This is a genomic window from Streptomyces sp. NPDC050619 (assembly GCF_040654815.1).
GTDB lineage: Bacteria > Actinomycetota > Actinomycetes > Streptomycetales > Streptomycetaceae > Streptomyces.
The window spans coordinates 1-57,671 of the sequence record NZ_JBFAIR010000037.1; the positions used below are offsets into that span (position 1 = coordinate 1).

49 protein-coding genes (1 of these 49 running past the window's edge) are annotated in these 57,671 nt (G+C 69.0%); 19 read left to right on the forward strand and 30 right to left on the reverse strand.

Going from position 1 to position 57,671, the window contains the following annotated elements; all coding sequences use genetic code 11:
* Positions 1-272 precede the first annotated feature (272 nt).
* From AB0I77_RS41620 to thyX, 3 genes are all read right to left on the reverse strand, one after another.
* Positions 273-1,958 carry a ribonuclease J gene (locus AB0I77_RS41620; RefSeq protein WP_363288050.1) on the reverse strand — a complete coding sequence of 562 codons (1,686 nt, stop codon included), beginning with the start codon at positions 1,956-1,958 and terminating at the stop codon, positions 273-275.
* A gap of 153 nt (positions 1,959-2,111) precedes the next feature.
* Positions 2,112-3,014 carry a 4-hydroxy-tetrahydrodipicolinate synthase gene (gene dapA / locus AB0I77_RS41625; RefSeq protein WP_363288051.1) on the reverse strand — a complete coding sequence of 301 codons (903 nt, stop codon included), beginning with the start codon at positions 3,012-3,014 and terminating at the stop codon, positions 2,112-2,114.
* A 211-nt stretch (positions 3,015-3,225) separates the two neighbouring features.
* Complete coding sequence (thyX, locus tag AB0I77_RS41630) at positions 3,226-3,966, reverse strand: FAD-dependent thymidylate synthase (protein WP_363288052.1); 741 nt, start codon at positions 3,964-3,966, stop codon at positions 3,226-3,228.
* A 184-nt stretch (positions 3,967-4,150) separates the two neighbouring features.
* On the opposite strand from thyX, the gene AB0I77_RS41635 reads away from it, so the two are divergent.
* Entirely contained in the window at positions 4,151-4,390 is a 240-nt protein-coding gene (locus AB0I77_RS41635; RefSeq protein WP_363288053.1) for a hypothetical protein, read from the forward strand.
* Positions 4,391-4,492: 102 nt separating this feature from the next.
* Positions 4,493-5,050, forward strand: a complete 558-nt coding sequence (locus AB0I77_RS41640; RefSeq protein WP_363288054.1) for a hypothetical protein — start codon at positions 4,493-4,495, stop codon at positions 5,048-5,050.
* Positions 5,051-5,144: 94 nt separating this feature from the next.
* Here the strand turns inward: AB0I77_RS41640 and AB0I77_RS41645 are convergent, their stop codons facing one another.
* The 5 genes from AB0I77_RS41645 to rpsO all read right to left on the reverse strand — a co-directional run bounded on the left by AB0I77_RS41645 (position 5,145) and on the right by rpsO (position 10,696).
* Positions 5,145-5,600, reverse strand: coding sequence for a hypothetical protein (locus tag AB0I77_RS41645; protein WP_363288055.1), 456 nt, complete (start codon positions 5,598-5,600; stop codon positions 5,145-5,147).
* Positions 5,601-5,613: 13 nt separating this feature from the next.
* Positions 5,614-6,366 carry a 4-hydroxy-tetrahydrodipicolinate reductase gene (gene dapB / locus AB0I77_RS41650; protein ID WP_363288056.1) on the reverse strand — a complete coding sequence of 251 codons (753 nt, stop codon included), beginning with the start codon at positions 6,364-6,366 and terminating at the stop codon, positions 5,614-5,616.
* A 42-nt stretch (positions 6,367-6,408) separates the two neighbouring features.
* Positions 6,409-7,788: a pitrilysin family protein gene (locus AB0I77_RS41655; RefSeq protein WP_363288057.1), complete on the reverse strand. Its 1,380-nt coding sequence runs from the start codon at positions 7,786-7,788 to the stop codon at positions 6,409-6,411.
* Positions 7,785-10,025, reverse strand: a complete 2,241-nt coding sequence (locus AB0I77_RS41660; RefSeq protein WP_363288058.1) for a polyribonucleotide nucleotidyltransferase — start codon at positions 10,023-10,025, stop codon at positions 7,785-7,787. Before AB0I77_RS41660 ends, AB0I77_RS41655 begins: the two co-directional genes overlap by 4 nt.
* Positions 10,026-10,408: 383 nt before the next feature.
* Positions 10,409-10,696, reverse strand: a complete 288-nt coding sequence (gene rpsO, locus AB0I77_RS41665) for a 30S ribosomal protein S15 (RefSeq protein WP_352088471.1) — start codon at positions 10,694-10,696, stop codon at positions 10,409-10,411.
* Positions 10,697-11,040: 344 nt separating this feature from the next.
* On the opposite strand from rpsO, the gene AB0I77_RS41670 reads away from it, so the two are divergent.
* Positions 11,041-11,343, forward strand: coding sequence for a DUF397 domain-containing protein (locus tag AB0I77_RS41670; RefSeq protein WP_363288059.1), 303 nt, complete (start codon positions 11,041-11,043; stop codon positions 11,341-11,343).
* Between the two features lie 54 nt (positions 11,344-11,397).
* On the opposite strand, the gene AB0I77_RS41675 is transcribed toward AB0I77_RS41670, so the two are convergent.
* Together AB0I77_RS41675 and eccD are read right to left on the reverse strand one after the other, a co-directional pair.
* Positions 11,398-11,655, reverse strand: a complete 258-nt coding sequence (locus AB0I77_RS41675; protein ID WP_363288060.1) for a hypothetical protein — start codon at positions 11,653-11,655, stop codon at positions 11,398-11,400.
* Positions 11,656-12,235: 580 nt separating this feature from the next.
* Entirely contained in the window at positions 12,236-13,738 is a 1,503-nt protein-coding gene (gene eccD / locus AB0I77_RS41680; RefSeq protein ID WP_363288135.1) for a type VII secretion integral membrane protein EccD, read from the reverse strand.
* Positions 13,739-14,025: 287 nt separating this feature from the next.
* On the opposite strand from eccD, the gene eccCa reads away from it, so the two are divergent.
* The 8 genes from eccCa (at position 14,026) to AB0I77_RS41720 (ending at position 25,909) form a co-directional block, all read left to right on the forward strand.
* Positions 14,026-17,997, forward strand: a complete 3,972-nt coding sequence (gene eccCa / locus AB0I77_RS41685) for a type VII secretion protein EccCa (protein ID WP_363288136.1) — start codon at positions 14,026-14,028, stop codon at positions 17,995-17,997.
* Between the two features lie 211 nt (positions 17,998-18,208).
* Entirely contained in the window at positions 18,209-18,667 is a 459-nt protein-coding gene (locus AB0I77_RS41690) for a hypothetical protein (RefSeq protein ID WP_363288061.1), read from the forward strand.
* On the forward strand, positions 18,667-21,033 hold the full coding sequence (locus AB0I77_RS41695) for a hypothetical protein (RefSeq protein ID WP_363288062.1): 2,367 nt from the start codon (positions 18,667-18,669) through the stop codon (positions 21,031-21,033). The genes AB0I77_RS41690 and AB0I77_RS41695 overlap by 1 nt, the downstream gene beginning before the upstream one ends.
* A 25-nt stretch (positions 21,034-21,058) precedes the next feature.
* Positions 21,059-21,760 carry a hypothetical protein gene (locus AB0I77_RS41700; protein WP_363288063.1) on the forward strand — a complete coding sequence of 234 codons (702 nt, stop codon included), beginning with the start codon at positions 21,059-21,061 and terminating at the stop codon, positions 21,758-21,760.
* Positions 21,761-22,069: 309 nt separating this feature from the next.
* Positions 22,070-22,300, forward strand: a complete 231-nt coding sequence (locus AB0I77_RS41705) for a hypothetical protein (protein WP_363288064.1) — start codon at positions 22,070-22,072, stop codon at positions 22,298-22,300.
* A 192-nt stretch (positions 22,301-22,492) separates the two neighbouring features.
* The gene (locus AB0I77_RS41710) at positions 22,493-23,008 is read left to right on the forward strand and encodes a hypothetical protein (RefSeq protein WP_363288065.1); all 516 of its coding nucleotides are present in this window, start codon (positions 22,493-22,495) and stop codon (positions 23,006-23,008) included.
* Positions 23,008-25,323: a hypothetical protein gene (locus AB0I77_RS41715; RefSeq protein WP_363288066.1), complete on the forward strand. Its 2,316-nt coding sequence runs from the start codon at positions 23,008-23,010 to the stop codon at positions 25,321-25,323. The genes AB0I77_RS41710 and AB0I77_RS41715 overlap by 1 nt, the downstream gene beginning before the upstream one ends.
* 82 nt (positions 25,324-25,405) lie before the next feature.
* A complete protein-coding gene (locus AB0I77_RS41720; RefSeq protein WP_363288067.1) occupies positions 25,406-25,909 on the forward strand; it encodes a hypothetical protein in 504 nt (167 codons plus the stop codon).
* Positions 25,910-26,060: 151 nt separating this feature from the next.
* Here AB0I77_RS41720 and AB0I77_RS41725 read toward each other — a convergent pair whose 3' ends face one another.
* Positions 26,061-26,540: an ATP-binding protein gene (locus tag AB0I77_RS41725; RefSeq protein WP_363288068.1), complete on the reverse strand. Its 480-nt coding sequence runs from the start codon at positions 26,538-26,540 to the stop codon at positions 26,061-26,063.
* 160 nt (positions 26,541-26,700) lie between these two features.
* Here AB0I77_RS41725 and AB0I77_RS41730 point away from each other — a divergent pair, with 160 nt between their 5' ends.
* Positions 26,701-27,552 (forward strand): helix-turn-helix transcriptional regulator, encoded by an 852-nt coding sequence (locus AB0I77_RS41730; RefSeq protein WP_363288069.1) that lies wholly within the window; start codon positions 26,701-26,703, stop codon positions 27,550-27,552.
* Between the two features lie 21 nt (positions 27,553-27,573).
* Positions 27,574-27,753: a DUF397 domain-containing protein gene (locus AB0I77_RS41735; RefSeq protein ID WP_363288137.1), complete on the forward strand. Its 180-nt coding sequence runs from the start codon at positions 27,574-27,576 to the stop codon at positions 27,751-27,753.
* A 111-nt stretch (positions 27,754-27,864) separates the two neighbouring features.
* Here AB0I77_RS41735 and AB0I77_RS41740 read toward each other — a convergent pair whose 3' ends face one another.
* The 9 genes from AB0I77_RS41740 to eccB form a co-directional block, all read right to left on the reverse strand.
* Complete coding sequence (locus tag AB0I77_RS41740; RefSeq protein WP_363288070.1) at positions 27,865-28,215, reverse strand: DUF4333 domain-containing protein; 351 nt, start codon at positions 28,213-28,215, stop codon at positions 27,865-27,867.
* 222 nt (positions 28,216-28,437) lie between these two features.
* Complete coding sequence (locus AB0I77_RS41745; protein ID WP_363288071.1) at positions 28,438-28,740, reverse strand: WXG100 family type VII secretion target; 303 nt, start codon at positions 28,738-28,740, stop codon at positions 28,438-28,440.
* Positions 28,741-28,818: 78 nt separating this feature from the next.
* Positions 28,819-29,157 carry a WXG100 family type VII secretion target gene (locus AB0I77_RS41750; protein ID WP_363288072.1) on the reverse strand — a complete coding sequence of 113 codons (339 nt, stop codon included), beginning with the start codon at positions 29,155-29,157 and terminating at the stop codon, positions 28,819-28,821.
* A 93-nt stretch (positions 29,158-29,250) separates the two neighbouring features.
* A complete protein-coding gene (locus tag AB0I77_RS41755) occupies positions 29,251-30,519 on the reverse strand; it encodes a S8 family serine peptidase (RefSeq protein WP_363288073.1) in 1,269 nt (422 codons plus the stop codon).
* A gap of 24 nt (positions 30,520-30,543) precedes the next feature.
* Complete coding sequence (locus tag AB0I77_RS41760; protein WP_363288074.1) at positions 30,544-32,217, reverse strand: hypothetical protein; 1,674 nt, start codon at positions 32,215-32,217, stop codon at positions 30,544-30,546.
* Positions 32,217-32,669: a hypothetical protein gene (locus AB0I77_RS41765; protein ID WP_363288075.1), complete on the reverse strand. Its 453-nt coding sequence runs from the start codon at positions 32,667-32,669 to the stop codon at positions 32,217-32,219. The genes AB0I77_RS41760 and AB0I77_RS41765 overlap by 1 nt, the downstream gene beginning before the upstream one ends.
* A 270-nt stretch (positions 32,670-32,939) precedes the next feature.
* Positions 32,940-33,557 carry a hypothetical protein gene (locus tag AB0I77_RS41770; protein WP_363288076.1) on the reverse strand — a complete coding sequence of 206 codons (618 nt, stop codon included), beginning with the start codon at positions 33,555-33,557 and terminating at the stop codon, positions 32,940-32,942.
* The gene (mycP, locus tag AB0I77_RS41775; RefSeq protein WP_363288138.1) at positions 33,545-34,795 is read right to left on the reverse strand and encodes a type VII secretion-associated serine protease mycosin; all 1,251 of its coding nucleotides are present in this window, start codon (positions 34,793-34,795) and stop codon (positions 33,545-33,547) included. The genes AB0I77_RS41770 and mycP overlap by 13 nt, the downstream gene beginning before the upstream one ends.
* A gap of 158 nt (positions 34,796-34,953) precedes the next feature.
* Entirely contained in the window at positions 34,954-36,480 is a 1,527-nt protein-coding gene (gene eccB / locus AB0I77_RS41780) for a type VII secretion protein EccB (protein ID WP_363288077.1), read from the reverse strand.
* A gap of 198 nt (positions 36,481-36,678) precedes the next feature.
* Between eccB and eccE the strand changes: the two genes are divergently transcribed.
* The 3 genes from eccE (at position 36,679) to AB0I77_RS41795 (ending at position 42,797) form a co-directional block, all read left to right on the forward strand.
* The gene (gene eccE / locus AB0I77_RS41785; protein WP_363288078.1) at positions 36,679-37,995 is read left to right on the forward strand and encodes a type VII secretion protein EccE; all 1,317 of its coding nucleotides are present in this window, start codon (positions 36,679-36,681) and stop codon (positions 37,993-37,995) included.
* A gap of 5 nt (positions 37,996-38,000) precedes the next feature.
* On the forward strand, positions 38,001-38,777 hold the full coding sequence (locus AB0I77_RS41790) for a hypothetical protein (protein ID WP_363288079.1): 777 nt from the start codon (positions 38,001-38,003) through the stop codon (positions 38,775-38,777).
* Between the two features lie 360 nt (positions 38,778-39,137).
* A complete protein-coding gene (locus tag AB0I77_RS41795; RefSeq protein WP_363288080.1) occupies positions 39,138-42,797 on the forward strand; it encodes an SCO5717 family growth-regulating ATPase in 3,660 nt (1,219 codons plus the stop codon).
* Positions 42,798-42,903: 106 nt separating this feature from the next.
* Here the strand turns inward: AB0I77_RS41795 and AB0I77_RS41800 are convergent, their stop codons facing one another.
* From AB0I77_RS41800 to rimP, 9 genes are all read right to left on the reverse strand, one after another.
* On the reverse strand, positions 42,904-43,860 hold the full coding sequence (locus AB0I77_RS41800; protein WP_363288081.1) for a bifunctional riboflavin kinase/FAD synthetase: 957 nt from the start codon (positions 43,858-43,860) through the stop codon (positions 42,904-42,906).
* A 150-nt stretch (positions 43,861-44,010) separates the two neighbouring features.
* Positions 44,011-47,526: a trypsin-like peptidase domain-containing protein gene (locus AB0I77_RS41805; protein ID WP_363288082.1), complete on the reverse strand. Its 3,516-nt coding sequence runs from the start codon at positions 47,524-47,526 to the stop codon at positions 44,011-44,013.
* Positions 47,527-47,986: 460 nt separating this feature from the next.
* A complete protein-coding gene (truB, locus tag AB0I77_RS41810) occupies positions 47,987-48,892 on the reverse strand; it encodes a tRNA pseudouridine(55) synthase TruB (protein WP_363288083.1) in 906 nt (301 codons plus the stop codon).
* The gene (gene rbfA / locus AB0I77_RS41815) at positions 48,889-49,335 is read right to left on the reverse strand and encodes a 30S ribosome-binding factor RbfA (protein ID WP_363288084.1); all 447 of its coding nucleotides are present in this window, start codon (positions 49,333-49,335) and stop codon (positions 48,889-48,891) included. Before rbfA ends, truB begins: the two co-directional genes overlap by 4 nt.
* 42 nt (positions 49,336-49,377) lie before the next feature.
* Positions 49,378-49,671: a DUF503 domain-containing protein gene (locus AB0I77_RS41820; RefSeq protein ID WP_363288085.1), complete on the reverse strand. Its 294-nt coding sequence runs from the start codon at positions 49,669-49,671 to the stop codon at positions 49,378-49,380.
* Between the two features lie 155 nt (positions 49,672-49,826).
* Positions 49,827-52,979 carry a translation initiation factor IF-2 gene (gene infB, locus AB0I77_RS41825; RefSeq protein ID WP_363288086.1) on the reverse strand — a complete coding sequence of 1,051 codons (3,153 nt, stop codon included), beginning with the start codon at positions 52,977-52,979 and terminating at the stop codon, positions 49,827-49,829.
* Between the two features lie 177 nt (positions 52,980-53,156).
* Complete coding sequence (locus tag AB0I77_RS41830; protein ID WP_363288087.1) at positions 53,157-53,438, reverse strand: YlxR family protein; 282 nt, start codon at positions 53,436-53,438, stop codon at positions 53,157-53,159.
* A 139-nt stretch (positions 53,439-53,577) separates the two neighbouring features.
* A complete protein-coding gene (gene nusA, locus AB0I77_RS41835; protein WP_363288088.1) occupies positions 53,578-54,576 on the reverse strand; it encodes a transcription termination factor NusA in 999 nt (332 codons plus the stop codon).
* Positions 54,577-54,578: 2 nt separating this feature from the next.
* On the reverse strand, positions 54,579-55,088 hold the full coding sequence (gene rimP / locus AB0I77_RS41840; protein ID WP_363288089.1) for a ribosome maturation factor RimP: 510 nt from the start codon (positions 55,086-55,088) through the stop codon (positions 54,579-54,581).
* Between the two features lie 205 nt (positions 55,089-55,293).
* Here rimP and AB0I77_RS41845 point away from each other — a divergent pair, with 205 nt between their 5' ends.
* The 3 genes from AB0I77_RS41845 to AB0I77_RS41855 are packed head-to-tail and all read left to right on the forward strand — an operon-like array spanning position 55,294 to position 57,245.
* On the forward strand, positions 55,294-55,851 hold the full coding sequence (locus tag AB0I77_RS41845; protein WP_363288090.1) for a hypothetical protein: 558 nt from the start codon (positions 55,294-55,296) through the stop codon (positions 55,849-55,851).
* The gene (locus AB0I77_RS41850) at positions 55,848-56,318 is read left to right on the forward strand and encodes a ferritin-like domain-containing protein (RefSeq protein WP_363288091.1); all 471 of its coding nucleotides are present in this window, start codon (positions 55,848-55,850) and stop codon (positions 56,316-56,318) included. The genes AB0I77_RS41845 and AB0I77_RS41850 overlap by 4 nt, the downstream gene beginning before the upstream one ends.
* A gap of 27 nt (positions 56,319-56,345) precedes the next feature.
* On the forward strand, positions 56,346-57,245 hold the full coding sequence (locus AB0I77_RS41855) for an aminoglycoside phosphotransferase family protein (protein ID WP_363288092.1): 900 nt from the start codon (positions 56,346-56,348) through the stop codon (positions 57,243-57,245).
* A gap of 67 nt (positions 57,246-57,312) precedes the next feature.
* On the opposite strand, the gene AB0I77_RS41860 is transcribed toward AB0I77_RS41855, so the two are convergent.
* Positions 57,313-57,671: the end of a proline--tRNA ligase gene (locus tag AB0I77_RS41860; protein ID WP_363288093.1), read on the reverse strand. The gene runs 1,342 nt beyond the window's last position; the window shows 359 of its 1,701 coding nt (coding positions 1,343-1,701); the start codon falls outside the window, past its right edge; the stop codon is at positions 57,313-57,315.

Sequence of the window (57,671 nt, forward strand, 5' to 3'; positions counted from 1 at the left end):
TCGGTTCTTGCGTTTCCGACTCTACCAGATCCTTTTCCGATCCGATTTCCTCGGTGCTTTCCAGGTTCCCGCTCTCGCGTTTCCCTTTCCGGCGGCTCCGACTTTATCAGAAGTTCTGAGTCGGAATTCCCGCCCCCTCGGGGACTGGTTCCGGCGCACGAAGTGGCCGGGTTCCCGTTCAGGCGGAGCCGTAAACGTACTGGAGCGGGGCGCCTCGATGCAAATCGAGGCGCCCCGCTCCGGGTTCCCGCGGACGAACGTCCGACGGACCGTCAGACCTCCACCACCACCGGGAGGATCATCGGCCTGCGCCGGTACGTGTCCGAGACCCACTTGCCGAGGGTCCGACGCACAAGTTGCTGCAGTTGGTGCGGCTCCACAACGCCGTCCTGGGCCGACCGCTCCAGTACCTCCGTGATCCTCGGGGTGACCACGGCGAAGGCCGAGTCCTCGATACCGGAGCCGCGGGCCTGGACATGCGGTCCACCCGTGATCTTGCCGGTCGAGGAATCGATGACCACGAAGACCGAGATGATCCCCTCGTCACCGAGGATCTTTCGGTCCTTCAGCGCCGGCTCGCCGACGTCGCCGACCGAGAGCCCGTCGACGTACACATAACCCGCCTGCACCTTGCCGGAGATCTTGGCCTTGCCCTCGATCAGGTCGACGGCCACGCCGTCCTCGGCGATGACGATCCGGTCGTGCGGGACGCCCGTCAGCGCGCCCAGTTCGGCGTTCGCCCGCAGGTGGCGCCACTCTCCGTGCACCGGCATGAGGTTCTTGGGGCGGCAGATGTTGTAGAAATACAGCAGCTCGCCCGCGGACGCGTGCCCGGAGACATGGACCTTCGCGTTGCCCTTGTGGATGACGTTCGCGCCCCAGCGGGTGAGGCCGTTGATCACGCGGTAGACCGCGTTCTCGTTGCCGGGGATCAGGGACGACGCCAGGATCACGGTGTCGCCCTCGACGATGCGGATCTGGTGGTCGCGGTTCGCCATGCGCGACAGGGCCGCCATCGGTTCGCCCTGGGAGCCCGTGCAGACCAGGACCACCTCGTGGTCCGGCAGGTCGTCCAGCGTCTTGACGTCGACCACCAGGCCCGGTGGGACCTTCAGGTAACCGAGGTCCCGGGCGATGCCCATGTTGCGGACCATCGAACGGCCGACGAAGGCGACCCGGCGGCCGTACTCGTGGGCCGCGTCCAGGATCTGCTGGATGCGGTGGACGTGGCTGGCGAAGCTCGCCACGATGATCCGCTTGCCGGCGTTCGCGAAGACCTGACGCAGGACATTGGAGATGTCGCGCTCGGGCGGGACGAAGCCCGGAACCTCGGCGTTCGTCGAGTCGGCGAGGAGAAGGTCGATGCCCTCCTCACTCAGGCGTGCGAACGCGTGTAGATCCGTGAGACGGCCGTCCAGCGGAAGCTGGTCCATCTTGAAGTCGCCCGTGTGCACCACCATGCCGCCGGGGGTGCGGATGGCCACGGCAAGGGCGTCCGGGATGGAGTGGTTGACCGCGACGAACTCGCAGTCGAAGGGGCCGATGCGCTCGCGGTGTCCCTCCGCCACCTCAAGGGTGTACGGGCGGATCCGGTGCTCCTGGAGCTTCGCCTCGATCAGGGCGAGGGTCAGCTTGGAGCCGATCAGCGGGATGTCCGGCTTCTCGCGCAGGAGAAAGGGGACGCCGCCGATGTGGTCCTCGTGGCCATGGGTGAGAACGATGCCCTCGATGTCGTCGAGGCGGTCCCGGATGGACGTGAAGTCCGGCAGGATCAGGTCGATTCCGGGCTGCTCCTCCTCGGGGAAGAGCACTCCGCAGTCGACGATCAACAGGCGGCCTCCGTACTCGAAGACCGTCATGTTTCGGCCGATTTCGCCTAGGCCGCCGAGTGGGGTGACCCGTAGGCCGCCTTCCAGGAGCGGCGGGGGCGTGCCGAGTTCAGGATGCGGATGACTCAAAAGACTCTCCTCAACCACACACGCCACGTACCGGTGGCACGTGGCGCGCATGACGTTCGTGCAGAAGCAGTTGTCGGGGTGGACGCAGGCACCGGTGGCCTGCTTATTCAGTTGTGAAGTCTGTTTGCGCGACGGGGCGCGCGAAGTCTGGTGCTAGAGCTGTACCCCGCCCGCGGCAAGATCGATCTTGAGCTGCTCGATCTCCTCGGGCGTGAGCTCGACCATGGGGGCGCGCAGCGGCCCGGCGGGCAGTCCCTGGAGGGCGAGCGCCGCCTTCGTCGTCATGACGCCCTGGGTGCGGAACATGCCGGTGTAGACCGGGAGCAGCTTCTGGTGGATCTCGGTGGCCTTCTGGACGTCGCCGGAGACGAAGGCCTCGACGAGGGCGCGCAGATCGGGGGTGACCACGTGGCCGACGACCGAGACGAAGCCGACCGCGCCCACGGAGAGCAGCGGCAGGTTCAGCATGTCGTCGCCGGAGTACCAGGCCAGGCCGGAGCAGCGGGCGATGGCCCAGCTGGCGCGGCCGAGGTCGCCCTTGGCGTCCTTGTTGGCGACGATCCGCGGGTGCTCCGCGAGGCGGACCAGCGTCTCGGTGCTGATCGGGACGCCGCTGCGGCCGGGGATGTCGTAGAGCATGACCGGCAGTTCCGCGGCGTCGGCGATGGCCTTGAAGTGCCGGTACAGGCCCTCCTGCGGGGGCTTGTTGTAGTACGGCGTGACGATCAGGAGACCGTGTGCGCCGGTCTTCTCCGCCGCGCGGGCGAGCTCGATGCTGTGGTGGGTGTCGTTCGTGCCGACGCCGGCGACGACATGGGCGCGGTCGCCGACTGCCTCCAGGACCGCCCGTACGAGATCCGATTTCTCCGCGTCACTGGTGGTGGGGGACTCACCAGTGGTGCCGTTGATGATCAGGCCGTCGTTGCCTGCGTCCACCAAGTGGGTGGCGAGCCGCTGTGCGCCGTCGAGGTCGAGTGCGCCGTCCGCCGTGAAGGGCGTGACCATGGCGGTGAGGACCCGCCCGAAGGGGGTCTGCGGAGTGGAGGTCGGAGCCATGGGGAACACGCTACTCGTTGCTCAGGGCCGGGTCTGCCCTCGGGGCAGGCGACAAGTCGTGACAAAAATGGAGCCCGGCACTGCCTGCTCGGGGGTTCAAGCAGTGCCGGGTCCGTTTGATCAGGCTAGATGAAGTTCTCCAAATGCCGCAATACGGACACTTCGCGCGGCTGACCCGCACAACTGTGCCCCAGTGGGGAACGGGGGAGCGTTACGGCGCCACACGGCCGTTCGCGTTGAAGGCCGCATGGGTGAGCGGCATGAGGCTGGCCCATTCCGCCTCCATCTTCTCGCCGACCATCTCGATCTCCCGCTGCGGGAAGGACGGGACCTTCGCCAGCTCGTGCTGGGTGCGCAGGCCGAGGAAGTGCATGAGCGAGCGGGCATTGCAGGTGGCGTACATCGAGGAGTAGAGGCCGACGGGGAGCACCGACCGCGCGACCTCGCGGGCGATGCCCTGCGCGAGCATCTGCTGGTACGTCCGGTACGCCTGCCGGTACGAGTCCTGCATGGCCTGGTCCACGACTTCGTGCTGGGCGGGGGTGCCCTCGACGAACACGTACTTGCCGGGGCGCCCCTGCTGCACCAGCTTGCGGGACGCGCCCGGCACGTAGAACACCGGCTGAAGCTCCCGGTACCGGCCCGACTCCTCGTTGTACGACCACCCCACGCGGTGCCGCATGAACTCGCGGAAGACGAAGATCGGGGCGCTGACGAAGAAGGTCATCGAGTTGTGCTCGAAGGGGCTGCCGTGCCGGTCCCGCATGAGGAAGTTGATCAGGCCCTTGGAGCGCTCCGGGTCCTTGTCCAACTCGTCCAGGGACTGCTCCCCGAGGGTCGAGACACGGGCTGCGAACAGCACGTCGGAGTCGGCCGCGCTGTGTTTCACCAACTCGACGGTGACGTCGCTGCGGAGGTCGATCTTGAAGTCGTCGTCGGGGGTGTCGGTCACGGTTCGGGGGGTCCTTCCCATCTCGTCTCTTACGAACGTCACTTTACGGCCCCCCAAACGGGGCTTTCGGTGCCTTGCCACGATGAAGTTGGTGAAACTGGGCACCCATGAGGGCGTTCGTTCGTCTGTACTGACAGCAGTGATTCGTTTGACCCCAGAAATCTCAGAAGGAGAAGCACCCCCGATGTTCCGTCGGCGCGAGCCCGTACCTTTCGCCTTCCTCGCCGAGGCCGACAAGTTCCGCAGCAATGTCACTCCCCCGCCCCGTGAGCGGGCGTCCTTCGGCCAGCTGGCCGGGCGCTGGCTCCTGGGGCTCACCATCGTCGCCGGGCTGGTGGGATCCCTGGTCCTCGGGATGCCGGCACTGTCACAGGATCAGTCGGCCACGCAGACGCAGGAGTCCCAGGCGTCCCAGGGGCACTGAGCTGGGGCTGACCCCATCCGGACCCCCAAGGGTGGTGAGCGGGGGCACAGGTCGATAACCTCACCGGGCACATCCCGTGCATGGATTGAGTGAGGACCAGCCGTGCCCCTGCCCTTCCTGACGGCCGACCGCGCGTTCGAGGCGCCGGAAGACGTCGCGCTGCCGTTCGACGACCGCGACCGCTGGCGGCGCCCTTACCGGCCCGGCCCGTGGCGTGTGGGCGTGGCCGCGATCCTGCTGCTGCTCGCCTCGTACGTGCTGTTCGCGGCCGTCATCATCGCGTTGACCGGCTCGGTGTCCGAGTCCGGTGTGGTCTTCGGCATCGCGCTGGCCGTCATCGCGGGTGCCCTGCGGCTGCTGCGCATGGGTGTGTGGGTGAGCGCCCAAGGGCTGCGCCAGGTGGGTTTCCTCCGCACGCGCACGGTGGCCTGGGAGCGGGTCGTGGCGGTGCGGACCGTCCAGCAGCCGGTGCGCTGGCTCGGGCTGCCCCGCGCGGTTCAGGGGCAGGCGCTGCTCCTCGTACGGCGGGATCGTCCGGGTCAGGACGCGCCGGCGCTGCTGACCACGCACAACGCGGACTTCCTGGCGCGCCCCAGTGCCTTCGACCGGGCGTCGGACGCGGTCGAGGCCTGGGCCGAGGAGTACCGGCGGGGAGTCTGACACTCCGGTTGCGGTGATCTCCCCCGCGACCACCGCAACCAACAATTGAGGAACCACGACGGCGATCAACCAGGTCCGCGAGAGCGGCGCCGGTTCAGGCGCTAAAAGGGGCTCTGTTCTCGTGCAGGGCTATCGCCCGCTGCATCGCCTTGCGGGCGCGCGGGGTGTCGCGGGCGTCGTGGTAGGCGACGGCGAGGCGGAACCAGCTGCGCCAGTCGTCGGGGGCCGCTTCCGTCTCGGCCTTGCGCTTGGCGAAGACCTCATCGGCCGAGTCGCGGTCGATGCGGCCGCCGGGGGTGCGCCTCAGCTCGTCGACGGGCAGGCCGCCCTCGGCGTCGAGTGCGGCGGCGAGCTGGTTGGCCTTGCGGACGAACTGGGTGTTCTTCCACAGGAACCACAGACCGATCACCGGCAGGATCAGCACCGCGACCCCGAACGTGACGGTGAGCAGCGTGCCGGACTGGATGAGCATGACGCCGCGGCTGCCGACCAGGACGAAGTAGAAGACCAGGGCGGCGGCCGTGAGGGCGTAGGAGAGCTTCGCGCGCATGGCTGTCAGGGGCTCAGTTCAGGTCCAGGAAGTGTTCCAGGCCGAAGGTGAGGCCCGGAGTGGTCACCACGCGGCGGGCGCCCAGCAGGATGCCCGGCATGAAGCTGCTGTGGTGCAGGGAGTCGTGGCGGACGGTGAGGGTCTCGCCCTCGCCGCCCAGCAGGACCTCCTGGTGGGCCAGCAGGCCGCGCAGCCGGATCGCGTGGACGGGGATCCCGTCGACACTGGCTCCCCGCGCGCCGTCCAGGGCGGTCACCGTGGCGTCCGGGGCCGGGGCGGAGCCCGCCTTGGCCCGGGCCTCGGCGATGAGCTGGGCGGTGCGGGTGGCGGTGCCGCTGGGGGCGTCCACCTTGTTCGGGTGGTGCAGTTCGACGACCTCGACGGACTCGAAGTAGGGCGCGGCGATCTGCGCGAACTTCATGGTCAGGACGGCCCCGATGGAGAAGTTGGGCGCGATGAGCACGCCCGTCCGAGGGGACTGGGCGAGCCAGCCCTTCAGCTGCGCGAGGCGCTCGTCGGTCCAGCCCGTCGTCCCGACGACGGCGTGGATGCCGTGGCGGACGCAGAAGTCAAGGTTGTCCATCACCGAGGCCGGCGTGGTCAGTTCGACAGCGACCTGCGCGCCGGTCTCGGCCAGCGTCTCCAGCTTGTCGCCCCGGCCGAGGGCGGCCACCAGCTCCATGTCCTCGGCGGCCTCGACGGCCCGTACCGCCTCCGCACCGATACGGCCCTTGGCACCGAGGACCGCCACGCGCAGCTTGCTCATCTCTTCTTGCTTCCTTACCGAATTGCCGAAGACGGACAGGGGTTAGGCGACGGCTTCCTGCAGACGGGACGCCTGCTTGTCCTTGAGCGGGCCGATGACCGACAAGGACGGCCGCTGTCCCAGGATCTCGCGGGCGACCGAGCGGACGTCGTCCGGGGTCACCGAGGCTATCCGGGCCAGCATGTCGTCGACCGACATCTGCTCGCCCCAGCACAGCTCGCTCTTGCCGATACGGTTCATCAGCGCGCCGGTGTCCTCCAGGCCCAGGACCGTGGAGCCCTGGAGCTGGCCGATGGCGCGGCCGATCTCGTCGTCGGTCAGGCTGTGCTCGGCGACGTGGTCGAGCTCGTCGCGGCAGATCTTCAGCACGTCGTGCACCTGGCTGGGGCGGCAGCCCGCGTACACGCCGAACAGGCCGCAGTCGGCGAAGCCGGAGGTGTACGAGTACACGCTGTAGGCCAGGCCGCGCTTCTCCCGGACCTCCTGGAACAGCCTCGACGACATACCGCCGCCGAGAGCCGTGTTGAGGACCCCCAGCGCCCAGCGGCGCTCGTCCGTGCGTGCCAGGCCCGGCATGCCGAGGACGACATGGGCCTGCTCGGTCTTGCGGTCGATCAGCTCGACGCGGCCCGTGGTACGCAGGGTGCGGCGGCCTTCGCGGGGTGCGATGGGCGCGGCGTCGAGGTTCTTGAGGGTGCCCGCCTTCTCGAAGGCGGCGCGGACCTGCCGTACGACCTTGTTGTGGTCGACGTTGCCGGCGCACGCGACCACGAGGTGGGTCGGGTCGTAGTGCTTCTTGTAGAAGCGGCGGATGCGGTCGGCGGTGAGGGCGTTGACCGTGTCGACCGTGCCGAGGACCGGGCGGCCGAGGGGATTGTCGCCGAACATGGTGTGCGCGAACAGGTCGTGCACACAGTCGCCCGGGTCGTCCTCGGTCATGGCGATCTCTTCGAGGATCGCGCCGCGTTCGACGTTGACGTCCTCTTCGAGGATGAGGGAGCCGGTCAGCATGTCGCTGACGACGTCGATGGCCAGCGGCAGGTCGGTGTCGAGCACGCGCGCGTAGTAGCACGTGTACTCCTTCGCCGTGAACGCGTTCATCTCGCCGCCGACCGCGTCCAGGGCGGAGGAGATGTCCATCGCGCTGCGGCGGGACGTGCCCTTGAAGAGGAGGTGTTCCAGATAGTGCGTGGCGCCGTTCAGAGCCGGCGTCTCGTCGCGCGAGCCTACGTGCGCCCAGATGCCGAAGGTGGCGGAGCGCACGGAGGGCAGGGTCTCGGTCACGACGCGCAGGCCCCCCGGGAGGGTGGTCTTGCGGACCGTACCGATGCCGTTCTCGCCCTTGATCAGGGTTTGGGTACGGGCGACGGCCCGCGCCTCCGAAGAGGTGCGGGCCGTCGCCGTGGAGTTACTCGATGTCACTTGTCGTCCGCGGCGGAGCTGCTGTCGTCGGCAGCGTCCTTCTTCTCGTCGTCGCCTTCGCCCTCGATCACGGGGATGAGGGAGAGCTTGCCGCGCGAGTCGATCTCGGCGATCTCGACCTGGACCTTGGAGCCCACGGCGAGTACGTCCTCGACGTTCTCCACGCGCTTGCCGCCGGCGAGCTTGCGGATCTGCGAGATGTGCAGCAGACCGTCCTTGCCCGGGAGGAGCGAGACGAACGCGCCGAAGGTGGTCGTCTTCACGACCGTGCCCAGGTAGCGCTCGCCGACCTCCGGCATCGTCGGGTTGGCGATGCCGTTGATCGTCGTACGGGCGGCCTCGGCGGACGGGCCGTCGACGGCACCGATGTAGATGGTGCCGTCGTCCTCGATGGTGATGTCCGCGCCGGTGTCCTCCTGGATCTGGTTGATCATCTTGCCCTTGGGGCCGATGACCTCGCCGATCTTGTCCACGGGGATCTTGACGGTGATGATCCGCGGGGCGTTGGGGGACATCTCGTCCGGCGTGTCGATCGCTTCCATCATCACGTCGAGGATGTGGAGGCGGGCGTCACGGGCCTGCTTGAGGGCCGCGGCCAGGACGGAGGCCGGGATGCCGTCCAGCTTGGTGTCGAGCTGGAGGGCGGTCACGAACTCCTTGGTGCCGGCGACCTTGAAGTCCATGTCGCCGAAGGCGTCCTCCGCACCGAGGATGTCGGTGAGGGTGACGTAGTGCGTCTCACCCTCGATCTCCTGGGAGATCAGGCCCATGGCGATACCGGCGACGGGGGCCTTCAGCGGCACACCGGCGTTCAGCAGCGACATGGTGGAGGCGCAGACCGAACCCATGGAGGTCGAGCCGTTCGAGCTGAGCGCCTCGGACACCTGGCGGATCGCGTAGGGGAACTCCTCGCGGGTCGGCAGGACCGGCACCAGGGCGCGCTCGGCGAGGGCGCCGTGGCCGATCTCGCGGCGCTTCGGGGAGCCGACGCGGCCGGTCTCACCGGTGGAGTACGGCGGGAAGTTGTAGTTGTGCATGTAGCGCTTGCGCGTCACCGGAGACAGCGTGTCCAGCTGCTGCTCCATGCGGAGCATGTTCAGGGTGGTGACGCCCAGGATCTGGGTCTCGCCACGCTCGAACACGGCGGAGCCATGGACCCGCGGGATGGCCTCGACCTCGGCGGCGAGCGTACGGATGTCCGTCACCCCGCGGCCGTCGATGCGCTTCTTCTCCTTGATCACGCGCTCGCGGACCAGCTGCTTGGTGAGCGAGCGGTACGCGGCGGAGATCTCCTTCTCACGGCCTTCGAACTCCGGCAGGAGCTTCTCGGCGGCGAGCGCCTTGACGCGGTCCAGCTCGGCCTCGCGCTCCTGCTTGCCGGCGATGGTCAGCGCGGAGGCCAGCTCCGGGCGGACGGCGCCGCTCAGCGCCTCCAGGACGTCGTCCTGGTAGTCCAGGAAGATCGGGAACTCGCCGGTCGGCTTGGCGGCCTTCGCGGCGAGGTCGGCCTGGGCCTTGCACAGGACCTTGATGAAGGGCTTCGCGGCGTCCAGACCGGCGGCGACGAGCTCCTCGGTCGGCGCCTCGGCGCCGCCCTTGACCAGCTGGATGGTCTTCTCGGTGGCCTCGGCCTCGACCATCATGATCGCGACGTCGCCGTCCTCCAGGGCGCGGCCCGCGACGACCATGTCGAAGACGGCGTCCTCGAGCTCGGTGTGCGTCGGGAACGCCACCCACTGGCCGTTGATCAGCGCGACGCGGACGCCGCCGATCGGGCCGGAGAAGGGCAGACCGGCCAGCTGCGTGGACGCGGAGGCGGCGTTGATCGCCACGACGTCGTACAGGTGGTCGGGGTTGAGCGCCATGATGGTGGCGACGACCTGGATCTCGTTGCGCAGGCCCTTCTTGAAGGACGGGCGCAGCGGGCGGTCGATCAGGCGGCAGGTGAGGATCGCGTCCTCGGAGGGGCGGCCCTCACGGCGGAAGAAGCTGCCGGGGATCTTGCCGGCGGCGTACATCCGCTCCTCGACGTCCACCGTCAAGGGGAAGAAGTCGAGCTGGTCCTTGGGGTTCTTGGAGGCGGTGGTGGCCGACAGCACCATGGTGTCGTCGTCCAGGTACGCCACGGCGGAGCCGGCGGCCTGCTTGGCCAGGCGGCCCGTCTCGAAGCGGATGGTGCGGGTGCCGAAGGTGCCGTTGTCAATGACGGCCTCGGCGTAGTGGGTCTCGTTCTCCACTAGCGTTTTCTCCGTTACTTGTCGTCTTTCGTCCCTTGGCTGCCCGTGTGGCAGGGGGACGGTTGTGGAGAAGCGCTCCGTCTGGTGCGGGCCGGTCTTCGATCGAAGCCCTCGGGGCTCACTTTCGCCCGGGGGCCACTACCGAGGACCGGCGGCGGCGAGGTGCGCTTCTCCTCGTTCTCTCTTCTTTTGTTCTGTACTGCTTCGTTCTGTACTGCACTGCATGGCGCGCTACCCACGGCGGGTGCACGTCATCACTCTGCGTCGTCCGTATTGCGTTGTGCTACCACACTACAAAGCGTCAGTGACACTCCGCACGTTTCCGCACGTACAGCAAAGGGAGCGGTCCCCCGACTTTCGGGAACCGCTCCCCTCACGGCGTCTTACTTGGCGCCCGCCGCACCGCGGCGGATGCCGAGGCGGTCGACCAGCGCACGGAAGCGCTGGATGTCCTTCTTGGCGAGGTACTGCAGCAGGCGACGGCGCTGACCGACCAGGATCAGCAGACCACGGCGGGAGTGGTGGTCGTGCTTGTGGGTCTTGAGGTGCTCGGTCAGGTCCGAGATACGGCGCGAGAGCATCGCGACCTGGACCTCGGGGGAGCCGGTGTCGCCCTCCTTGGTACCGAACTCGGTCATGATCTGCTTCTTCGTAGCGGCGTCGAGCGACACGCGTACTCCTCGTAGTCTGTGATGGGCCACCGAGTGCCCCCGGTCTGTGTCTCGGGGGAGCTTCCGTTACTCGGAAGGCGGGGATCCGCTGGGCGCGGCCTCCAGGGCGATGAGCTCCGGGGGTGCGTACACAAACGGCCACTGCACAGACTACCAGCCTGCGGGGATGCCTCGGACCGGGAGCGCGGGCGGCTCAGGCGGTGCTCGGTACGCCCCTGGGGTGACGGCGGACGCGGGTCGGCACGCGCGCGTGGGCGCACATCCGCAAACCCCTGACCAGGCGGAACAGGGGCAAGTAGGGTGGCCACACAGCTCGTTGGCACAGAAGGAAGGACCGAGCCGCGATGGCCGAGGCCGAGGACAGGGACCAGGAACTCAAGGCACGCAAGGAGCGGGAGAGGGACGAGCTGTACGCCCTCGACATCTCCGGTGTCGAGTGGCACAGCGCGCCGGGGACCGAGGAGCACGAGGAGCGGGTCGAGATCGCCTATCTTCCCGACGGGGCCGTGGCCATGCGGTCGTCGCTCGACCCCGAGACCGTGCTGCGGTACACGGAGGCGGAGTGGCGGGCGTTCGTGCTCGGCGCACGGGACGGGGAGTTCGATCTGGAGCCGGCGCCGCACAATGGGGGGCTTGCCTCGGAGTGACGGACGGGCGGGCGGGGAACCGGTGGACGACCGGTTCCCCGCCTGTTGTCTTCGCTACGGCGCCGCCTCCTGTACGGCGTTCCGAGTGACCTCGCCGCGGTGGAAGGCCTGGTCGCTGCCGGCCGGGATCGTCGGGCAGTCGCCGAGAGCAGGTCGATGAAGCCGGTGTCGCCGGCCGCGACGACGAGGACGGCCGGGTCGGTGGACGCCACCGTGGCCTCCCTTGCTCCGGGCGCGACGGGGTGCGGCCAGCGCCTCGTGGTCGTCGGGGTTGCGGGGTGCGGCCAGCGCCTCGCAGCCGTCGGGGCTCATGCCGTCGAGTGAGCGAGCCCTGCGAACGCCACGGCCGTCGAGCAAGCGAGCCGGCCCTGCGGGTGGCCAAGGCCGTCGAGCAAGCGAGCTAGCCCTGCGGGCGCCAAGGCCGTCGAGCAAACGAGCCAGCCCTGCGAGCGCCAAGACCGTCGAGCAAACGAGCCAGCCCTGCGAGCGCCAAGACCGTCGAGCAAACGAGCCAGCCCTGCGAGCGCCAAGGCCGTCGAGCGAGCGGGCCAGCCCTGCGAGCGCCAAGGATGGTGGCCGGCACGACTGCCGGGACTGCGGTGCGGCTCAGCGGGCACGGCAGCAGTGGTCGACGCCGGGACGCTCCAGGCCGCCGAGTCACCCCGCGACGGAAGCCGGTCGGCCGAAGGGCCGCGTCCCGAGCCCGGTTGCGGCCCTACGGCGGGCAAGGTCGGGGGCGCTCGAGGCGGACAACGAGCGCGGCGGGCTCAGCCGCAACCCACGAGGAGCTCAGCGCCGGTCGCCGGAGCCGGCCACCGAAGGCATGCGGCGCGCGCGGCCACCCCTCGGACCGGACGCGGTCGGCCGAAGCTCACGCCCGGGCATCCCCTCGTCAACTCGTCATCGATCGGGCCGTCGTATACACGTCGAAGACAGCCAGTGCCAGCGGCACCAGGGTCAGCAGCACGAAGCCTTCGGCGATCTCCAGGAAGCGGCCCCAGAACGGAGTGAGGCCGCCGCGCGAGACGATCAGACCGATCGCGGTGAGGAGTCCGGCGGCCACCGCGATCGCCGCGACGAGCCAGATCGTCCGGATGTCGAGGGCGGCACGGTCGCCTGTGAGGGCCTCGCGGATCAGTGAGTCCGGTGGGTTGAGCGCCAGCCCGAGGCCGAGCAGTACGAGGGAGGCGAGACCGGCGGCCAGGACGGGGGCCACCTGGCCGGTGTAACGGAAGAGGTGAGCGCGCATCAGCAGGGCCAGGCCGACCGCGAGGGCGAGCAGTTGGGCCCAGATGTTCGAGGAGAAGCTGAGCACCGCTGAGGCGCCGACCGCGAGCAGCGCGCAGCCGCCGACGAGGCCGACCAGGAGTTCGTGTCCGCGGCGGGCCTTGGCGGCGACGCGCTCGGCGTCGACCGGCTCCTGGGGCGCGGGGTCGGCGCCGTATGCGCTGCGCGGGGCGGTGTTCGGGGTGTCGAAGCCGATCGGCAGCCGGGCGAAGCGCATCGACAGGCCCGGCAGGAAGGCCAGGCCTCCCACGGCGACGGGAGCGCACAGGGCGCCGGTCTCGGAGGGCGTCCAGTCGGCGAGGATCGCCGCGAACACGGCGAACAGGCCGATGGCGGAGGCGAAGACGAAGGCGACGAACGGACCGTCCCCGCTCGGCGAGCACAGGGTGAGCAGTACCGAGGCCAGCAGCACCGCCGCACAGGCGAGGAGGAACTGGAGCTTGCCGATGCCCTGTCCGTCGGCGGGCGGGAGCAGTCCGGAGCCGGCCACCGCGATGTTGGGGAGCGCGCCGAGTCCCAGGGCGACGGCCGAGGCCCGGTCGTCGTAGACCCGGGCCCGCACGCACGCGAGGACGACCAGCAGGACACCGGCGACCCCGGCGAGGACACCGGGCAGGCTGTGCATGTCGTGGCGCGGGTCGCCCGTCCACGCCACGAAGGCGAGCAGGACCGGCAGTACGCCTCCCCCGACGAGGCCCGCGGCGCGCGTCAGGTCGCCGCTCCACAGGGTGCGCTCGCTCGTCACGGCCGAGGCGACCGCTTCGGAGACGTCGTCGAAGACGGCCGGGGGCAGCGACTCGGAGAAGGGGCGCAGCGTGAGGAGTTCACCGTCGAGGATGCGCTGGGCGGCGAACGAGCGGGAGCTGTCGAGGACGGTGCCGTCCCGGCGTACCAGGTGGTAGCCGACGGGTGCGCCCTCGGCGGAGCTCTGCTGGGAGAGCCTGAGGATCTCTGGATAGATGTCGGCGACGGGGATGTCGTCGGGCAGTGCCACGTCGATCCGGCTGTCGGGCGCGACGATCGTGACCCGGCAGAAACCGAGCCCCGTACCCGCCCCGGAAGGAGACCCCGTACCGGGTCCCCCGGTGGCTGCCGCGGAGGCCGTCATGCTCACCTGCTGCTCCCCCTCAGTGATGATTCTGTGCCTGCGGTACGGAAATCCAGCGTGACTGTTCCCGCCCGCCTGCGACCGACGAGGTGGCGAGGTGTTCCGCATCCCGCCAGATCGTACGGAATGCCCCAATGCTCCAGCTCAACTCGCCTGTGCTGACGCGAACATCGGCACCCTACCGCCCCCTTGTGTCCGGTGAAGTCAGTAGGATCGCGCGGCGGCCTGCGTCCGCCCGACACGGGGCGGCGGACGGACTCTCGGGCCGGCCGAGGGAATGGATGACAGTGAGTCACATCGTCGTGAAGCGCCCGCCTCGGGTGCTGCCGTCCGAAGTGTCCACGCAGGAGATCGTCCTGCAGCCTCCGCCCGAACTGCCGCGGGGGAACCAGGAGAGCGTGCTGATGCAACTCCTGCCGACGCTCGGCATGGGTGGCTCGGTGGTCTTCTTCTTCACGAGCGGGCAACCGTTCATGAGGATCATGGGCATGATCATGATCGCGTCGACGATCGCGATGTCCGTTGCGATGGTGATCCGATTCCGGCGCGGCAACCAGGGGCAGTTGGCGGACATGCGTCGCGACTACCTGAGCTACCTGGCGCAGACCCGGCGCAGGGCCGTCGACACGGCGAAGGCGCAGCGGGACGCGCAGTACTTCCTCCACCCCTCCCCCGAACAATTGTGGGCCCTGGTCGCCGAAGGCAGCCGGGTGTGGGAACGGCGCCCTGGTGACGAGGACTTCGCCCAGGTCCGCATCGGCCTGGGCGCGCAAGCCCTCGCCACGCCACTGGTCACGCCCGAGACCGGTCCCGTCGAGCAGCTCGAACCGCTGACGGCGGGCGCGATGCAGCGCTTCCTCGCCGTCCACAGCACCCTGGACGACCTGCCGATGGCGGTCTCGCTGCGTGCCTTCTACCACGTCACGATCAGCGGCGAACCGCAGTCCGTACGGTCCTCCGCCCGGGCCGTGGCCGGCTCGCTGGCCTCGTTGCACTCCCCCGAGGACCTGCTCATCGTCGTCGCGGCCGGCCGGGAGGCCCTGCCGCACTGGGAGTGGGCGAAGTGGCTGCCGCACGTCCAGGCGCCCGGCGCGGTGGACGGCGCGGGCAGCCGCAGACTGATCGACAGCGACAGCCGCGAGCTGGAGAACCTGCTCGCCACCCGGCTGACCGGCCGTCCGCGCTTCCACCCGAACGCGGCGCCCCTGCCGGAGGAGCCGCACATCGTCGTCGTACTCGACGGCCTCTCCCTGCCCCCGGACTCGGTCCTGGCCAACCCCGAGGGTCTTCAGGGCGTCACGGTCCTCGAAGTCGTCCCCGGCGAGCTGACCGGGACCGGCGGCGAGCTCTCCATCGTCGTACGACCCGGGGCACTGCACCTGGAGTCGGGGCAGGGCATCGTCTACGAGGGGATCCCCGACAACCTCTCGTACGAGTCCGCCGAAGCCCTTGCCCGGCAACTGGCCCCCCTGCGGATGGCATCCGGCGGGGACGACGGCGAACCGCTGCTCGCCAACCTGGAGTTCACCGATCTGCTCAACCTCGGTGACGCGGCGTCCGTCGACACCCAGCGCACCTGGCGGCCGCGTTCGCTGGCCGAGCGGCTGCGGGTGCCGATCGGTGTCGGCGAGGACGGCCGGCCCGTGATGCTCGACCTCAAGGAGGCCGCGCAGGAGGGCATGGGCCCGCACGGTCTGTGCGTGGGCGCCACCGGTTCCGGCAAGTCGGAGCTGCTGCGCACGCTGGTGCTGGGCCTGGCGGTGACGCACTCCTCGGAGACGTTGAACTTCGTCCTGGCGGACTTCAAGGGCGGCGCGACCTTCGCGGGCATGGCGCAGATGCCGCACGTGGCGGCTGTCATCACCAACCTCGCGGACGATCTGACCCTGGTCGACCGCATGGGCGACTCCATCCGCGGGGAGCTCAACCGCCGTCAGGAGATGCTGCGGGACGCGGGCAACTATGCCAACATCCACGACTACGAGAAGGCGCGCGCGGCGGGCGCGGCCCTGCAGCCCATTCCGTCGCTGGTGCTGGTCATCGACGAGTTCAGCGAGCTGCTGACGGCGAAGCCGGACTTCATCGAGATGTTCGTGCAGATCGGCCGCATCGGCCGGTCGCTCGGTGTGCACCTGCTGCTGGCGTCGCAGCGGCTGGAGGAGGGCCGCCTGCGCGGTCTGGAGACGTACCTGTCGTACCGGGTCGGTCTGCGGACGTTCTCCGCCGCGGAGTCCCGCGCCGCGATCGGCGTACCGGACGCCTATGAGCTGCCGAACGTGCCGGGCTCCGGCCTCCTGAAGTTCGGCACGGGCGAGATGGTGCGCTTCAAGGCGGCGTACGTCTCCGGCGTGTACCGCTCGGGCACGCAGCGGCCGACGGGCAGCGGTCAACTGCCCATGGACCGGCGGCCGGTGCTGTTCACGGCGGCCGAGGTGCCGGTGCAGTACGCGCCGGTGCCGCGGCAGCGCCCGTCGGCTTCGGACAGTCCGGAGGTCGACGACGCGCTCGCCGACACCGTGCTGGACGTGATCGTGCGCCGGCTGGAGGCGCAGGGCCCGGCGGCCCACCAGGTGTGGCTGCCGCCGCTGGACAGCCCGCCGTCGCTGGACGGCCTTCTGCCCGGGCTCGCGGCGGTGCAGGGCCGCGGGCTCACGCAGCCCGGTTACGAGGGCGCCGGCCGCCTGGTCGTACCGGCGGGCCTGGTGGACAAGCCGTACGAGCAGCGCCGTGACCCGCTCTGGATCGACTTCTCCGGGGCGGCCGGCCACATGCAGATCCTCGGCGGCCCGCAGTCCGGCAAGTCGACACTGCTGCGCTCCCTGATCTCGGCGTTCGCGCTCACGCACACGCCGTACGAAGTCCAGTTCTACGGCCTCGACTTCGGCGGTGGCGGCATGTCGGCGGTGGCCGGACTGCCGCACGTCGGTGGAGTCGCCTCGCGCCTGGATCCGGAGCGGGTGCGGCGCACGGTGGCCGAGGTGTACGGCGTGCTGACCCGTCGGGAGGAGTACTTCCGTTCGTCGGGCATCTCATCGATCGCGGACTTCCGGGCCAGGCGGGCCCGAGGCGACATCTCGGTCACGGACCAACCGTGGGGCGATGTCTTCCTGGTCATCGACGGCTGGGGCAACTTCCGTGCGGACTACGAGGCGATGGACCAGGTGATCCTGGACATCGCGGCGCGCGGTCTGGGCTACGGCATCCATCTGATCCTTACGGCCTCACGCTCGATGGAGGTCAGGGCCAATCTCAAGGACCACCTGATGAACCGCCTGGAGCTGCGGCTCGGCGACACGATGGACTCCGAGCTGGACCGCAAGGTGGCCGCGAACGTGCCGGCGGGCGTGCCCGGCCGCGGACAGGCCCCGCAGAAGCTGCACTTCATGGCGGCGGTGCCGCGCATCGACGGTCTGACCTCCGACACGGACCTGGCGGACGCCACGGCCGCCCTGGCCACCGAGGTCTCCCGGCACTGGCAAGCACCCGGCGCACCCGAAGTCCGCTTGCTGCCCCGCGAGTTCCCGGCCGAGCAGCTGCCTCCGGGCCATCGCTTCCCGCGCCGCGGTGTCGCCTTCGCCCTCGACGAGGACAACCTCGAACCGGTCTTCGTCGACTTCGAACAAGACCCGTTCTTCCTCGTCTTCGGCGAGAGCGAGTCGGGCAAGTCGAACCTGCTGCGGCTGCTGATCAAACAGGTCACGGAACGGTACTCGGGCGACGAGGCCAAACTGTTCGTCATCGACAACCGGCGCGCGCTGCTGGACGTCACCCCGTCGTCCCACCTGGCCGAGTACATCCCCATGTCCAACGCCATGGACCACCACATGGCCGCCCTCGCCGACCTCATGAAGCGCCGCACACCGACGGCCGACGTGACGGCACAGCAGCTGCGGGACCGAAGTTGGTGGCGCGGGCCCACGGTGTACGTCGTCATCGACGACTACGACCTGGTCGCGACGTCGAGCGGCAATCCGCTGGCGGGATTGACGGAGCTGTTGCCGTTCGCCCGGGACGTGGGGGTGCGGTTCATCATCGCGCGGTCGACGGCGGGCGCCGGGCGTGCCTCGTACGAAGCGTTCATGCAGCGCGTCAAGGAGCTGGGGGCGCAGGGGGTTGTGCTGGCCGGCGATCCGGGTGAGGGGGATCTGCTGGGTGGGGTTCGGGCTCGGCCTATGCCTGCGGGGCGGGGGGTCTTTGTTTCTCGGCGACGGGGGAAGCCGTTGGTGCAGGTGGGGTTGGTGGCGGAGAGGGTGTACTGAGGTGGGCAGCGCTGAGCAGCCGTTTTCGACGGCTGCTCATATGTGACGAGACGGTGGTGGGATGGAGTCCCTCCGATCCCACCACCGCCAAGCTGGCGGGATCTGTGAAGTCGCTTGAATCCAGCTCACAGGTCTGGCCAGTTAGTACTTTGACGGAATGGTTCCGCCCGAAGGTGCGGGCTTCACGGGGACACGGGGAGAGGGTTCGCGGATGGCGTGGGACGAATGGGAGCAGCTCAAGGGTGACGCACTGAAGCGTCAACAGAGTTCAGCCCACATGCAGCTCAACCAGCTCCCGGCAGACCAGGGCGGTAGCAGCCCACAGGGCGACCTTCGCGTCAATCAGAGCGACCTCGCGGCGGTCGGCAACGCTGCCTATGACCTGCATCGTGACTTCGAACGCTACAGCGACCATGCTCGCGTCGCCTCGCAAAAGGCAGCCGCAGGCATGACGAAACAGGGCTTCAAGACTCTCGGGAGCGCCCTGGATCATGTGGCGGAACGCTGGATCGACCAGGTGCGGTCCCTCCTCGACGCCACGGCCCACATCTCCAATCACCTCGACTACACCAAAAATGCGCATGCCGGCGACGAGGTGTACATCGCCGGCACCATCAGCAGCATCTCCACGCTGGACGAAGGCTTCGACCAGAGGGCAGGAAAGCACTGATGGATCTCGACACGCTCCGGTTCGGTGACTTCTCTCAGCTCGGCGAAGCCATCACCGACTGGGAACAGATGGTCAAGAACCTGGCCACGCTCAAGGAAGATGCTGAGCGCAACCTCAAAGCCAAGGCGGACAAGGCACGTTGGGCTGGCGTCAACGCCACAGTGACCCGCGAGTTCGTCGACAAGACGGCGAACGAGTTCGGCGACGCTCATACGCAGGCGAACTCCATCGCCAAGATCCTCAAGGACACCCGCGGGGAACTCGTCAGCTACCGCACCCAGCTCAACGACGCCATCGCGCGGTGCTACGCGAAGCATCTGACTGTGGCGGACACAGGCGAAGGCACCTTCGTCGTCGCTGCGAACACCCGCCCCGACTGGACGACCGATCCCAGCGGCCGATCCGGCGCAGCCAATCAGACGGAAGTCGACGCCTTTCGCACCGAGATCGAAGGCATTCTCAGCAAGGCCACCGAGAGCGAGGACTCAGCCGCGAAGGTCCTCAAGCTCCTCGTCGACCAGGCCAAGCACGGCTTCTCCGACGCCAACTACAAGGACCGCGACTCCGCGGCCAAGGCCGTCGCAGCCGCCGAGAAATCGGCGAAGATCCTCCAGAAGGACCCGCGCGAGGTGACCAACACGGAACTGGCCGCGCTCAACTCCACGCTCGCCACCTACAAGAACGATCCGCTCTTCGCCGAGAAGTTGGCCACGGACGTAGGTCCAAAACGGACTATGCAGTTCTATTCCGACCTGGCCAACGACTACCAGTTCTACGTGAACCCCCGCTCCCGCGAAGGCCTCTCGGACGCGCAGAAGGAGCGGATGAAGCTGATCGGGGGCTTCGAGAAACAGCTCGGGATGACACTGGCCACAGCCAGCCATTCCGACAGTGACGCCATGCAGAAGTGGAAAGACAGCGTCATCACCGAAGGCGGCACAAACCTCCGGGCCACCGGCCAGACCCCCGTCTACGGGTTCCAGGTGATGAGCAACCTCATGCGCAACGGGGAGTACAAGACGAGCTTCCTCCACGACTACGGCGATGCACTGATCGACTACGAGAAGAAGCACACTTCGGACGAATACGGGGGACTTCAGCGCCGCACCACGCGTGAGGACGTACTCCCCTGGGACCGATCGGCGCAGTACGAACGCCTCCATTACGGCGTCGGCAACGACGCGGGTGGGGATCCCATGACGGGTTTCATGGAAGCTCTCGGCCACAATGCGGACGCATCGACGGACTTCTTCAACGAGGGAAAGAACTTCGACTACCTGACCGAAGACCGCGAATGGCCCAAGGACTTCGCGTCGTCCGACGCCAAGACCATCGCTGGGTACGACTCTCTCGGCCACGCCCTCGAGTCCGCCACGAAGGGCGCCCCCTACGACGCGGACCCGCCTCAACTGCACAGGGACGCCGAGACCGCTGCCGTCGCCGAGAAGGTGGTGCAACGGTACGGGCAGGACGCCGAGTACAAGGACGACAAGCAGACGGGGCTGAGCGGCGCGCAGTTGCAGGCGAAGCAGCAAGGCATCGGCGACAGCCTGGGCAGCATCGGAGCTGCCTACATCGATGACATCAACTGGGCCATGGACGGCAACGCCGACAAGTCGCTGTTCGCCATGGACAACGGTGAGCGAAGTTCCGTCGCCGATCGCGCGCACTTCAACACAAGGGACCTCAGCGTCACCAAGTTCCTCAGCACCGTCGGCCAGGACCCGGATGGCTACGCCCAGATCACGACGGCGCAGCAGGCCTACACCACGTCGCTGGTCAACGAGTACCCACCCTCAATCGAGGCAGATGGAGACGTCGACTCCACCCGTGCCGAAACGGCGATTGGAACCGGAGCAGAGCTGCAGGGCATCGTGGACCGTTCACGTGCCGAAGAGGTCAGGGTCGGGCAGGAAGAAGCCGACAAGAAGTACAACGACGCGATCGATGCCCGCGCTGAGCAGCACAAGATGATCGCCGGATTGGTCACTGGAGGGTTGTTCTCCATGGCCCCGGAGCCCTCCACGGGGCACGCAGCCACTGTGGTGCCCATTGTCGGCGATGGGGTCGAGGGCGTAGTGGGTGGGATGATCGAGAAGAATATCGACGAATATGCCAAGTCTCAGCATCGCGATAATTCTGAGCAGGGTCATACCGAAACGAACAAAATTTACGAGCGGGGCTACCGGGCTTCTTGGCAGTCGGGATATTCGGTACTAGAAAGCGCAGACAAATCCAGCACATGGGATGCCGACGAGTACCAGAAACTCAGCGCTGCGCTTACCGCAGCGCACCATCAGGGATACATCAGTGGCAGCCAGATGCAAGAGAACGTCGGTTCGTTGCCGACCCCGAACGGAAGCTGATGCCTCAATGGCACATAATCCAGGAATGAAGCGCATCCTGCTGCCCGCGCTCTTCATGATGGGCACCTTGGTGGGCTGCACGGGATCTGATGGAAGTTCTTCAGACCCAACACCGTCAACTACGCCTTCGACTCGCAGTGAGTCAGCTGCTCAGGCATGTAACGGGCTGCTCGGAGCGTCTGGCGGCTCGAGTCTGGAAGAGCTATTGAAGGCCGATCGGTTCATCGATAACTCAGGAACCCTCCAAATGGAGAGCGCGCAACAGACAGCGAAAGCACTCTCTCGCGAGAGCTCACCCTCCAGCAGAGGGACCAACCACTACATGTGCGCAATACAGTCCTCCGATGGGAAATTCGGAAACACACTGCTGGTTTCAGCGCAGTGGTACCACCTCAAATCGGGAGATCTCGATTGGTCAAGCGACAAGCAGAGCACCGTATTTGACCTCGCGAACAGTGGGCAGCAGACGAACGTCACTCCCTTCGCGAACACCACGGACGCATCAGCTTTGCTTCACTTCCGGTGTCCGGTAGGGGCCGGAAAGGAAGACAGCACCGTAGCTTCCCTTACCGCTTACACGGAGTTGGTACCACGCAGTGACCAGCAGAATCGACGAGCTCAGCTGACTCGCATTGCCAATGCGGCAGCGGTCGAACTGGCCAAGGAAATGGGCTGCTTGGACGTGAGTAAGCTGCCCACATCTCTAGGGGAGCTCACCGCGGCCTGACCGCAATGGCAGGGGCGGATTCAAAGTCCAACGGTAGACGGAGCTGTTGCCGTTCGCCCGGGACGTGGGGGGTGCGGTTCATCATCGCGCGGTCGACGGCGGGCGCCGGGCGTGCCTCGTACGAAGCGTTCATGCAGCGCGTCAAGGAGCTGGGGGCGCAGGGGGTTGTGCTGGCCGGCGATCCGGGTGAGGGGGATCTGCTCGGTGAGGTTGGTGGCGAAGAGGGCGTACTGAGTTGTCGCTCTTGGATCCTGAGTTGTCGTACGTGGTGTCGGGAGGGACGTACTAATGGTGGGTGTGGGGATCTTCATGGTGCTGATCGCGCTCTGGCTCGGCGGCATGGGCCTGGCCGACCAGAAGGCGCTGTGGTGGCGGTTCCAGGCCCGCCGCTTCAGCGATCCGGAGGCGAACGAACCGTCGCAGACCGGATACCGGGCTCGGAGGTTCCTGCTGCTGTCGCTGGCGCTGGTGATCTTGGTGATTGCGGTGGTGTGGTTCACCCAGATCGATTACCTGCAGTCGGGCGGCGTGCGGGATTGATGTGAGATGGCGGTGGGGAGCCCGAAGGTTCCGTTTTACCGCCGTTAAGCCATACAGCAGTGATTTGCGGGAAGAACGGTGAGATCCGTGAACTCGCTTGAACTGAGTTCACGGATGTGGCCTGTTGGTAGCTTGGCGGAGAGTCCCGTCCAGGAGGGCGGGCTTCACGGGGACATGGGGAGAGGTTTGTGCATGGCATGGGACGAATGGGAGCAGCTGAAGTCACAGGCGGCTGAGCGACAGTCGACGCAGATGCAGCTGAATCAGTTGGATCCGGGGGACGGCGGGGGCTACACCTCGCCCCCCAGCCAGTACGGCGATCTCGTGGCCAGTCAGGGCGACCTGTCGAACATCGGCAAGAAGGCGTTCGCCCTGTACAACGACCTATGGGACAAGGGACGCAGGGCCGTACCCAGCAGCGAGACTGCCGCGGGGAGCCTGTCCAAGGACGGCTTCGCGCTGGGCGGCGGGCTCCAGCACGTGGCAACGCGCTGGGACAAGCAGCTGTCGTCCCTCAGGGACGCGTGCGCGCACATCTCCAACCACATGACGGTCACCAAGAAGCTGCACGCGGACGACGACCATTACATCCGTCGCCAGATGAGCAGCATTGACATGCTGGACGCTGGCTTCGACGAGAGGGTCGGTGAACCGGGCGCGAAGAATCAGGTCTACGTCGACTCTGGCGAGAAGAAGGACAAGAACTGATGGACCTCGACGCTCTTCGTTTCGCCAACTTCAGCCAACTCGACACGGCTATCGACGACTGGTCGACGATGGTGCGCGACCTCGAGACGCTCAAGGAAGACGCCGAGAAGGGGCTCCGGGGCGCCGCCAACAAGGCCAACTGGATGGGCTACAACGCCACCGTGTCGAAGGAATTCATCGGAAAGACCGCTGGCGAATTCGCCGATGCCCACACACAGGCCACGTCGATTTGGAACATCCTCCGGGACACGCGGGACGAGCTTAAGCGCTACCAGGACAATCTCAACGACGCGATCGACCGGGGCCTGAAGAAGAACCTGACGGTGGTGTCCACTGGTGACGGCGGATTCACCGTCACCATGAACATCCACCCCGACCGCGCCGCGAAGGGCACGACGGTTCCCGAGCACCAGGCAAGCGACTTCACCGCCTTGCGCGACGAGGTACAAAAGATCCTCAACGAGGCTACGGAGAGCGACAGCTCGGCCAACACTGTCCTCAGAGCAATCGCCGACCAGAGCGCGCTCGGCTTCTCGGAGGCCAACTACAAGGACCGTGACTCTGCGGCCGAGGCCGTCAAGCAAGCCGACGAGTTGGCCAAGCTTGCCAAGAAGAACCCCGAGGACCTCACCCTTGAGGAGTTCGACCGGCTCAACGCGGGCCTCAAGAAATACGGGAACGACGAACTGTTCGCCGAACGGTTCGCCACGGATCTCGGGCCCCAGAAGACCCTGGAGTTCTGGACGGGTGTCACCAACCCACACACCAACTCTGACGTGTTCCGTAACCGGCTCGACCAGCTCGACGACATGCAGCGGAACCTCGGTCTCACGCTCGCCAGCGCATCGCAGAGCGACTCCGCCGCGATGACCGACTGGAAGAGCAACATGACCAGTCTGGGGGAGAGCCGTATCGGCGGTCCCAGCGGACCCATGGGCTTCCAGGTCATGAGCAACCTCATGCGCGTCGGCGACTACGACGATGCGTTTCTGAAGCAATACGGCACCGAACTCATGGCCACCGAGCGGAAACTGACTGGCAACGGCGAACGAAACAACCTCGCTTGGCACTTCGGCGGAGCCGGAGGCACGACGCAGTACCTCAATCGCATCGGCGAGGACAGCGGGGCCGACCCGCTGACGGGCTTCTTGAAGGGGCTGTCCAACAGCCCGGATGCCGCGACCCAGTTCTTCAACCAGGAGTACATCTCGAAGAACGATCCGAACAACCCCTTCGAGCGAGACTCTGACGACGAGAACGACTACAAAGGGAAGGTCACACTGTCCAACTTCCAGTATCTGTTCGAGGAACGGGACTGGCCTCAGGAAGTGGACTCCCACGGAGACGATCTCCATAGCGGACAGAACAACCTGGCGTTGGCACTGGAGGCGGCTACCACGGGACACCCCGCAGGTGAAATCCCGACAGCGGATACACCTGCTCACAACGGAGAGCAGACAAAACTCTTTGAGAGCATCGTGTCCTCCATCTCGGACGACAGTGGACGACTCACCGATAACAGCTACATGTCCGACAGCATCGGACAGATCACGTCAGAGTATCTCCCGGACATCAATCGGGCAATGACAGACGACTCTGATGGAGACACAAACAGGCTATTCCCAGTGGCGGGATCCTCCGCCACGCTCAACCACAGGGACGTGACGGCGCTACTCGTTTCAGTCGGGCAGAATCCTGAAGGTTATGCAGCCGTCGAAGTAGCAAACAAGGCCTACATGGCAAACATGATGGACTACCACATGAACCCGGACCTGGCAGCGGGTTACCGGTACTCCAACGACACGCAATTTGCCATCGAGCAGCTTGCCCACGGTTCGGGCGAGATCTCGGGAACACTCGCCATCGGACGTCAAGAGGCAGTTGCCGGTCCCGGGAAGGAGTCCGACGACGCCTACGATCAGTCTGTCGCACAGTGGAAGAACGGCATCTCAGGCGGTATCGGAACGGGTATCGGCGTTGGCGTGACATTCATCGCAAGCCCGGTTGGCGGCGCTGTGGCCGGCGGCGCAGCCAGCACTGTCAGCAGCATGGTTCTCGAGGAACTGTTCCAGAATGCAGAGGGCCATGCAAAGGATGGCGCTGGCGCCGTTATGGGGGAGAAGTGGGAAAGCGGCCTCGAAGAGAACTCGGCATACACGGAGCGAGCTGCCGAACTTGCGGCCAAGGCTCACAACCGAACCGACCTGCAAGACACCAGCATCGACGAGAAGGCGCGCGCAGCAACGCAGCAGGGCTTCAGGGACGCGGGCACAAACACCGAGTACATGGCACCGCACCTTAAAACCGAAATCTGACCCCATGCGAGAGGGACTCTCCATGTTCCGCCCCCGACTCAACCATCCCGCAAAAACCGGCCGAGCTTCGGCTTCTATCGCCGTGACGCTGGCCGGAGCACTGGCTCTTTCTGCCTGCTCAGGCGGAGACGGAGAAGCAGAGAAGAAGTACACGGTCCCCAGCGCCCTCTGCGGAATCTCACTAGACCCCGAGCTGCTCGATGCTTTCCTGCCAGGGGGTGATTCCGTCTCCGTGAAGCCCTCGTCTCCCAACGGGGGGACAAAACGGTGTGACGTCATCGTCGATGGCGATATCTCGGTTCGGCAGGTCCAGGCATGGTGGAGCAACGGGGAGAGCGCGTCCACTGTCGCCGCGGGATACGACAAAATGGACGACGGCCAAGTGACCGACGACGATCGCTATCTCTACTCGGGCACTGGTTCGGTCGGGAAGACCACGACATCGTGCAAGTCCTCGGATCATCCCGATCAAACCCTGTACGCCGTAGTCCAGGTGTTCACCCCGGACCGATCTGACTCCGGCGCGATGAAGAGGCTGATCACGGCCTACACCAAGGCTCTTGAGGACTCCGATGAGTGCCGCTGACCACTGACCACCCTTCTTTCTCTATTGCGCGCACCGACGCTCGCAGCATTCAGGCTGACCCTGATCGCCTGTTCCTCCGCGTCACCGGAGGAACAGGCGATCACTTTGTTCCGCCGCTTCGGCTCAATGCGCTCAACCTCACTGGAAGCCGCTACTTAAGACCTGAACGTTCCCACCGAGGTTCGATGACAAAGGTGCACCAGACCTGCTTCTCGTCGACGCCCATGCGATGCCAGCCCCATCGCCATGCGAGGGACTCCACCAGGCGCAGCCCTCGGCCCTGTTCGCTGAACAGATCATTGCCGCCCGGCAGTTCCGGTGCCCGGTCTGGAGCGTGGTCGATCACCATCACTCGTAGGACTCGGGGAGCAAAGTGTCTCCGCGATCCCAGAATCAGCTCCAGCCCTGCCAGTCCGCCACCGTGCCGCACGGCGTTCGCACACAACTCTCCGACCGCCAACTCCACAGAGTCAGCCAAGTCGGGGAGTTTCCAGTGCTGTTGAAGCCATACGCGGGCACGGTGGCGGGCTTCGGCCACTGGGCGGTTCGCATCGAGAACGGAGGTGTCCCAGCCGATTCGAGTGGGGGTGGTGTCGAAGGAGGTGGAACCGGGAGAGATCTGGACATCCAACGTGCACCTCACATGGAGAATTGACAGTGACCTGAGTCACACCATAGACCCTGCAAAACAACACGTGATACCAAATCCACTCCAACGGGTTGAAGTTACGTGTTCGATGGACGCGTACAGGCGTGGCGTGCACACTGAGCGCGAGCGAGGAGAGAGGGACATGGCACCACGGCAAACACCCACAGTCCGTCAGCGGCGTTTCGGCGCAGAATTGCGGAGGTTGCGTGAGGCCGCCGGCTTGTCCGCCCCGAAGGCTGCCGAGTTGCTCGGCACGGACCGCACGACCATTTCGAACGTGGAAGCCGGACGCTTCGGCATCAGCGAACAGCGGCTTCGTCGTCTCGCCAGCATCTACGAGTGTGACGACCTGACACTGATCGATGCCCTGGCCGCCATGACGGGCGGTCGCAGCTCAGGCTGGTGGGACGAGTACCGCAGGAAAGTACCGCCCGACTTCCTCGATGTGGCGGAGCTGGAGCATCATGCGACTTCGCTGCGAACCTTGCAGACAGCCCACATCCCCGGCATGTTCCAGGTCGAGGAACACGCCCGCGCCCTCTTCGACCTGTTCATCCCCGCACTACCGCGCCTTGAAGTTGAGCTCCGCATCGCCCAACGACTCGCCCGCCACACCGTGATCACCAAAGTGCCGCCAGTGACGTACAGAGGGGTGATCCATGAAGCCGCTCTGCACATGCAGGTGGGCGGACGGCAAGTCGCGAGGGAGCAACTCAAGCGTCTTCTCGAGGAAGGCGAGCGTGAGAACGTCATGCTCCTCGTTATCCCGTTCAGCGCTGGCGAGTTCCCGATGGCAGGAGACTCAGTGTTGTACGCAGCCGCTGACAGCCCACATCTGGACACTGTTCAGGTGGACACACCGATCGGGGCTGTCTTCTTCGACTCCCCCACTCAGCTGGCCAACTTCCGCCGCCGCATGGACGCCGTCGAACAAGTAGCCTTGGATCCCAAGCAGTCGAGGGACCGAATCCTCGAAATCGCTAAGGATCTATAAGAGGTAGATGTTTTGTCCGAATTGAAGTGGATCAAGTCGTCCTTCTCGGAGGCGTCCGGCAATAACTGCGTCGAGATAGCCCAGAACAGACACTTGATTGTCATACGCGATTCGAAGAACCCGAAGATTCCTTGGGCCTCGGTAGGCCGAGTTGCGTGGTCGCGATTCGCCAGCGCAGTAGCCGAAGAGCGGCTTCCCTGATCGATCAAGTACACGGTTCCAACGGCTTTTCGTCGGCACTCCGAACGAAGCCGTGCGGTCATCATCGCCTTCACCACGCGGCGGGACGCCACCGTGCAGGACGGTGCGGAGTCAGTTCGGAGCTGGGGAAGCCGTGTCGTCGGCCTCGAAGTCGAAGTTGATCTGGTCTCCATCGACGGAGGACACCTTGACCGTTACGCCCAAGGTGCTGCCGTCGTCCGCTGTGAGCTTGCACCGGGTGGTGGTACCGACCTTGCCGGCGAGGTCCTCGGGACAGGTGATGTGCGGCTTTGGCTGGCCCGTTGTGGCGGCGAGCTTTTCGGCGAGTGTGGTGGCAAGCTTTTCCGAAGACATTTTCGGCGTCGACCCGACGTTGACCGAGGCCGAGCAGCTGACGAGCAGCACGCCGCCGGCTACGGCCGAGAGGATCGAAGTTGCTGTGGACAGCGGGGTTGTGGTCATGATGGGCTCCGGGCTGAGGGGTCATGACGAGAAGAGGCAGAGCAGACTTGGCAGGGAGTTCCGGGCATGCTGGGGAGGCTCCCTGGCATAAGCCGGAGTAGCCAACGCTTCGTCCGGGACACACACCACGGACGTGTGGCGTGGGCTTTCTGAAAGAGGCGGTACAGCACAGGGTGGGCACCTCCCGTGCGTGCCCACCCTGGTTCCGCGGAGAACGCTCTCCTACGTGAAGTAGCTGGCGCCCTTCAGGTCGCCGCCTCGGTAGTCACCGCCGGCGGTGTGGACCCGCTGCGAGATGTTGACCAGCGCCTGGTGGATGCCCCGCGCGTGCGTGTCCCATTCCTTGGACTTCTTCTGGAATTCCCCGAACGCCTCGCCGCCCCAGCCAGAGGACACGTTGAGCACGGCCTGCTTCAGGGCCTCGAGGTCCTCCTCGAGCTTCTTGGCCTGGTCGCCGAGCTCTGTTGCGAGCGCGTCCATGGTGCCGTATGTGACGGCAAGTTCGTCGTAGTGGGCTCCGGACATGTTTCCCTCGCTTCTGTGAAGATTTCAGCCGGACTGCGCAGCCCGGACAACGGTGCGGCCAGTACCGCCGACGGCCCGTTAGTAGCTGTTGAGCGCCGAAGTCTTTCCGCCGAGATCGTCTACGGAGATCTGCTTGAGGTCGGCTTCGATCTGGTCTTCGAGGTTGCGCTTGTCGGTCTTGTTCAGGTTGATGCCCTCGAGGAAGTTGTCGAGCATCTTGCCGATCGCGACCATGTGCTGGTTGATTTCCGTCTGCTTCGTGTTGAACGCGTGGGCGCCCTGTCCCCTCCAGGCCTTCTCGATCATGTCGATCGTGCCCTGCAGCTTGGCGAGCGATCCCCTGATGTTGTCGTATCGATCGACGACCTCGGTCTGAAGCCGCTGTACGTCACTTTCGTTAAGGACGCGGTCCGCCATTTCGGCACTCCCTTTCGTCAGAGCTGTGGTTCGATTCCTCGCGCGTCACCGCGCCAGAAAGGTTGTGTGTGACCGGTTTCCGCGCGTGAGTCGTCATGCTCCTCGCCGCGCGCGGATCACTGCGAAGGCACCGCCCCCGATCACCAGGACAGCCCCTGCGGCTCCGAGGGCGACCCACATCGTGGTGTTGTCGGACGACTCCGAGCTTGATCCTGACGCCGAGGCCTGGCCGCCAGAAGTCTCCTTGGAGGCTTGTGACGAGGTTGATGCCGAAGGGGACGGTGAGGCGGTGACGCCCGTGACGCCGGTTCCGTTCTCGAAGCTGAGGGGGTCGGTGGCGGCTGACCCCGGGTTGATGTCGCTGTTCTCCAGCACCTTGCGGGGGCGGACGGCGCCATAGCCGAGGTAGTTGCTCCGCTCGCCCTTCGGCCAGGTACGGCCAGCTGTGTCGATCATGGTGCGCAGGACTTGGTTGGCCGTCCAGTTGGGGTGGGCGGACCAGATGAGGGCGGCGGAGGCGGAGGCGATGGCGGTGGCCATACTTGTTCCGTCTCCGTCGTCGCAATACGAGCGGAATGTTGCGTCGCACCAGTAGGGCACGTTGAGGCCGGGAGCCCCCAGATCGACATAGTTGCCGTACTCCGAGAAGTCGCCGACTTTCCCCTTCTCGTCCGTGGCAGCTACCCCGACTACATAAGGGTAGGCTGCTGGGTAGTCCACGAAGTTCTTGGATTCAGCGTCGTTGCCGGTACCGGCGAACATCAGCTTCCCCTTGGATTGGGCGTACTTGATGGCCTTCTCCACATCCGGGTCGATAATGTCACTGCCGAAGGACATGCTGATGATCTGAGCATCACTGTCCGCCACAGCCTTGATCGCATCCACAACTGAAGAAGTTTTCTTCTTGTCGGTGCTGTTCACACCCTTGGAGAGCACTCGATAGGGGACGATCTTCGCGCCGGGGGCCAAGCCCTGCATGCCGCCCCCGGCGCCAGTACCGGCGATCAACTCCGCCATGCTGCTGCCGTGGCCGTCGTAGTCCTCGGTGGCGTTGTATGAGACCGCCTCCGGTACCTCATCTCCGAGCACCTGGCCCTTCAGAGACGAGGTATCGGGATTCACGCCGGTGTCCAGCACGGCAACCTTGACGCCTTTGCCTGTGCTGATCTTCCACATGCCTTCGGCGTCCATCGCGTCCAAGTACCACTGCTTCGACTGGACGTCGGCGGCGACCGCACTCGGAGCCAGCCCCGAAGACACGATGACGAAAACACCGAGTGCCGCGCACGCGGTGGACATCCGTCTTCTGGCACGTCCTGCGAAGAACGCAGTCAATCCGCCACGCGGGCTGGTCCCTGTCATGCCTGTGTAGATCCTCGCTCTTATTCAGTCAGTCACTGGTGGCGCGTTGCGCCGCGGGGTCTCCGGCTGAGACTCACCCTCACGATCTTCGCGGTTCGTGTTCCGTCGATTCCCTGTCCGGCCGTGCGGGACGTCCCCACTGCCTCCGGCCGGGCCACCGCTTCTCGCTGGTGGGGTGCGCCCCTTGGGCGTTCCGACGACGCCGTCAGGATTACGCGCGGGGGGCCGGGCAGTCTGGCCCGGACGAGTGCCGGGAGTGGAGTTCGGCGCCCCGATCACTCCGCGCTGCCCAATCTGGCCGGCGGGTGTACGGGAGCCGGTGTTGCCCTCGGCACCGACGACCGTACCGCGAGGGACCCTGGAGCCGGTCGCCCCTTGAGGACCTGTGGCGGGCCTTCCTCCGACGACACCGTTGCCGCGTGCCGCACCTGTGGAACTCGCACCGCCCGCGCGGTCACTCGCCGGCCCTCCGATGGCGCGTGGCATTCCGCCGGAGACGCCTCGACCCATGGGAGAAGCGCCGCCGCCTCGAGTACCCGACTGCCCCGTGGTGGTGGCGTGCCCCATCGGGCCTGAGGTGCCGCGACCGCCGACGGTGCCGTTCGGAGTGCCTGTGCGGCCCTGAGCCGAGATCGGGGCCGCCCTGTTGCCGTTCGCTCCGCCGAAGCCTGAGGTGCGCCCTGCCGGCCCACTCGGGGCAGGAGGAACCGTGCCGGAGGGGAAGGGAGGGACTGTCCCTCCGTGGCCCCCGCTCGGACCGGTCACCGGCGGCGCCACATTGGTCGACGGCCTCGTGACTTCCTGGGGCGGCACGGTGCCTACGCTGTCGATCTTCGTGCCGACGTTCACATCCGAGGAGACGGTCGGGTCGTCCACGTGCTTGAGCGGCGGCGTGGTGTCTCCCGAACGCGGGTGTCCAGTCGCCGTACTCGAAGAGTCGTGTCCAGCCACCACGGACTGGTGCGCGGCCCTTAGCTCCCCACTACCTTGCGCTTCATTGTTTCTGCGCTCCTCATAGTTCGGATCCGGCTTAGGCACCCCCACATCCGGCATAGGCTCAAATGCTGGCGGCTCCTGCCCCGCCATGACCTCTTCCGACACCGCGTAGAAGGACGCCAGACGATTCATCTGGTTGATCGCCTCTTGGCGGTCCTTCTCCGCCTTGACCGCTGCCGCGTACTCCCTGTTCCCCTCGACCTGCATGGGCGTCGGGATCTGGTCGACGGTCTTGGGAGCGAACCGGGTGTCCCGTGGCGGCATAGCCGTGCGGACGGAGGCGAGGCCCGTGGCCGCCGCCGTGATCTGTGTGCCCGTCACTTCGGCGAAGGCGGCGAGTTCGAGTGCGTGCTTGACGAGTTTGTCGCCCCACTTGTGGAAGGCCGTGGCGGTCTCGCCCTCCCACTCGACCCGACCGATGTGGCCCTTGAGTTCCTCGGCTGCCTTTTCGATCGCGTCCTTGGCGTTCCACAGCGCCTTGCCTGCCGTCTCCAGGTCCTCTGGTCTCGCGGACTCGACCAGGTCGATCATGGCGTTCAGGTCGTGGCTCTCGAAGTTCGACCTGCCCAGGGCACCGAGGGCCGCGCCGCCGAAGGGGGTCGCCTCCACCACACGACTGGCTGTGTTGATGACGCCGGCCTGCTCGGCGACCTGCTTCTTCTCCGCCTGGTGCGGGTCCTGGTGCTTCTGTTCGTCACTCATTAGTAGGTAACCGTCCGCTCGTCGTTGCTCTTCGGCGCGGACTTGCCCTGCTTCTGAGCCTCTGCGGCTTCCTTCTCGCGCTGCGCGTCCTTCCACTCGCGGTCGATGCCGGTCTGGATCTCCCAGAACCGTCGCCGCTGCTCCTCGTCGAGGTCGCTGAAGTTGCCGCCCGCACCGAGGACGGCGATCTGGAGCGCCTCGATCTGCAGGCCCAGGTTCTTGGAAAGCGCAGTCAGGCGCTCATGGACCCGCTCGTACTGCGCGTGGAGGCCCTTGGCCTCGGCGAACCCACCCGAGCCGCTGAACGACGCCTCGGAGAGACGGTGCGCGCCGACCTTCTGCGCGCTGCCATGCGAGCCCTCAAAATCGGAGAGCGCGTCGTCCACGCGCTTCTTGAACTCGTTCAGTGACTCGAGTCTGACCTTGAGAGCTAGGCGCTCCGCAGCAGGCACGATGCCTTCCCTCCCCGTTCCCCGTTTGTGTAGCTGTCAAGCGGTGCACAGGCGGTAGCCTGCTCAACACACTCGATGACCACTGTAGTCATTGTGTAAATCGCGGCCAACTGAACTTTGTGTTAGGTGAGTTACGAAGTTGGCGAGGCACCGTCAGGAGAAGCACGCCGAACTCACCCGAGCCGCCCGAAACTTGGCCAGGATGCCTGCGTCGCTGTCGTGGAGTGCCTGCTGGAGGCGTCGTATGCCTCAACCCACCACGCCCCGACGTCAACAGCCCCCCTCCCGGCTCGTCACCCCGAAGTCGTACGACGGGACCGTCACCGTCCCTTCGCCGCCCGCGATGCCCGGCGGCTCGTAGTCGCCGTCCTTCGAACGGGTGCGCGTGACGTCCAAGCAGAAGGCCGTGCCCGCGCCAGAGGCTGTGACCAGGTAACGCGCCTCTGCGGCCGTGTTCGAGTCGGCGGGCGTCGCCTCCACGCCGTACTGCGGGGCGTCGCCGCCGCCGTGTTCGACGATCTCGTTTTCGATCTTCGTTGCGTATTCGTCGATCCAGCCGGTGTCGTTGTCCTCGGCGTAGATGTCGCCGAAGTTGGAACTGCCGTCCAAGGCGTCCGTGGCCCCTTGCACCGCGCTGGTCAGCTCGCTGTCGTCCCAGGCCGTGTCGTCGGAGACGCCGAAGCCCTGCACGCTCAGGTAGATGCCGACGCCGGCCATGGCCACGAGCAGGACGCGAGCGACGGCGAAGAAGGCGTCGGGCAGTTCCTCGGCCGACGGATTGATGCCGGCGCGCCAGGCCCGGATTCGGTCCGCCTTGATGCACGCCATGGCCAGCAGCACGGCGCACAGCACGAGGCTCAGCACATTCATTTTCGTCAGCGCGTCCATGATCCGCCCTCCAGTCGCCGCCCCTGCCTCCGCCGTGCGTCCCGGATCGCCACCGCCGTGCCGCCGAGCCCCGCGACGAGGACCACCGCGCCCACGGCCACGTACGTGGCGAGGCGAGCGTTGCGTTCCTCGGCCGTTTCGCCGAGTTGGAACTTGGCCGGGATGGGGGCTTGCTGCTTGCCCAGGCCCTGCTGGGGGTTGGGGGACTCTATGGGGTGTTCGTCCTCCGTCAGGGCTCGGACCGGGTCCACCACTCCCCAGCCGACCACGCGGTCGTGGCCCGCGATCGTGCGCTCAGCGGTCTGCTCGATCTGCGCGACGATCTCGCGAGCGGTCCACGTCGGGTGCTTCGCCTTGATCAGGGCCGCGACGCCGGCGACGTACGGCGCCGAGAAACTCGTGCCGTTGTCGGAGCAGTGGCCGCCCTGGGGGACCGTGGAGATCATGTCGACGCCCGGGGCCGCCACGCCGACGAACTCGCCGGACTGGGAGAAGGAGGCGCGCTCGTTGTTGCGGTCCGAGGCCGCGACCGCGAGGACGCCCTTGTAGGACGCGGGGTACGTCTCCTTGACGTTGCCGCCCAGGCCGTCGTTGCCCGCCGATGCCACGACGACGATCTTCTGGGCCAGGGCCTCGTTGATCGCCAGCTCCAGGTCGGACGTCGGCTTCACCGCGTTCGACGTGTCCTGGGAGATGTTGATGACGCCGGCCCCGGCCTGGACGGCGTAGCGGATCGCCTGCGCCAGACTGTCGGCGGTGCCGTGGCCCTCCGCGTCGTTCTGCTGGACCGGGATGATCGTCGCCTCGGGTGCCAGGCCCACGAAGCCGGTGCCCTCGATGGGGCGCGCGGCGATGATGCCGGCGACCTTGGTGCCGTGGCCGACGGTGTCCGTGGTGCCGTTCTCCTTGCCCCGCTCGATCGGGTTGCCGTCGTCGTCCTTGAGGTTCTTCGGCAGCAGGTTGCGGCCGCTCTTCGCGTCGACCGCGTCGGTGAGCTGCGGATTCGTCACATCCACGCCGGTGTCGATCACCGCCACCCGTACGCCCTTGCCCCTGGACTGGCTCCACAGCTCGTCCAGGAGCACGCGCTGGAGGGACCAAGGACGGCCCGGGTACTTGCCGTTGGGGAACTGACACTGGTCCGAGTACGGGAGGTCTGCCGCCGCCGCGGGGGGCGCGAGGGCGATGGGGGCGAGGGGGGCGGTCGTGAGCAGCGTCGCGGCCACCACAGTCGTCATACGCCGGGCCACTGCGTTCGCCTTACGCGGGACTAGCGCCGTCGTCATACGCGGGACCACCGCGGTCGCCTTACGCGGGACCACCGCCGCCGTCACACGCGCGACCACCGCCGCCGCCACACGCGGGAAGAAGGGCATGTCTCGCATGTCCTCTCCCCTCAGGAACCCTGCGGCTGGCGTGCCGCCGTCGTCGACAGGCGTGGGCCCGTGGGCAGGAACTCCGACCAGGCGGCGGGGATCGGCGCCGGGTCCACGTCCTTGTAGCCCAGCCGGGTCTGGGCCTGCTGGGCCTCCTGCTGAAGCCGCTCGCGGTCCTCGGCCGTCGTACCGATGCCGGCGTCGTCCGTGCCGCTGTCGGCGTTGGACTGCAGGACGTAGCGCAGGCCCGTGTCGGTGACGAGGAAGACGGGGCCGGCCTTGGTCTCCTCGCCCTGGAACTGGCGGTAGAGCTGGCCGGAACCGGGCGTGACATACGCGCTGGAGGAACCAGTGGGGAGCTTGGTCGGGAAGTCCGTGCCCGCCCAGGTGGTCAGGGTCGTGGCGCCCGAACCGGCGTTCACGCCGCGCAGGACGTTGCAGACGGTGCTGCGGCTGCCGGCCGCTCCGGTGGCCTCGTTGACGGGCTGGGGGTCCTCGGTCGGCCAGCGGTGCTCCGTGCCGAACGCCTTGCCCGGGACGATCGCGCCGGGGCCCATCTCCTTGGCCTGACCGGCCTGTCCGAGGGAGGCGAGGTCCTCGCTGAACAGCAGGAGCTGGGCGACGAAGGCCGAGATGGGGGCGACCCGGCCGGGCAGCACCACGTAGTACTGATCCGTGTTGTTGTCGGGCGCCTTGAGCACCATGCCGACCTTGTCGGTCGACTCGTCCAGCTGACCGGGAGCGTCGGCCGCGCCACCCACCTGGTCGGAGATCTCGGGGAAGGAGATCGGGTCGCCCTGGTGCAGGGTCTCCAGCCACTCCTTGGACACCTTCTGCGGCTGCCGCCCGGAGCCGACGACGGCACGCAGCAGCAGTTCGTCGCTCTTGTCGATGGCGTACGACCGTCCGCTCGCGTCCACTACGAAGTGGCGCCCGCCCGGGTCCACGACGTAGAGGAGTTGACCGCCCGTCAGCTTCTCTCCCTTGCCCTCGGTCGCCTTCAGGTCGCGGGAGGCGAGGACCAGGGCCGCCTTCTGGATGGACTCGCCGCCCGCGCTGGGGCGCTCGCAGACCGCCCACCGCTTCTCGCTGCCCGCCTCGGACGCCGAGGGAAGGCGGTCGGGCGCGTACGGGATGCCGATGGTGACGCCGTGCGGGATCTTGCCGTTGTCGAGGACGGACTCGGCGACGGTCACCACCTCGCCCTCGCCCTCGTCGAGGAGCAGCTTGGCGGACGCCATGTTGAGGACCGGGTGCAGCTGGACCTGCTTGCCGGTCTTCAGGATGACATAGCGCGTGGTCGAGTCGCTGGCGACGATCACCTTGGCGTTGGGAGCGTTCCAGCCTTTGGGAGCGGTGGGCTTGAACATGCCCCACGCCCCGAAGACTGCGATGACGATCACGCCCACGATGATGCCGGGAAGCACCGAGCGCAGTGGACGGGGCGCCCCCTCCTCCGAGCCGTCGGGCGAGGACTGAAGGAAGACCGCGACCATGCGGCGCTTCGCGAAGGTGTAGGCATTGAGCTGATCGCGCCGAGATGCCATCTGTGCCTGTCTCTCCCCGTGTTCACATAGGCCGCGCTCCCCGGGGCGACGTGCTCCCCGCCTCCGATGTCAGAGCGGCCCCCTACTATGCCTGGTATCCGCGGGGACTTGTGGAGCGGGTACGGTACCCGGGCTTCAAATGGCCTTGTGCGGTGCTGAAATACCAGCGAGTTGTGAGCAGAACGGGGGGATGGAGTTATGGCTTCCGGAACGCGCGCCCGGTCCCGTGACCGATCGCGGACACGAGGCTCCTCGGCGCCCGGGCGGACACCGGCGCGACGGTCGGCCCCGCCGAGCGCGCTTCAGCTCAGGGTGCGTTCGGGGCAGATCGGGGCATTCCGGTTGCAACGCATCGTCCTGCTCGAGATCGCGGCCGCCATCCTGCTCGTCGGATGGGTGATCGATCCCGTGGCCCTGGTGCCCGCGGCAGTCGTCGCCATCTGCCTGGTGCTGCTCTCCTTCTTCCGTCGCCGCGGCCGCTCCCTGCCCGAATGGCTGGCCACGGCACGGGCGTTGAAAGCGCGACAGCGCCGGGCCGCGAGTACGCCGATACCGGAGGGCACGGAGCCGGGGCTCGCGCCGGCCGTGGAGTGCGACCCGAGTCTGCGGACGTACACGTACGCCGGCCGTGACCGCCGCCCCGTCGGAATCATCGGGGACGGCACGTTCGTCACCGCGGTCTTGCAGGTGGAGGCCGACGCCACCGCGCTGCGGGCCGAGCGGAACCGCCAGCCGCTGCCGCTCACCCTGGTGTACGACGCGCTGGACGTCGACGGGGTCCGGCTGGAGTCGGCGCAGGTCGTCCTGCACACCCAGCCCGCGCCCGCGATTCATCTGCCCCAGCAGTCCGTGGCCGTCGCCAACTACGCGCCGCTTCAGGAGCAGACGGGTGCGCCGGCGGTGCGGATCACGTGGATCGCGCTGAAGCTCGATCCGGAGCTGTGCCCGGAGGCCGTGGCCGCGCGCGGTGGCGGTCTCGTCGGCGCGCAGAAGTGTGTGGTGCGTGCCGCCGATCACCTGGCGAGCCGGCTGACCGGGGCAGGGTTCCGCGCGCACCTCCTCGACGAGGACGAGCTGACCTCCGCCATCGCCACCTCCGCCTGCGCCAACCCACTGGTGACGGCGGAGGCCGGGCGGACGGACACGCGGGAGCGGCGGACCGAGGAGTCGGGCCGGAGCTGGCGCTGCGACAACCGCAGACACACCACCTACTGGATCCGTCGGTGGCCCGCACTGGGCGGCGAGAGGGCGCCGTCGCTGCCGCAGCTCCTCGCCCTGGTCACGGCCGTACCCGCGCTCGCCACCACCTTCAGCCTGACGCTCACGCGCGGGGAGCGGCAGGAGGCCTCCGTGTGCGGGCACCTGCGGGTGACCGGGCGCGGTGACGACGAACTCGTCGCCGCCCGGCGCGCGTTGCAGGGCGCGGCGCGGCACACGGGCACGGGCCTCGCCCGCCTCGACCGGGAACAGGTACCCGGCATGCTCGCCACTCTGCCCCTCGGAGGTGCCCGGTGACGTCGATGACCACGCGCGTGGGACAGGCGGCCACCGGTCGCGGCGAGCCACAGCCCTCCGTCCCCGAGCGGGCACGCGAACTGCTGCGCAGCGGCCTCGGGTTGGTCGGCCCGCGACACGCTCGGCACTCCGTGTCCGTCGACCAGTTGGACGCCCTCACCCTCCCCATCGGCGACGACGGCGTCGTCATCGGAGTGGACGCGGAGGGGCGGCCCGCGGTGCTGGGGCTCAATCGGCCGACTCCGTACGACGTCGTCCTCATCGGCGGGCTGTGGACCGTGCAGGTCATCGCGCTCAGAGCGGCGGCCACGGGGGCGCGCGTGGCAGTGGAGACGGGGCGGCCGCAGGCGTGGATGCAGATGGTGCACGCCATGGGCGGCGGGCAGAACGGCCTGGCCGTGTACGAGGTCGGGCGGGTGCCCCCGCAGGGCACTTCGGCGGGGACGCCCGTGCTGGTGGTGCGGGACTGCGGCATGCGGCCGCCGCGCGGTCGGGTCGTCTCCGGGCCCTGGCAGTCGGTGCTGACCCTCCTGCCGTACCTCAGCCCGGTGGCTCCGCGGCTCGTGCGGCAGGCGCGGCTCGTCGGGGTGCAGAGAATCTCGCCGGACGAGGCGACGGAGCTGGGTCGCACGATGGCGCTGCCGCGGGCCGAGGTGGAGGCCCTGCCCGGCCTCTCCGACGGCCTCACGCTCTGGTGCACCGACCGCGACCGTCAGTACGTGATGACCCAGCCCACCGATGCCGAGATCGGATTGTTGGGTATGCCACGAAGGATGGACTGAATCCGCCAGCCTCTGACGCGAATTGAGCATTCGGCGTGATTGTTCCGTTTTGCCGCTGCTTACTTTGTCCGTTATCAGGTCATTCGCCCTCCGAAAGCAGGGCCGAGTACGGTACTTGGGAGACGGTAGGGGTGCTGTGGGCGGGCCTTGGGGGATGGACAGGCCTGCCTAGGTGGGGCGCGTGATGATTAGGCTGGGAGCGGGCGCTATGCCAGAACCCGTGGACCGGACATCTGCGGCCCAGGGGGAGAGCCGGTGGATCGGACGACCTCGAACGACCAAGGCCGACAAGTAGCCGACAAGCCGACAAGTAGTCGCCCCGACACGGCATGAGGGTGCTCGACCACACCAGGAGGAATTGTGAGCAGCGATCGGGACGGGACCCGCGGGGGCTGGGCCACACCCGGCGATGACCAGCCCGACGCCGAGTCCGCTATCGAGACGACGGGCGAGTTCACCATCGACTACGCGCCGCCCGCCTGGTACACGCAGAACGCGTCCGGGGGTTCGGAGCAGGGGTCGAGCCCGGGGGCGGGTGCGGGATCGGGTGCGGGTTCAGGTCCGGATCCGGGTGCGGGTCCAGGTCCAAGTCCGGGTTCGGGTTCGGGTTCGGGTTCGGCTGGAGCCGGGGCGGGCGCGGGTTCGCCGGGTTCCTCCGCTTCCTCCGATGCGCCCGCCGCCCCGCTGCCGGGGCTGGTGCCGCCTGCGCATTCGGCACCTTCCTCGGGGCCGGCCTCGATTCCGGCTCCGGCTCCGGGAGCGCCGTTCACCCCGCCGGCGCCGCCGGCGTCGTCACCCGGGGCTCCCTTCACCCCGCCACCGCCCGCCCCGGGGGCCGCGTTCACGCCGCCCGCCCCGCCCACGGGGGGCCCGGCCGGCGTGCCCCGGCTTCCGGTAGGGAGCGGGTTCGAGCCCCAGGGGCCGTCACGGGGAGAGGCCCGGCCCGAGGCACCCTCGGCGGATCCGGCGTCCCCGACGGCCGTTCCGAACATTCCTGTCGGCGGATTCCAGGCGCAGTGGAGCACTCCGGCGCCGTCGAATTCGCCTGCGGCGCCGACTTTCCCGGCTCCGCCTGCCCCGCCGACTCCTGCTGCCGCCCCGACCGCCGAGGAAGCGGAGGAAGCGGAGGCCACGAACGGCGATCTGGAGAGCGGCGCCACCATGCGGTTCTCCGCCGTCGCGCTGAAGCGGGAGATCGCGGAGCGTGCCGGTGCCGGTGAGACCACGGGCCAGGACGAGGGTGCCGCGGTCGCGTCCGAGCACGGTGAGTGGGACGACGATGTCGTGACGTCGGATGTGGATGTCGATGCGGACGCGGAAGCCGACGACGTTGCCTCGGAGGCGGCTGAGTCGGATGACACGGACGACGAGACCGGCCGGGCCGATCCGAGCGATCTGGCCGACGACTCCGGTGTGACGGACGTGGCCGAGTTCGAAAGTGCTTCCGGGGTCCTGGAGGCGGACGACGCGGAGCGCGCGGACGCCGAGCAGCCGGAGCAGGCCGACGCTGCGGATGCCTCGCACGTCGAGGACATCGAGGACGTCGAGGTCACGGACGCTACGACTGACGCCTCTTCTGCAAGCAGCGAGCCGTCCGACGTGGCATCGGCGGACGTGGTTCCTTCAGACGCGGCTTCCGCAGACGCTCCTCTGTCGGACGCGGCGCCCGCAGATGCCGTTCAGGCGGACGCCGCTCCGGGCGCCCCGCAGGACGCCCCGGCCGCCTGGGCTCCCCCGCCGACGCCACAGAGCGGGCTGCCGCCGTTGCCGCCGTCGTATCAGCCCGCCGCCCCCGCACCGGGGGGCCAGTGGCCCGCGCCGCCCCAGGCCCAGCCGGCGGAGCCGACGGCGCCCGCGCAGGGTCAGCCGCCCGTCCCTTCCCAGCAGCCGCCCTTCCAGCCGCAGGCGCCGCAGCCCGCGCCCGCCGCCTGGAACCCGAGCGCCCCGACACCGCAGAGCCCGGCACCGAACCCGGCCGCACAACAGCCCGGCGGTCCGCAAGGGGGCTACGGCTTCCCGCAGCCTCCCGCGCCCAACGCGCCCGGCGGCTACGGCTTCCCACAGCCCGACGGCCCGCCTGCTCCTGCCCCCAATCCGCAGAGCGGCTACGGCTTCCCACAGCCCGGCACCCCGGCACAGCAGCCCGGCAACGCCCCCGCCCCTCCGCCCAACCCTCAGGGTGGCTACGGCTTCCCGCAGCCCCCGGCGCCCAACGCACCCGGCGGCTACGGCTTCCCCCACCAGGGCGCCCCCGCCGCCCCCCACGCCCAACCGCAGCCCGCCCCTCCGACTCCCCAGGCACCGGCCGAGGCGCACCCCGCACCGGGCGGCTACGGCTTTCCGCAGCCTCCGGGACCCAATGCGCCCCACACGCCCGGCGGCTACGGCTTCCCCCATCCCGGCACCCCCGGCACCCCTGCCGGCCCGAACGCCCAGCCCGCCCCCAACTCCCCCGCTCAACCCGGCGGCTACGGCTTCCCACAACCGCCGGCGCAACAAGGACAGCAGGGCCAGCAGGGCCAGCAGGGCCAACCGCAGCTCGGCGTACCCCAGTCGCCGGACGGGCAGGTGCCGCCGGGTGCTCCGCACGGAGCCCCGCAGGGATACGCCCCCCAGGCCCCCCAGGCGCCGCAGGCACCCCAAGCCGCTCAGCCCCCGCAGCAGCCCGTCGACCCCCGTGCCGGGGCCGCCTGGCCGCAGCCCATGCAGCATGATCAGCGGCAGCCGACCAATCCCGGTGCCGCGCCGCTCGGTTACACCGCGGCCGTGGAGCTGTCCTCCGACCGGCTGCTCAACAGCAAGAAGCAGAAGGCGAAGAGCAGCCGTCCGGCACCCGGCGGCCGGTTCAAGCTGGGCGGGAAGAAGGAAGAAGCCGAGCGGCAGCGGAAGCTGGACCTGATCCGCACGCCCGTGCTGTCCTGCTACCGGATCGCCGTGATCAGTCTCAAGGGCGGTGTCGGCAAGACGACCACCACCACCGCGCTCGGCTCCACGCTCGCCACCGAGCGGCAGGACAAGATCCTCGCCATTGACGCGAATCCGGACGCCGGTACGCTCGGCCGCCGTGTGCGCCGGGAGACCGGGGCCACCATCCGTGACCTCGTCCAGGCGATCCCGTACCTCAACTCGTACATGGACATCCGGCGGTTCACGTCCCAGGCGCCGTCCGGGCTCGAAATCATCGCCAACGACGTCGATCCCGCCGTGTCCACGACCTTCAACGACGAGGACTACCGGCGCGCCATCGACGTGCTCGGCAAGCAGTACCCGGTCATCCTCACCGACTCCGGTACCGGTCTCCTCTACAGCGCCATGCGCGGTGTGCTCGACCTCGCCGACCAGCTCATCATCATCTCGACGCCGTCCGTGGACGGTGCGAGCAGTGCGAGTACGACGCTGGACTGGCTGTCCGCGCACGGGTACGCCGATCTCGTCTCGCGGTCGATCACCGTCATCTCCGGTGTCCGCGAGACCGGCAAGATGATCAAGGTGGAGGACATCGTCAGCCACTTCGAGACTCGGTGCCGAGGTGTGATCGTCGTGCCCTTCGACGAGCATCTCGCCGCCGGTGCCGAGGTCAACCTGGACATGATGCGGCCGAAGGTACGGGAGGCGTACTTCAACCTCGCGGCGATGGTCGCCGAGGACCTGCCCCGCCACCAGCAGTCGCACGGCCTGTGGACCAGCGACGGCAACCCGCCACCGGTGGCCGCCCCGCCGCTGCCGGGCCAGCAAGGGCCGGGCCAGGTTCAGGGACAGCAGGTCCCGGGACAGCCCGCTCCGTACCCGCAGCAACCCCACCCCGGCCAGCCCTACGCCCACCCGGGACACCCGGGACACCCGGGGCAGCAGGGCCCGGGCCAGCAGACCCAGCCGCCCGCACAGCCGGGTCAACCCGGACAGCCGTACCCGCAAGCCGGCGGCCAGCAGCCCTATCCGCCGCAGCCGGGTCAGCCGTACCCCGGCTACCCCCAGCCGGACGGGCAGAACCCGCCCCCTCCCCCGCCGCCGCAGCGGTAACCCGTAGCGCAAGGGAGAAACCGCAAGGGAGAAACGAAGAAGGGCGGCCGGTGCCTCGACAAGGCACCGGCCGCCCTTCGGCGTCGTACGGAGAACTAAGGGAGATCTACTCCCCGGTGTCCACCGCGGCGACCAGTTCACGGCAGCGCTTGACGTCCTCGGCCATCTGCACCATCAGCGCGTCGAGCGTGTCGAACCTGGCCTGCCCGCGGACGAAGGCCAGGAAGTCGACGGCGACATGCAGGCCGTACAGTTCCAGGCCCACGCGGTCGATGGCGTACGCCTCCACCGTGCGCTCGGTGCCGTCGAACTGCGGGTTCGTGCCGACGGAGATCGCGGCCGGCATCGCCTCGCCGGCCACGTGCAGCCAGCCCGCGTAGACGCCGTCGGCGGGGATCGCGGTGTGCGGGAGGGTCTCGACGTTCGCCGTGGGGAAGCCGAGTTCACGGCCGCGCTGGGCACCGCGGACGACCACGCCCTCCACCCGGTGCGGGCGGCCCAGGATCTCGGAAGCGCCCTCGACATCGCCCGCGGCGACCAGACGCCGGGTCAGGGTCGAGGAGAAGGGCTCGCCACCGCCCGCCTCGCCGGACACGTACAGGTCGACGACCTCGACCTCGAAGTCGTGGACCTTGCCCTGCTCTACGAGGAAGTCCACGTTCCCCGCGGCCCTGTGGCCGAAGCGGAAGTTGGGGCCCTCGACGGCCGCCTTGGCGTGCAGCTTGCCGACCAGGACCTTGACGACGAAGTCGGCCGGGGACAGCTTCGAGAACTCCGTCGTGAAGGGCAGGATCAGCACCGCGTCCACGCCCAGCTCGGCCATCAGCTCGGCACGGCGGTGGTGCGGGGCGAGCAGCGGTGGGTGGCTGCCGGGGCGGACGACCTCGCTGGGGTGCGGATCGAAGGTGACGACGACGGCCGGGACACCCAGCTCGCGGGCGCGCTCCACGGCGTGCCGGATGATCAGCTGGTGCCCGCGGTGGACCCCGTCATAAGAACCGATGGTGACGACGCTGCGCCCCCAGTCCTCGGGGATGTCCTCCATGCCACGCCAGCGCTGCACTGTGACCGCTCCTCGTCGCATCCTTGTCGAACCCGTGTCCGTCTCGCTGTGTCTTACGCAGGTCTAAGGGTGCCATGCCGGGTGGCTCGGTCTCGCATCGGCATGGGCTTGTGACCGGACCCACGTAAAGCCGAAGCAACCGGGCGGAGGTCATGCGGGGACTCGCACCCCCGCCAGGTTTTCGATCATCCGGCGCGCGCTGGGGCCCACCACCGCCGCCCAGTCGTCCGGGCTCTCGGCCAGCCAGCCCGCCACCAGCACGGCGAAGCCGGGGACGTGGCGGCCCAGGTCGACGAGGCCGTGGTCGAAGCGGGTCGCGCCGGCCGGGGTGCGGACCAGGAGGAGGCCGGTGCGGTGGACCAGGTCCCGTACCCCGGCGTCCGCGCGCCCGGCCGCGGTGTGCAACACCGTGACCAGGACGGACGGGGCGTGCTCGTGGGTCAGGAGGAACTCGAGGAGTTCGTGGCGCAAGGGGTGGGAGGCGGGTGCGCCGGGGGTGGCCAGGACGGTCGCGAGGGCCGCCCGTACCTGCTCCGGGCCGCCGTCCAGCAGGCCCTTGACCAGCGGGAGGAGGACCCCCCGGGCGGCGGGCCCGTAGTCCAGGCGCCGGTCCACGTACGCGGCCACGTCCACGGCCGTCTCCGGCCGCCGCTCCACCGCCTCCCGGACGAGGGCGGCGACCCGGCGGGCCAAGGCGGGCGGAGTGACGTCGGCGAGCGTGCGCAGCGCCGCTCCGGCGTCCGGGCGGCGCAGCCGTGCCCGGAAGGCGTCGAGGACGGGCTCGGGATGGGTCGTCAGGGCGGGGACCAGCGCGTCGGGCGGGAGGTGCGGGTCGCCGGCCATGAAGTGCCCGAGGGCCTGCGGGAGATGGCGGTCGCGGGTGTTCGGGTCCCGGACGAGCAGGGCGAGCGCGGCGCCGTGCAGGGTGCAGTCGGCGGGGCGGGCGAGCAGCGCGAGGGCGGCGTGGCGCAGGAGCTCGCGGTCGGCCTCGGTGTGGGCGTGCGGGGCGGCACGCAGTCCGTACGCCACCGCCGCGACCCGGCGCGCGGGCCGCTCGTCGTGCGCCCAGCGGTCGACGGCCCGGCACAGCGCGGGCGGTTCGTCCTCCGCGAGGATGGCGAGCAGCTCGTCGGCCCGCGGATGCGCCCGGTCGACGAGGACTTCGGTGAGGTGGTCCAGCGCGCGGTGGCGGTGCGTGTGCAGCAGGGCCTGCGCGGCCTTCGCCACGGTCGCGTGGGGGGTGGCGGGCAGCGGCCGCTCGTCGTCGAACCAGCGGGTGAGACGCGGTTGTACGACGGTGGGGTCGGCGATGAGCAGCCGGGCGACGGCGTCGAGGAACCGCGGGCCGGACTGGTGCGGGGGGCTGTCGGCGAGGACGAGCCGGCGCAGGAGTTCGAGGCGGGTGTCGTGCGGAAGCGGCAGATCGGCCCAGAAGTCGGGCCCCAGCTCCGCGGGAACCGGCCGGTCCTGTCGGCGCCAGGTCAGGATCCGGTCGGTGAGCAGTTCCAGGACGTCCGCGTACGGCGTCGCGTCGGGCACGCCCAGCAGGGTGCCGGTGAGGAGGCGGGCCGCCCACCAGGAGTGCGGGTCCGCGTCGAGCGCGTGCGTCAACTCCGCCAGGCGGTGGGCGAGTCGGGGGGCGCCGTGCTGGCGGGCGAGGAGCAGCAGGGCCTGGAGGACGGGGCCGATGCGGTGGTGCGGGACGGGGACGGAGTGGTCGCCGTGCGGGTGGGTGCGGCGGCGGTGGACCAGGGCGCGCAGCGCCTCGTCCAGGTCGAGGTGCGTGCCCTGGATCCAGTCGGCGAGTTCCTCGTGGGCGAAGCGGTAGCCGCCGGCGGCGGGGACGAGGAGGCCCTCGGTGAGCACCGCGGACGCCCAGCCGGTGCCGCCGCCGAGCCTCGCCGGGGCGGTCCCCCAGGGGAAGATCGCCTCGAACGACTCCCGGTCCAGCTCGCCCTGTCCGGGGCCAAGGCTGCGGCGGGCGGCCTCGTGGACCTGGCCGGCGACCTTGGCGGCGAGACGGCGTACGGCGGTGCGGCGCAGGCCGTTCTCGGCGGCGAGGCGGACGGCGATGCGGAGGCACATCAGATCGAGGTAGGCGGAGAAGACGTCGTGGCGGTCGAGGTGGGTGCTGGGGTCGGGGGCGTTGCGGTGAGCGGCGCGGATCTCCGAGAGGAGGTGGAGGGTGAGGGGGTGGCGGGCGTCGGAGTCCCTCAGGGCGTTTTCCGGGATGCCGTATCGCGTGCGGGCTTGGTGGGCCTCGTCTTCCTGGAGGTCTCCCAGGTGTACGCAGGGTGGGAGCCGTGGGGGTGTTTTCGCCCCCGCCGCCCCTTCCCTTCCCGTCCCTGGGGGCTGCCGCCCCCAGACCCCCGCTTCGGCCTGAACGGCCTCGTCCTCAAGCGCCGGACGGGCTGAAGGCAACTGACCGGCGTTGCAAGGCCAAGCGCCTCCGTGCAGCATCTCTTCAGGAAACCTCACCCCCTCCCAGTACTCCCCCCGACACCCCACCACCAGCCGCGCGCCCGTCCCCCGCAGCCACTTCGCCGTCCCCTCGGTCCACTCACGCAGGCATTGGGCCAGGGCAGGGGGCATTTCCTCGGGGCCGTCGAGGAGGAGCAGCAGGGGGCGGCCGGTGGCGTGGGAGAGGCGGGCCAGGCGTTCGGGGGTGATGTCGCCCAGGTCTGTGGGGAGAGCGGGGGCCGAGGCCGCGACGATGCGGGCGGCGCGGTTCAGTGCCCGGCGGGCCGCGTCCGCCACCGAGGTGTCCTCGTCCCTGAGGTCGGCGCCGCGCAGCCACAGCGTGGGGGCCGGTTGCGGGCTGCGGTGCCGGCGGGCGGCGAGCGCCGCCAGTTCCGTCGTACGGCCGCTGCCGGGTGGTCCGACGAGCCCGAGGACGGCGGCCGGGCCGACGGTGAACGCGGCGAACTCCGCTGCTGTCGCGGCCCGTTCGACCGGCTCCACCGCTCCCGGTGCGCCCGCACCCGCCCGGCCCACGTAGCCCGCCAGTACGCCCGGCGGGCCGTCCTGCCCCACCGAGGTCGCCGTCAGCTCCAGTACGCCGGCCAGGTTGAGGTCGGCGCCGTACGCGGGGACCGTCGCCGCGTTCTCGGCGAGCAGGTCGGCGAGGGGGCCGGCGGGCGGCGGGCGCAGCGGCACCGCGAAGCCGACGTCACGGTGGCCGCTGTGCAGGGCGGTGCCGAGGACGCCGACCACGGCGCCGGTCCCGGCGTCCAGCACCGGACCTCCGGCGGCTCCGCCGCCCAGCCGCAGCGCGTCCCGGCCGGCCGTGCCGATCGCCAACTCCAGGACGTCGTCGAGGAGATGGAAGCGGTCCGTGGCCGCGTAGGTCACGGAGGTCGCGCCCAGCACGCGTGCCTCGCGCCAGCAGCCGGCCGGGATCCGCACATACGTGCCGGTCTCCAGCCGGTCCCGCACGGTGACGGGGAGCGGGTCCACGCCGAGGCCTTCGGTGCGTACGAGGGCGAGGTCCAGGTCGGGCAGCGGGGTCACCGCGTCGGCGGTGACGACCCGGTCGCGGTCCCCGGCGGCGTGCAGGACCAGGCGGGGCAGGCCGTCGACAGTCTCGTGGCTGGTGATGACCGTGCCGTGGTGGTCGGCCACGAAGCCGGTGCCCCGGGGTCGGCCGGCGAGGTCATGGATGTACACCAGGGCTTCGTCCAGCCCGGGTCCCTGGCCCTGCCCCTGCCCTCCGGGTTCCTGACCCTGCCCCTGCCCTCCGGGTTCCTGGCCTCCGGATTCCTGTCCCCGTCCTTGTCCTTCTGGTCCCCGTCCCTGTTCTTCCGGGCCGGGGCGCTGTCGGCCGCGCGCTCCCGCCATGGTCGAACCTCCCCGTCGTACACACGTGCCTGTCTCCCGTACGCACGCACGTGTCTGTCTTCGACGGTAGGCGCGAGGTGATCAGCGGGAAAGATCGCGTGACGAAAGCGCCCCCTTCCGCTCCCCCGGTTCACTCCGAGCGCCGGTCCGGACGGGTGAATGGGCGGGGGCCGCTGGATACACCCTAGGGGTGGGGGAACCGAGGGGGGCCCGTGGAGCGGCGGCAGCGACGACCCCGTGATCGCCGCTCCACGGGCGGATACCGCGCACCGCTCAGCAGGTCAGCAGCTCAGCCGAAGACGGCCAGGCTCTTGGCCTTGCCCTTCTGCTCCTCGACCAGTGCGAGGAAGCGGCCCTCGGGGTCGAAGACGGCCACGGCACCGGCGCTCGCGTACTCCTCGGGCATGTCGAGCCGTACGCCGTTGGTGAGCAGCCGGGCCCGTCTGGCGTCCACGTCCCAGCGCGGGAACGCGGCCGTGGCGGCCTCGGCGATCGGCATCACGGTCAGCTCCTCCTGGAGCTGGTCCAGCGTCTTGGCGGAGTCCAGCTTGTACGGGCCGACGCGGGTGCGGCGCAGCGCCGTGAGGTGGCCGCCGACGCCGAGGTCGGCGCCCAGATCGCGGGCCAGGGCCCGGATGTAGGTGCCGGACGAGCAGACCACCGAGACGATCAGGTCGAGCACGGGGGTGCCGTCCTCGGCCACGGCGTCGCGGACGTCGTACACGCTGAAGGAGGAGACGGTGACGGGGCGGGCGGGGATCTCGAAGTCCTCGCCCTCGCGCGCCCGTTTGTAGGAGCGGACCCCGTCGATCTTGATAGCGCTGACCTTGGACGGCACCTGCATGATCTTGCCGGTCAGCTTGGCGATGCCGGTGTCGATGACGTCGCGGGTGATCTTCGAGGCGTCGGCGGACGCGGTGACATCGCCCTCGGCGTCGTCGGTCAGGGTCGTCTGCCCGAGGCGGACGGTCCCCAGGTACTCCTTCTCCGTGAGCGCGAGGTGGCCGAGGAGCTTGGTCGCCTTCTCGACGCCGAGGACGAGGACGCCGGTGGCCATCGGGTCGAGGGTGCCGGCGTGGCCGACGCGGCGGGTTCTGGCGATCCCGCGCATCTTGGCGACGACGTCGTGCGAGGTGAAGCCCGACGGCTTGTCGACGATGACAAGGCCGTCGGGCGTCCGGTTCTTCTGGGTCATTCGGCGGCGTCGTCCTCTTCCTCGTCCGGCTTCCGGTACGGGTCGGCGTCGCCGGCGTACTTGGCACCGGCCGAGACCTCGCGCACCTTCTCGTCGGACTGGCGCGCCTTGTCGAGGAGGTCCTCGATGGTCTTGGCGGTGTCGGGCAGCGCGTCGGCCACGAACGCCAGCGTCGGCGTGAACTTCACGCCGGCCGCCGCGCCGACCGCGGAGCGGAGCACGCCCTTGGCGCTCTCCAGGCCGGCGGCCGCGGCCGCCCGCTCCTCGTCGTCCCCGTACACCGTGTAGAAGACGGTCGCCTCCCGCAGGTCACCCGTGACCCGGGTGTCCGTGATGGTGACGTGCGAGCCGAGCCGCGGGTCCTTGATCCCGCGCTGCAGCTTCTGGGCCACCACCTCTCGGATGAGGTCCGCCAGCCTTTTCGCCCGCGCGTTGTCGGCCACTGGTCCGCTCCCGTTCTTCCTGTCTACGTCGTTCCATGGTCGTCAGTCGTCCTCGCCGTGCAAGCGCCGCCTGACGGACAGCAGCTCCACCTCGGGGCGGCCGGCGACCAGCCGTTCGCACCGGTCCAGTACGTCGGTGAGATGCCCCGTGTCACCGGACACCACGGCGAGGCCGATGACGGCTCGCCGGTAGAGGTCCATATGGTCCACCTCGGCCGCGCTCACCGCGTACTTCCGCTGGAGCTCGGCGACGATCGGGCGGACGACGGAGCGCTTCTCCTTCAGCGACCGTATGTCGCCGAGGAGGAGGTCGAAGGACAGAGTCCCCACATACATGTGTGTAACCGGTTCACCCGCCGGTACGGGATCGATGGCCCCGCCATCCATGAGGCGGGGACATCAGAACCGTACAACGAACGGCCGGGGCCGATCGACGGAAATTACTCGCCGTCGACCGGCCCCGGACCGGACCGTCTCGGAAGCCCGAGCGCTTACACGCGCGGCTTCTCCCGCATCTCGTACGTCGCGATGACGTCGTCGATCTTGATGTCGTTGAAGTTGCCGAGGTTGATACCGCCCTCGAACCCTTCGCGGATCTCGGTGACGTCGTCCTTGAAGCGGCGCAGACCGGAGATGGTGAGGTTCTCCGCGATGACCTTGCCATCGCGCAGCAGGCGCGCCTTGGTGTTGCGCTTGACCTCGCCGGACCGGACGAGCACACCGGCGATGTTGCCCAGCTTGGACGAGCGGAAGACCTCGCGGATCTCCGCCGTGCCGAGCTCGACCTCTTCGTACTCCGGCTTGAGCATGCCCTTGAGGGCCGCCTCGATCTCCTCGATCGCCTGGTAGATGACCGAGTAGTAGCGGACGTCCACGCCTTCGCGCTCGGCCATCTGCTGCGCACGCCCCGCGGCGCGCACGTTGAAGCCGATCACGATGGCGTCCGAGCCCATCGCCAGGTCGATGTCGGACTCCGTGACCGCACCGACGCCGCGGTGCAGGACGCGGATGTCGACCTCTTCGCCGACGTCCAGCTGGAGCAGGGAGGACTCCAGGGCCTCGACGGAACCAGACGCGTCACCCTTGATGATCAGGTTCAGCTGCTGGATCTCGCCGGCCTTGAGCACCTTGTCCAGGTCCTCCAGGGAGACGCGACGCGTGCGCTTGGCGAAGGCAGCGTTGCGCTCGCGGGCGGCGCGCTTCTCGGCGATCTGACGGGCCGTACGGTCCTCGTCCACCACCAGGAAGTTGTCGCCCGCACCCGGGACGTTGGTCAGGCCCAGGACCTGGACCGGCGTCGACGGGCCGGCCTCGGCCACGTTGTTGCCGTTGTCGTCGAGCATCGCCCGGACTCGGCCGTACGCGTCGCCGACCACCATCGTGTCGCCGACCCGCAGCGTGCCGCGCTGGACGAGGACCGTCGACACGGCACCGCGGCCGCGGTCGAGACGGGACTCGATCGAGATGCCCTGCGCGTCCTGACTCGGGTTGGCCCGCAGGTCGAGCGAGGCGTCGGCCGTGAGGATCACGGCCTCCAGCAGGGAGTCGATGTTGAGACCCTGCTTGGCGGAGATGTCGACGAACATGGTCTCGCCGCCGTACTCCTCGGCCACGAGGCCGTACTCGGTCAGCTGACCGCGCACCTTGGTCGGGTCCGCGCCCTCGACGTCGATCTTGTTGACCGCGACGACGATCGGGACCTCGGCCGCCTTGGCGTGGTTGAGCGCCTCGACCGTCTGCGGCATGACGCCGTCGTTGGCCGCGACGACCAGGATCGCGATGTCGGTCGACCGCGCACCACGGGCACGCATGGCGGTGAACGCCTCGTGACCCGGGGTGTCGATGAAGGTGATCTTGCGATCCTCTTCGTTGACCTCGGTCGCGACCTGGTAGGCACCGATGTGCTGGGTGATGCCGCCGGCCTCGCCCGCGATGACGTTCGTCTTGCGGATGGCGTCGAGCAGTCGGGTCTTTCCGTGGTCGACGTGACCCATGACGGTGACGACCGGCGGACGGACCACCAGGTCCTCCTCGTCGCCCTCGTCCTCGCCGAACTCGATGTCGAAGGACTCCAGGAGCTCGCGGTCCTCCTCCTCGGGGCTGACGATCTGAACCGTGTAGTTCATCTCGCTGGCGAGGAGTTGCAGCGTCTCGTCGGAGACGGACTGCGTGGCCGTGACCATTTCGCCGAGGTTCATCATGACCGCGACGAGGGACGCCGGATTGGCGTTGATCTTCTCCGCGAAGTCGGTGAGGGAGGCACCGCGCGACAGGCGAATGGACTCGCCGTTGCCGCGAGGCAGCATCACGCCGCCGACCGACGGGGCCTGCATGGCCTCGTACTCCTGGCGCCTCTGACGCTTCGACTTGCGGCCACGACGCGCGGGACCGCCGGGACGGCCGAAGGCGCCCTGCGTGCCACCACGACCGCCCGGACCACCGGGACGACCGCCGAAGCCGGGACGACCGCCGCCGCCACCGGGACCACCCGGACGACCGGCGAAACCGCCGCCACCGCCACCGGGACCACCGGGACGACCGGCGAAACCGCCGCCGCCACCACCGGGACCGGCCGGGCGACCGGCGAAGCCGCCGCCACCCGGACGACCGCCGCCACCGCCGCCGGGACGACCGCCGCCGCCGGGACCGCGGCCACCAGGACCACCGCCACCGGGACGCGGACCGGCAGCCGGACGCTGCGGCATCATGCCGGGGTTGGGACGCGCACCGCCGGGACCGCCGCCGGGACGCGGACCGCCGCCCTGCGGACGGGGCATGCCGCCCGGGGACGGACGCGCGCCGCCCGGGGACTGCGGACGGGGACCGCCCGCCGCGCCCTGGGGACGGGGACCGCGGTCGCCGCCGCCCTGCGGACGCGGAGCGCGCTCGGGGGCACCGGGAGCACCCGGGCCACCGGGACGCGGGGCACCGCCCGGACGGGGCGCCTGCGGGCGCGCCATGCCGGTGGAGCCACCGGAGGTGAACGGGTTGTTGCCCGGACGGGGACCGGCCGGACGAGCACCGGGACGCCGCTCCTGGCCACCCGGACGCGGAGCGCCCGGACGCTCACCACGGCCCTGGCCGCGGTCCTGACCGGGACCGGCCGGACGGGCACCACCGGGACGCTGACCCTGACCCTGGCCCTGACCACTCGGACGCGGAGCGCCCGGGCGGGGACCCGAGGAGGATGCGGCGGGAGCCGCCGGAGCCGACGGAGTCTGCGGTGCCGCGGGAGGCGCCGGGGGTGCCGTGAACTCGGGCGCGGTCGGCGCCGGAGACGCCGGGGCGGGCCGCGGCGCGGGCTTGGGGCCCGGAGTCGGGCGCGGGCCGGGAGCGGCCGGGGCGGCCGGAGCCGCGGGACGCTCTGCGGCGGCCGGCTTCGGGGCCGGCGGGCGCGGGGCGGCCGGACGGGCAGCCTGCGCCGGAGAAGGGGCCGCCGAGTTCGGGGCGGCCTTGCGTGCGGAAGCGGACTTGCCGCCTCCGTTGCCCTGCTGGAGGGCGTCGGTCAACTTGCGTACAACGGGCGCCTCGATCGTCGAGGACGCCGAACGGACGAATTCACCGAGTTCTTGGAGCTTGGCCATGACGACCTTGCTCTCCACCCCGAACTCCTTGGCGAGTTCGTATACCCGGACCTTAGCCACTTCGCTCCTTTTAGGTCCGGGTTGCGTCCGGACCGTCGCTACTTCATGGGCGTACTCATCGCGTGCTCATCGAGTGCTCATCGCAATCTCGACCTACTTCCAACTCGCGGGGTACCAGGGCCGCACGGGGTTCCGCGCGACACGTTTCACGGTGTTGCCTGTGCAGCGAACCGCTGCTCAGCAACCTTCTGTCTGCTCGACGTACTGGCGCAACGCCTTTACGTCGAGCGCTCCCGGGGCGCGCAACGCCCTCGTGAACGCCCGGCGGCGCACCGCCTGGTCGAGACAGACCGGGGCGGGGTGTACGTACGCACCCCGGCCGGGCAGCGTACCGCGAGGATCAGGGACGCATGCACCCTTGATCGCCACGATGCGCAGCAGATCGGTCTTGGCCGCTCGCTCCCGGCACCCCACACAGGTGCGTTCAGGGCAGGCTCGGGTTGGCGTCCGGCCAGACACTCTTAAGTCTACCTCCCCGTAACGACCTCACCCCTTTGGGGCAGGAATCGAACGGTCCTTGTCGTGATCTAAGCGACGTGCGGCTTGGATCTATTCCCCGGACCCTATTCCCGGCACCTGTTCCCCGGCCCCAGGAGACCTAGGGCCTGTCCTGGTCGCCGGGCTGTTCGGTGTCCGGCCGGATGTCGATCCGCCAGCCGGTGAGCCGGGCCGCGAGCCGGGCGTTCTGCCCTTCCTTGCCGATCGCCAGCGACAGCTGGTAGTCCGGCACGGTCACCCGGGCCGACCTGGCCGCCATGTCCACGACCTCCACCTTGGAGACGCGGGCCGGCGAGAGCGCGTTCGCCACCATCTCGGCCGGGTCGTCCGACCAGTCGACGATGTCGATCTTCTCGCCGTTCAGCTCGCCCATGACATTGCGCACCCGGCCGCCCATGGGGCCGATACAGGCGCCCTTGGCGTTCAGACCCGAACGGGTGGACCGTACGGCGATCTTCGTACGGTGACCGGCCTCACGTGCGATGGCGGAGATCTCCACCGATCCGTCGGCGATCTCCGGCACCTCCAGGGCGAAGAGCTTCTTCACCAGATTGGGATGCGTACGGGACAGCGTCACGGACGGGCCGCGCACGCCCTTGGCCACCCGGACGACGTACGACCGAAGGCGCATGCCGTGCGGGTACGTCTCGCCCGGTACCTGCTCCTGCACCGGCAGGATGGCCTCCAGCCTGCCGATGTCCACGAGCACGTTCTTCGGGTCGCGGCCCTGCTGGACCACACCGGTGACGATGTCGCCCTCACGCCCGGCGTACTCGCCGAGCGTCGCGTCGTCCTGGGCGTCGCGCAGGCGCTGCAGGATGACCTGCTTGGCGGTGGTGGCGGCGATACGGCCGAAGCCGGTCGGGGTGTCGTCGAACTCGCGCGCCTCCTGCCCCTCCTCCAGGTCCTCGGGGTCCTCCTTCGCCCACACGGTCACGTGGCCGGTCTCCCGGTTGAGCTCCACGCGCGCGTGCCGGCGGCTTCCCTCGGTGCGGTGGTAGGCGATGAGGAGGGCCGACTCGATCGCCTCGACCAGCAGGTCGAAGGAGATCTCTTTCTCCCGTACCAAGCCCCGCAGGGCACTCATGTCGATGTCCACGGCTACGCCTCCTCCTCTTCCTTCATGTCCTTCGTGTCCTTGCGGCTGAACTCGACCTGGACGCGGGCCCGGTCGATCTCGCCGAAGGCGAGTCTGCGTGTGGTGGGCTTGCGTCCCTTGACTCCGGGCACCTCGACGTCGAGTCCGTCGTCGTCGACCGTGAGGATTCTGGCGACCAGCTCTTCGCCGTCGGTCAGCTGGAACTTCACCAGCCGGCCCGTGGCACGGACGTAGTGCCGGTGCTCCTTGAGGAGGCGCTCCGCGCCGGGGGTTCCCACTTCGAGCGTGTACTCGCTCCCGCCCATCGCGTCGCTCTCGTCGAGCTTCGCCGAGAGCGCACGGCTCACATCGGCGATCCGGTCCAGATCGGCACCGGTGTCGGAGTCGACGACGACGCGCAGCACACGCTTGCGTCCGACCGAGTCCACCGCGATCTCTTCGAGGTCCAGACCCTGGGAGCTGACGAGCGGTTCCAGGAGTTCTCGCAGCCTCTCGCTCTGGGTGGTGCTCATCCGGGTGACTCCTCGGCCGCGTGTGCTGTTGTGGGTTCGTCGCGTGTCTGGTCAAAGGGTATCCGGTCCAGGGGAGTGTTGCCGTCCACCTGTGCGGGGGCGGGTGCCGCTGAGTGGCGCCGGGCGGGCGCGCGGGTACCGTGATCACCGGCGGGCCGCCGCCTTCCCGCCCGTGTGTTCGTACGAGCCTCCGAGGACGCCTGCCGTGCCGTTCCCCCCGCTGCCGCGCACCCCCTCGGGGCCGCGCAGAAGAACCCTGCTCGCCTCGGCCACCGGGGCCGTCCTGCTGGCGGGCTGCTCCGCCGGGTCCGAGGACTCCGACAGCGGCACGGGCGGCAGCCCATCGGTCGTCGAGCGGGCACGCGCGCGTGCGGCCGGCGAAAGTGCGGGACTGGCGGAGCGGTACGACGCCGTGGCCGCCGCGCATCCCGCGCTGGCGGAGCGGCTGCGACCGCTGCGGGCGGAGGTCGTACGGCATGCGCAGGCGTTCGGCGGCACCGGGAAGGCTCCGTCCTCCGCTCCGCCCTCCGCTCCGTCCTCCGCTTCGTCCCCATCGCCGTCCTCCGCCCCGGCCGCACCGCCCGCCGCCGTCCCCGAGACCGAGAAGGACGCCCTGACCGAGCTCGCCGCCGCCGAGCGGTCCCTCGCCGACCGGCGCGCGCGGGCACTGCTCGACGTGCCGGGCGAGCTGGCTCGGCTGCTGGCCTCGGTGGCGGCGGCCGGGGCGGCACACGCGTATCTGCTGACGGAGGCTGCCAGGTGAGCGAGAAGAAGGAACAGGACCAGGTGCTCGAGGCCCTGCAGAAGGCCCTGGCGGCCGAGCACGCGGCCGTGTACGGGTACGGGGTCGTCGGCGGGCGGATCGGGGAAGGGCGCCGCACGGAGGCGCGCGCGGCGTACGACGCCCACCGGGCGCGGCGGGACGCCCTGGTGCGCGCGGTGCGGGACCTGGGCGCCACGCCGGTGTCCGCAGCGGCGGCGTACGCGCTGCCCTTCCCGGTGCCGGACTCGGCCGCGGCGGTCCGGCTCGCCGCGGAACTGGAGGACCGGGTTGCCGGGGTGTACTCGGATGTGGTGCGGGCGACCGGCGGCGAGCGTAGGGGCACCGCGGCCCAGGCGCTGCGGGAGGCGGCGGTGCGGGCGGTGCGCTGGCGCGGGGAGAGCGTAGCCTTCCCTGGGCTCGCCGAGCGGGCCGCCACCGCCTCGGCCGCGCCGAGGCCCACCGCGTAACGCGTACCGGAAGGGAACGACTCGCGCATGGCTTTCGAACCGCCGCAGCGTCTGGTCAGGGCGCTCGGTGAGAGCGCACCGGACGCCGGCGACTGGTTGGAGAAGCTGCCCGAGGCGGCTCGACAGGCCGTCGCGCTACGCGAGTTGACCGTCGAGCGGGTACAGGTGCCGGGCGGGCGCAGCAGTCTGGTCCTACTGGTACGGCGGCCGGACGGGACGCCCGCCGTACTCAAGCTGGCCCCACCCCGGGCCCGCCCCGAGAGCGAGCGGGCCGCACTCGCCCACTGGGGCGGCCGGGGTGCCGTACAGCTGCTCGACGAGCCGCCGGTCGAGGGGGTGTTGCTGCTGGAGCGGCTGCATCCGGATGTGTCGGTGCGGTCGCTGCCGGAGGCGAAGGCGCTGCTGGAGGCGGCGGGGACGTTGCGCCGGCTGTGGGTGGAGCCGCCCGGGAGCCTCGCCTTCGAGACGGTGGCCGAACGGACCGGGCGGCAGGCGGAGGCGATGCGGGCGAGTGCAGCCGCCGACCCGGAGGTGGCGCCGCTGGTGAACGCGGCGCTCGCGGCGCGTGACGCGTTGCTGGCCGCGCCGGGCGAGCAGCGGCTGCTGCACGGGACGTTCCGGCAGAGCAAGGTGCTCGCCGGTGAGCGGATGCCGTGGCTGGCCGTGGGGCCCGATCCGGTGGTCGGCGAGTGCGCCTTCGATCTGGCGCGGCTGGTGCGGGACCGGGTGGAGGACCTCATCGCCGCGCCCTCGGGAGCGGCGACGACCCGGCGGCGGGTGAAGCGGCTCGCGGAGTCGCTGGAGGTGGACCAGGAACGGCTGCGGGGCTGGACGCTGTTTCGCGCGGTGGAGTCCGGGGTGCGGGCACTGCGGGTGGGACGGCCGCAGGACGCGGAGCTGTTGCTGGAGTTCGCGGGCTGGCTCTGACCCGCCTGTCCCGCCAGAGGTGCCACCGCCGCGCGCCGCAGCGGTGGCACCCCTCCGAGCGGCTCCGTCAGGCCGTCAGGCGGGTGATCGCCTCCTCGACGGTCAGTTCCTCGCGCTCGCCGGTCCGGCGGTCCTTCAGCTCCAGCACGCCCTCGGCGGCACGCCGTCCGGCCACCAGGATCTGCGGTACGCCCATCAGCTCGGAGTCGGTGAACTTCACGCCCGGGGAGACGCCGGCGCGGTCGTCCACCAGGACGCGGACACCGGCCGCCGCCAGCTGCTGGGAGACGTCGAGGGCCAGTTCGGTCTGGAGGGCCTTGCCGGCGGCGACCACGTGCACGTCGGCCGGGGCGACCTCCTCGGGCCAGCACAGGCCCTTGTCGTCGGCGCTCTGCTCGGCGAGGGCCGCGACCGCGCGCGAGACGC

Excerpts from the sequence above, each read along its gene's own strand:
- dapA (WP_363288051.1), bottom strand. The coding sequence starts at position 3,014 with ATGGCTCCGACCTCCACTCCGCAGACCCCCTTCGGGCGGGTCCTCACC.
- AB0I77_RS41635 (WP_363288053.1), top strand. The coding sequence starts at position 4,151 with ATGTTCCGTCGGCGCGAGCCCGTACCTTTCGCCTTCCTCGCCGAGGCC.
- AB0I77_RS41645 (WP_363288055.1), bottom strand. The coding sequence starts at position 5,600 with ATGCGCGCGAAGCTCTCCTACGCCCTCACGGCCGCCGCCCTGGTCTTC.
- dapB (WP_363288056.1), bottom strand. The coding sequence starts at position 6,366 with ATGAGCAAGCTGCGCGTGGCGGTCCTCGGTGCCAAGGGCCGTATCGGT.
- AB0I77_RS41670 (WP_363288059.1), top strand. The coding sequence starts at position 11,041 with ATGGCCGAGGCCGAGGACAGGGACCAGGAACTCAAGGCACGCAAGGAG.
- AB0I77_RS41675 (WP_363288060.1), bottom strand. The coding sequence starts at position 11,655 with ATGAGCCCCGACGGCTGCGAGGCGCTGGCCGCACCCCGCAACCCCGAC.
- eccD (WP_363288135.1), bottom strand. The coding sequence starts at position 13,738 with ATGACGGCCTCCGCGGCAGCCACCGGGGGACCCGGTACGGGGTCTCCT.
- AB0I77_RS41690 (WP_363288061.1), top strand. The coding sequence starts at position 18,209 with ATGGCGTGGGACGAATGGGAGCAGCTCAAGGGTGACGCACTGAAGCGT.
- AB0I77_RS41695 (WP_363288062.1), top strand. The coding sequence starts at position 18,667 with ATGGATCTCGACACGCTCCGGTTCGGTGACTTCTCTCAGCTCGGCGAA.
- AB0I77_RS41700 (WP_363288063.1), top strand. The coding sequence starts at position 21,059 with ATGAAGCGCATCCTGCTGCCCGCGCTCTTCATGATGGGCACCTTGGTG.
- AB0I77_RS41705 (WP_363288064.1), top strand. The coding sequence starts at position 22,070 with ATGGTGCTGATCGCGCTCTGGCTCGGCGGCATGGGCCTGGCCGACCAG.
- AB0I77_RS41710 (WP_363288065.1), top strand. The coding sequence starts at position 22,493 with ATGGCATGGGACGAATGGGAGCAGCTGAAGTCACAGGCGGCTGAGCGA.
- AB0I77_RS41715 (WP_363288066.1), top strand. The coding sequence starts at position 23,008 with ATGGACCTCGACGCTCTTCGTTTCGCCAACTTCAGCCAACTCGACACG.
- AB0I77_RS41730 (WP_363288069.1), top strand. The coding sequence starts at position 26,701 with ATGGCACCACGGCAAACACCCACAGTCCGTCAGCGGCGTTTCGGCGCA.
- AB0I77_RS41740 (WP_363288070.1), bottom strand. The coding sequence starts at position 28,215 with ATGACCACAACCCCGCTGTCCACAGCAACTTCGATCCTCTCGGCCGTA.
- AB0I77_RS41745 (WP_363288071.1), bottom strand. The coding sequence starts at position 28,740 with ATGTCCGGAGCCCACTACGACGAACTTGCCGTCACATACGGCACCATG.
- AB0I77_RS41750 (WP_363288072.1), bottom strand. The coding sequence starts at position 29,157 with ATGGCGGACCGCGTCCTTAACGAAAGTGACGTACAGCGGCTTCAGACC.
- AB0I77_RS41755 (WP_363288073.1), bottom strand. The coding sequence starts at position 30,519 with ATGACAGGGACCAGCCCGCGTGGCGGATTGACTGCGTTCTTCGCAGGA.
- AB0I77_RS41760 (WP_363288074.1), bottom strand. The coding sequence starts at position 32,217 with ATGAGTGACGAACAGAAGCACCAGGACCCGCACCAGGCGGAGAAGAAG.
- AB0I77_RS41770 (WP_363288076.1), bottom strand. The coding sequence starts at position 33,557 with ATGGACGCGCTGACGAAAATGAATGTGCTGAGCCTCGTGCTGTGCGCC.
- mycP (WP_363288138.1), bottom strand. The coding sequence starts at position 34,795 with ATGACGACTGTGGTGGCCGCGACGCTGCTCACGACCGCCCCCCTCGCC.
- eccB (WP_363288077.1), bottom strand. The coding sequence starts at position 36,480 with ATGGCATCTCGGCGCGATCAGCTCAATGCCTACACCTTCGCGAAGCGC.
- eccE (WP_363288078.1), top strand. The coding sequence starts at position 36,679 with ATGGCTTCCGGAACGCGCGCCCGGTCCCGTGACCGATCGCGGACACGA.
- AB0I77_RS41790 (WP_363288079.1), top strand. The coding sequence starts at position 38,001 with ATGACCACGCGCGTGGGACAGGCGGCCACCGGTCGCGGCGAGCCACAG.
- truB (WP_363288083.1), bottom strand. The coding sequence starts at position 48,892 with ATGACCCAGAAGAACCGGACGCCCGACGGCCTTGTCATCGTCGACAAG.
- AB0I77_RS41820 (WP_363288085.1), bottom strand. The coding sequence starts at position 49,671 with ATGTATGTGGGGACTCTGTCCTTCGACCTCCTCCTCGGCGACATACGG.
- rimP (WP_363288089.1), bottom strand. The coding sequence starts at position 55,088 with ATGAGCACCACCCAGAGCGAGAGGCTGCGAGAACTCCTGGAACCGCTC.
- AB0I77_RS41855 (WP_363288092.1), top strand. The coding sequence starts at position 56,346 with ATGGCTTTCGAACCGCCGCAGCGTCTGGTCAGGGCGCTCGGTGAGAGC.